The 47,665-nt window shown below is 70.3% G+C and carries 37 protein-coding genes and 2 tRNA genes; 17 read left to right on the top strand and 22 right to left on the bottom strand.

What is annotated here, in order from left to right; translation table 11 throughout:
• Positions 1-499: 499 nt before the first annotated feature.
• From WMI84_RS03200 to WMI84_RS03190, 3 genes are all read left to right on the top strand, one after another.
• Positions 500-781: a hypothetical protein gene (locus tag WMI84_RS03200; protein WP_347350554.1), complete on the top strand. Its 282-nt coding sequence runs from the start codon at positions 500-502 to the stop codon at positions 779-781.
• A 73-nt stretch (positions 782-854) separates the two neighbouring features.
• The gene (locus WMI84_RS03195) at positions 855-1,616 is read left to right on the top strand and encodes an ATP-binding cassette domain-containing protein (RefSeq protein WP_347350553.1); all 762 of its coding nucleotides are present in this window, start codon (positions 855-857) and stop codon (positions 1,614-1,616) included.
• 158 nt (positions 1,617-1,774) lie between these two features.
• On the top strand, positions 1,775-3,994 hold the full coding sequence (locus tag WMI84_RS03190) for a hypothetical protein (RefSeq protein ID WP_347350552.1): 2,220 nt from the start codon (positions 1,775-1,777) through the stop codon (positions 3,992-3,994).
• A 39-nt stretch (positions 3,995-4,033) separates the two neighbouring features.
• Here WMI84_RS03190 and WMI84_RS03185 read toward each other — a convergent pair whose 3' ends face one another.
• Positions 4,034-4,894: a maleylpyruvate isomerase family mycothiol-dependent enzyme gene (locus WMI84_RS03185; RefSeq protein ID WP_347350551.1), complete on the bottom strand. Its 861-nt coding sequence runs from the start codon at positions 4,892-4,894 to the stop codon at positions 4,034-4,036.
• Positions 4,895-4,920: 26 nt separating this feature from the next.
• Between WMI84_RS03185 and WMI84_RS03180 the strand changes: the two genes are divergently transcribed.
• From WMI84_RS03180 to WMI84_RS03170, 3 genes are all read left to right on the top strand, one after another.
• Positions 4,921-6,969: a cytochrome c oxidase assembly protein gene (locus tag WMI84_RS03180; protein ID WP_347350550.1), complete on the top strand. Its 2,049-nt coding sequence runs from the start codon at positions 4,921-4,923 to the stop codon at positions 6,967-6,969.
• 337 nt (positions 6,970-7,306) lie between these two features.
• A complete protein-coding gene (locus WMI84_RS03175; protein ID WP_347350549.1) occupies positions 7,307-8,110 on the top strand; it encodes a carbon-nitrogen family hydrolase in 804 nt (267 codons plus the stop codon).
• A 395-nt stretch (positions 8,111-8,505) separates the two neighbouring features.
• The gene (locus tag WMI84_RS03170) at positions 8,506-9,378 is read left to right on the top strand and encodes a hypothetical protein (protein WP_347350548.1); all 873 of its coding nucleotides are present in this window, start codon (positions 8,506-8,508) and stop codon (positions 9,376-9,378) included.
• A 144-nt stretch (positions 9,379-9,522) separates the two neighbouring features.
• Here WMI84_RS03170 and WMI84_RS03165 read toward each other — a convergent pair whose 3' ends face one another.
• The 6 genes from WMI84_RS03165 to WMI84_RS03140 form a co-directional block, all read right to left on the bottom strand.
• A complete protein-coding gene (locus WMI84_RS03165) occupies positions 9,523-10,971 on the bottom strand; it encodes a gluconate:H+ symporter (RefSeq protein WP_347350562.1) in 1,449 nt (482 codons plus the stop codon).
• 272 nt (positions 10,972-11,243) lie between these two features.
• The gene (locus WMI84_RS03160) at positions 11,244-13,106 is read right to left on the bottom strand and encodes an acyl-CoA dehydrogenase (protein ID WP_347350561.1); all 1,863 of its coding nucleotides are present in this window, start codon (positions 13,104-13,106) and stop codon (positions 11,244-11,246) included.
• 201 nt (positions 13,107-13,307) lie between these two features.
• Entirely contained in the window at positions 13,308-15,482 is a 2,175-nt protein-coding gene (locus WMI84_RS03155; protein ID WP_347350547.1) for a cell wall-binding repeat-containing protein, read from the bottom strand.
• 212 nt (positions 15,483-15,694) lie between these two features.
• Positions 15,695-15,768: transfer RNA gene (locus tag WMI84_RS03150), tRNA-Gly, on the bottom strand.
• 141 nt (positions 15,769-15,909) lie between these two features.
• Complete coding sequence (gene bfr, locus WMI84_RS03145) at positions 15,910-16,398, bottom strand: bacterioferritin (protein ID WP_347350546.1); 489 nt, start codon at positions 16,396-16,398, stop codon at positions 15,910-15,912.
• Positions 16,385-16,585, bottom strand: coding sequence for a (2Fe-2S)-binding protein (locus WMI84_RS03140; RefSeq protein WP_347350560.1), 201 nt, complete (start codon positions 16,583-16,585; stop codon positions 16,385-16,387). Before WMI84_RS03140 ends, bfr begins: the two co-directional genes overlap by 14 nt.
• Positions 16,586-16,732: 147 nt before the next feature.
• Between WMI84_RS03140 and ric the strand changes: the two genes are divergently transcribed.
• A complete protein-coding gene (gene ric, locus WMI84_RS03135) occupies positions 16,733-17,440 on the top strand; it encodes an iron-sulfur cluster repair di-iron protein (protein ID WP_347350545.1) in 708 nt (235 codons plus the stop codon).
• A gap of 64 nt (positions 17,441-17,504) precedes the next feature.
• On the opposite strand, the gene WMI84_RS03130 is transcribed toward ric, so the two are convergent.
• Together WMI84_RS03130 and WMI84_RS03125 are read right to left on the bottom strand one after the other, a co-directional pair.
• The gene (locus WMI84_RS03130) at positions 17,505-18,491 is read right to left on the bottom strand and encodes a cell wall-binding repeat-containing protein (RefSeq protein WP_347350544.1); all 987 of its coding nucleotides are present in this window, start codon (positions 18,489-18,491) and stop codon (positions 17,505-17,507) included.
• A gap of 142 nt (positions 18,492-18,633) precedes the next feature.
• The gene (locus tag WMI84_RS03125) at positions 18,634-19,755 is read right to left on the bottom strand and encodes a right-handed parallel beta-helix repeat-containing protein (protein WP_347350543.1); all 1,122 of its coding nucleotides are present in this window, start codon (positions 19,753-19,755) and stop codon (positions 18,634-18,636) included.
• 448 nt (positions 19,756-20,203) lie between these two features.
• Between WMI84_RS03125 and WMI84_RS03120 the strand changes: the two genes are divergently transcribed.
• Entirely contained in the window at positions 20,204-20,398 is a 195-nt protein-coding gene (locus WMI84_RS03120; RefSeq protein WP_347350559.1) for a DUF4342 domain-containing protein, read from the top strand.
• 81 nt (positions 20,399-20,479) lie between these two features.
• Here the strand turns inward: WMI84_RS03120 and WMI84_RS03115 are convergent, their stop codons facing one another.
• The 6 genes from WMI84_RS03115 to WMI84_RS03090 form a co-directional block, all read right to left on the bottom strand.
• Complete coding sequence (locus tag WMI84_RS03115; RefSeq protein WP_347350542.1) at positions 20,480-21,889, bottom strand: FGGY family carbohydrate kinase; 1,410 nt, start codon at positions 21,887-21,889, stop codon at positions 20,480-20,482.
• Positions 21,886-22,941, bottom strand: coding sequence for a zinc-binding dehydrogenase (locus WMI84_RS03110; RefSeq protein WP_347350541.1), 1,056 nt, complete (start codon positions 22,939-22,941; stop codon positions 21,886-21,888). Before WMI84_RS03110 ends, WMI84_RS03115 begins: the two co-directional genes overlap by 4 nt.
• A gap of 90 nt (positions 22,942-23,031) precedes the next feature.
• Positions 23,032-24,510, bottom strand: a complete 1,479-nt coding sequence (locus WMI84_RS03105; RefSeq protein ID WP_347350558.1) for a mannitol dehydrogenase family protein — start codon at positions 24,508-24,510, stop codon at positions 23,032-23,034.
• An 11-nt stretch (positions 24,511-24,521) separates the two neighbouring features.
• A complete protein-coding gene (locus WMI84_RS03100; protein WP_347350540.1) occupies positions 24,522-25,427 on the bottom strand; it encodes a carbohydrate ABC transporter permease in 906 nt (301 codons plus the stop codon).
• The gene (locus WMI84_RS03095; protein WP_347350557.1) at positions 25,424-26,305 is read right to left on the bottom strand and encodes a sugar ABC transporter permease; all 882 of its coding nucleotides are present in this window, start codon (positions 26,303-26,305) and stop codon (positions 25,424-25,426) included. The genes WMI84_RS03100 and WMI84_RS03095 overlap by 4 nt, the downstream gene beginning before the upstream one ends.
• A gap of 65 nt (positions 26,306-26,370) precedes the next feature.
• Positions 26,371-27,696 carry a sugar ABC transporter substrate-binding protein gene (locus WMI84_RS03090; RefSeq protein WP_347350556.1) on the bottom strand — a complete coding sequence of 442 codons (1,326 nt, stop codon included), beginning with the start codon at positions 27,694-27,696 and terminating at the stop codon, positions 26,371-26,373.
• 255 nt (positions 27,697-27,951) lie between these two features.
• Here WMI84_RS03090 and WMI84_RS03085 point away from each other — a divergent pair, with 255 nt between their 5' ends.
• Genes WMI84_RS03085 through pntB form a run of 3 tightly spaced genes read left to right on the top strand, consistent with a single transcriptional unit; the run spans position 27,952 to position 32,060 of the window.
• Positions 27,952-29,019 carry a sugar-binding domain-containing protein gene (locus WMI84_RS03085; protein ID WP_347350539.1) on the top strand — a complete coding sequence of 356 codons (1,068 nt, stop codon included), beginning with the start codon at positions 27,952-27,954 and terminating at the stop codon, positions 29,017-29,019.
• A gap of 56 nt (positions 29,020-29,075) precedes the next feature.
• Entirely contained in the window at positions 29,076-30,632 is a 1,557-nt protein-coding gene (locus tag WMI84_RS03080) for a Re/Si-specific NAD(P)(+) transhydrogenase subunit alpha (protein ID WP_347350538.1), read from the top strand.
• 3 nt (positions 30,633-30,635) lie between these two features.
• Entirely contained in the window at positions 30,636-32,060 is a 1,425-nt protein-coding gene (pntB, locus tag WMI84_RS03075) for a Re/Si-specific NAD(P)(+) transhydrogenase subunit beta (RefSeq protein ID WP_347350537.1), read from the top strand.
• A gap of 202 nt (positions 32,061-32,262) precedes the next feature.
• Here pntB and WMI84_RS03070 read toward each other — a convergent pair whose 3' ends face one another.
• The 6 genes from WMI84_RS03070 to upp all read right to left on the bottom strand — a co-directional run bounded on the left by WMI84_RS03070 (position 32,263) and on the right by upp (position 37,449).
• Positions 32,263-33,162, bottom strand: coding sequence for a hypothetical protein (locus WMI84_RS03070; RefSeq protein WP_347350536.1), 900 nt, complete (start codon positions 33,160-33,162; stop codon positions 32,263-32,265).
• A 176-nt stretch (positions 33,163-33,338) separates the two neighbouring features.
• A complete protein-coding gene (locus tag WMI84_RS03065) occupies positions 33,339-34,085 on the bottom strand; it encodes a YggS family pyridoxal phosphate-dependent enzyme (RefSeq protein ID WP_347350535.1) in 747 nt (248 codons plus the stop codon).
• Between the two features lie 34 nt (positions 34,086-34,119).
• Complete coding sequence (locus tag WMI84_RS03060) at positions 34,120-35,625, bottom strand: amino acid permease (protein ID WP_347350534.1); 1,506 nt, start codon at positions 35,623-35,625, stop codon at positions 34,120-34,122.
• Between the two features lie 112 nt (positions 35,626-35,737).
• The gene (locus WMI84_RS03055) at positions 35,738-36,514 is read right to left on the bottom strand and encodes a PH domain-containing protein (RefSeq protein WP_347350533.1); all 777 of its coding nucleotides are present in this window, start codon (positions 36,512-36,514) and stop codon (positions 35,738-35,740) included.
• A gap of 15 nt (positions 36,515-36,529) precedes the next feature.
• Entirely contained in the window at positions 36,530-36,700 is a 171-nt protein-coding gene (locus WMI84_RS03050; RefSeq protein ID WP_347350532.1) for a hypothetical protein, read from the bottom strand.
• A 110-nt stretch (positions 36,701-36,810) separates the two neighbouring features.
• Positions 36,811-37,449 (bottom strand): uracil phosphoribosyltransferase, encoded by a 639-nt coding sequence (upp, locus tag WMI84_RS03045; protein WP_347350531.1) that lies wholly within the window; start codon positions 37,447-37,449, stop codon positions 36,811-36,813.
• 82 nt (positions 37,450-37,531) lie between these two features.
• Here upp and WMI84_RS03040 point away from each other — a divergent pair, with 82 nt between their 5' ends.
• Together WMI84_RS03040 and WMI84_RS03035 are read left to right on the top strand one after the other, a co-directional pair.
• Complete coding sequence (locus WMI84_RS03040; protein ID WP_347350555.1) at positions 37,532-37,969, top strand: nucleoside deaminase; 438 nt, start codon at positions 37,532-37,534, stop codon at positions 37,967-37,969.
• A 10-nt stretch (positions 37,970-37,979) separates the two neighbouring features.
• Positions 37,980-38,066 (top strand) — tRNA-Ser (locus WMI84_RS03035).
• A gap of 476 nt (positions 38,067-38,542) precedes the next feature.
• On the opposite strand, the gene WMI84_RS03030 is transcribed toward WMI84_RS03035, so the two are convergent.
• Positions 38,543-39,016, bottom strand: a complete 474-nt coding sequence (locus WMI84_RS03030) for a DUF6788 family protein (protein WP_347350530.1) — start codon at positions 39,014-39,016, stop codon at positions 38,543-38,545.
• A gap of 89 nt (positions 39,017-39,105) precedes the next feature.
• On the opposite strand from WMI84_RS03030, the gene WMI84_RS03025 reads away from it, so the two are divergent.
• From WMI84_RS03025 to WMI84_RS03010, 4 genes are all read left to right on the top strand, one after another.
• Complete coding sequence (locus tag WMI84_RS03025; protein ID WP_347350529.1) at positions 39,106-40,614, top strand: ISKra4 family transposase; 1,509 nt, start codon at positions 39,106-39,108, stop codon at positions 40,612-40,614.
• 161 nt (positions 40,615-40,775) lie between these two features.
• Positions 40,776-44,321, top strand: coding sequence for a helicase-related protein (locus WMI84_RS03020; RefSeq protein WP_347350528.1), 3,546 nt, complete (start codon positions 40,776-40,778; stop codon positions 44,319-44,321).
• 79 nt (positions 44,322-44,400) lie between these two features.
• Positions 44,401-46,158: an ATP-binding protein gene (locus tag WMI84_RS03015; RefSeq protein WP_347350527.1), complete on the top strand. Its 1,758-nt coding sequence runs from the start codon at positions 44,401-44,403 to the stop codon at positions 46,156-46,158.
• A gap of 28 nt (positions 46,159-46,186) precedes the next feature.
• Positions 46,187-47,602 (top strand): DUF1156 domain-containing protein, encoded by a 1,416-nt coding sequence (locus WMI84_RS03010; RefSeq protein WP_347350526.1) that lies wholly within the window; start codon positions 46,187-46,189, stop codon positions 47,600-47,602.
• The last annotated feature ends 63 nt before the right edge of the window (positions 47,603-47,665 follow it).

Here is a 47,665-nt window from a genome sequence, read left to right as displayed (position 1 = left end):
ATCGTCGGGATCGCCCTCGGGTCGGCCGCCTCCGGGGCCGTCGTGGACCGCGTCGATGCCCATGCCGGCTACGCCGTAGCGATCCTCGCCGGCGTCCTGGCCTTCCTGATGGCGCTCGGCACCCGTGCCTTCCTGGCCCGCCGCGAGCTGCACAACCTGCGCTGATCCGGCTGCGCGGCATACCCGGTGTCGGTATGCCGTTCACCGGGCTCGTGCGGCGTCGCTTGGCTGCGCGTGGGGCTCGGCGCTCGCCGGCTTGACGATCGAGCCCGCCCAAGAACCGTCCGGCTTGAGCCAAGCTCCGGTGCGCGGGGCGCCCTCTCGATGGGCTCCCGCAGGAGGACCCACCTGATGCGGACGCAAGCAGCCAAATCTCAACATGCGGACCTATTCGTTGCGTGGTTCACTGAACTCCCAGCTTCATCACCGATAAGCAAGGGAGCTTCAGATCAAGAAGAGACTGCTACTTCTCCTCACGATCCTCGTCACCACCCTCGGATTGGCTGCCCCGGCTCTGGCATTCCCGGCACAGTGGAAGAACCTCGTCCAGTTCGACGCGATCGGCACGGGCGACAAGCAGGCTTGGATCTACGACATGGCCTGCGATGGTGTTCCGGTCCGTGCCGTGTATGGCCGCACCAATGGGTCTCAGAGCAACATCGCCAACGGCAACGGCTGCGGAACCAGCTCCACGGGGGCGGTCGGGTCCTATCGGATCAACTGGGCGATCCTCTGCAACGACTACTCCATCAACGACGACTGCTCCGGCCGCCTCGGTTGACCGCTGGCCTCGTCCGCGCAAGGCTGGCGGCCCGTACGGAACACGGGTCGCCAGCCGCACGAAAGGCCAGAACATGACCGAGGTCCTACGGCTCGAGAACGTCAGCTACCGGGTCAAGACGGGCCGCAAGCAGACCCGGACGATCCTGACCGCCATCGACCTAAACCTGCACGCCGGCCAGTCCATCGCCGTGATGGGCCCCAGCGGAGCCGGCAAGAGCACGCTACTCGCCCTGTGCATGGGCTTGATCTCCCCGAGCAGCGGGAGTATCGCAGTGGCCGGGCACCCTCTCCAGGGCATCTCCCAAGCCCGACTCGCTGCTCTGCGGGGCCGCCACCTCGGCGTGGTGTTCCAGACCGGCGAACTGATCAACGAGTTGACCCCCACCGAAAACGTCCTGCTACCAGCCCTGCTCAACCCAACGCGCCCAGACGCCACCTCAACCAGGCCGAGGTCCACCCCCGCGAGCCCGGACGCTCCTGCAGAGGCCGGCCCGGCAGGAGAGGCCACAATCGACCCCACTCAGCGGGCGAACGCGCTCCTCGCGGCAATGGGCCTGCACCTGGGCGACACCCCCACTGATCGTCTCTCGGGTGGTGAACGCCAACGTGTCGCCGTGGCCCGGGCGCTGATCAACGCGCCGGATCTCCTGCTCGCGGACGAGCCCACCGGCTCCCTCGACGGCGACACCCGCAACCGGGTGGCCGACTATCTCTTCGCCATCCCGCTCGAGCAGGACTGCGGCCTGCTCGTGGTGACCCATGACCCAGACATCGCTGCACGGGCGGACCTGACCGTCCGTCTCGGAGCCGGTGCTCTGGTCGGCGCCTCATGACCGGCGAGCACAAGGTGGTACGGCACGAATCGGATCCGGCGCCCGCCGCAATATGCACGACGGATGCTGCCGCCTTCTCGGCTGCTGCAACTCCGGGCCGTGCGTGGTGGGCGCTGTTCACCCTCGGACACCGGATGCGGCGTGCCTCTGATACCCGAGTGCTGCAGGCCATCGCGGCCTACGCCGGCCTGCTCGCCGTTGCCGTCTTCGCGATCGCTTTGAGCTTGACCGCCATCGCCTACTCCGGTCGCGCCGAACACGACGCGGCCCGCTGGATCAAGGTCAGCGACGAGTTCGCCGACAAGTACGTCTCGCCAGATTTCAGGACCGCAGATGCCGCCGCCCGCGACCGGTGGGCCGAGCAGCTCAAGGCCGCCCCGATCCTGTGGTCCAACAGGTACGACACGATCAACAACGGCCCCGAGTACAGCGTCGACATCCTGGTCGGGCAGGATCCGGGCCTGCCACCCCCGCCGGGGCTGCCTCGCTGGCCACGCCCCGGCGAGGCCTTCTTGTCCCCGCAACTGCTGCAGGACGGGGCGAACGAGAACATCGCTGCCCGCTACGGAACCTTCGCCGGCACCATCAGCACTGAGGGACTCTCGGCCGTCGACGAACGCTACGCCATCGTCAACCCCCTCCCGGGCACCTTCCCCACCTCCGACCTCTATCCGGTCGAGTCGCTCGGCGTGCCCCTCGAGCAGCCCTGGTGGTCTCTCGACCTGCACGCGCCCACCGGGGAAACCGCGGTCATCTTCGCCGCACCGTTCATACTCGCCACCATCACCTTGCTGCTCGGGATCCCCGCCCTTGTCCTGCTGCTGGTGGCCAGACGCGTCGACCAGGAGGCACGCCAGCACCGTCGGATGGTTCTGCGCGCGCTCGGCGCCAGCAACCAGCATCTTTGGACCGTTCGACTCGGCGAGGTCGGCGTGCCTGCGGCCACGGCCGCAGGCACCGCAGTGCTGCTAACGGTGATGCTGGCGTTCGTCCCGATCCGGATCCCCGTCACCACCTACCTGCTGCCCACAGAATGGATCCGCTCGGCGCTGCCGGCCCTGATCGGCTTCACCCTGCTGATGATGGCGATCGGCGTCGTGTTGCTCCTCGGCGGCAACGCCCGCTCCGCAAATGACTCGGCCCGACCGCGCACCAAACCACCCGCAGTCCCGAACTGGCTTGCCACGCTCAGTCCCATCTTCGGGCTGGCCGCTGCGCAGCTGCCCAACTTCGTCGACCCCACCCGGCAGGCACCCTGGGTGCTCACCTACGTCATTTGTGCCGCCGGGGCGATCGTGACGCTGCCGCTGACCATCTACATATTGCTGCGCATGTTCGGTGCTGGCATCGCCAAGGCCTCCGTTCGTCGTGGGTCGCCCGCTGGCCTGCTGATATCCCGGATCATTCTGGCCCACCCCCGTTCCCTGGTCGTCACGATCGCCGCGATCGTCGTCGGTGCCGGTCTGCTGGCCCAGACCCAGTTCATCACCAACGCCCTGCAGGAACGGACTCGTCAGGCCATCTCGGTCCAAGCCCAGGTCGCCGGACGGACGTTGGTCGCGAGCTACATGGAGGGCATCGCCGGCCTACGGCAGGTGACCGCCGGCTTGCCCGCCGGCGTCCACCACACCGTCATCACCGGCGACACCAACGGTGGCGGATCCCAGATCAATGGCAGCTGCGCCGACCTCACCGCGTGCGCCTTGCCCTGCCCCACCGGCACCGACGCCACCCCGCTGACCCAACCCGTACGCGGCGACCTCACCTTCGTCGGGCTCAGCGCCCCCCTCGAACCGGGCCTGATCGACCTGAGCACCAAACCCGCGCCAGAGCTCAGCGGAACTCAGACCCCGCAGTGGCTCATCCTGCACGCCGACCAGCCGATGGACCAGGCCGCCCTCAAGGCCGCGATCATCCCGACGAGCTGGCCCAACATCGGCCCGGAGTCACCGGCCTGGAACTTCACCGGAGGCGCGGCTGCCAACGCCGAACAAGGACGGTGGATCACCGTCCTCGGGATCATTGGGATGTTGATGGCCATCGCCGCCCTCGGCGTCACCGCCCTGAACGACTTCTCCCGTCAGACCCGAGGACTCGGGGTTCTCAGCACCTACCTCCGCCAGCCGCGCACCCTGACCAAGATCACCGCCGGAGTCGTCAGTCTGCCCCTGGCTGCCGGCGGCATCCTCGCCGCCGTCCAATCTCTTACCCTGGTCCAGACACCCATCGCCGCGGGAATGGCCAAACCTTTCGGAGTCCCCCTGGCTGTCGGCATCTCCCTTGCCTCGATCCTGATCGCCGTCGTTTGCTGCGTCATCGGATCCACGACACTGCGCACGGCCCTAGCCCGCTGGAGGCCGGGTCGTACCAATCTCTGAACCGTCCACCAGCCGACCCGACTTCGGCGCCGGGCCGTGTCAAGGCGTGATGACGAGGGCGTCGAGGACGCGGGCGGCGACCTGCTCGTCGCCGTGGACCGTGTAGCGGATCTCGTCGGTGCTCCGGCGTCCCGCGGCCCGACGGGTCAGCGACTCAGTGGTCAGCTTGATGCCGGTGATGCGCGGCAGCTCGTCGGTGGCGGTCGGCTCGGAGCCGGTGAACAGCGGCTCGCCGATCGGCCGGCCCTCGGCATCCGCGACGACCCGCGCGCCGTCGCGGGCCATCAGCGGGCCGGTGACGTCCAGGACGATGGCATGGGCGATGGGGACGTGGGCGTCGCGGGCGACGATGCGCGGCAGTGCCCGGAAGACCGCCTCGACGAAGACCGCCGCGCCGGGGGAGTCGAGGTTGCCCGGACGGTCGAGCGCGGCCCGGATGTCCTGCTCGTGCACCCACGTGTCGAGCACGCGGCGCCGCAGCTGTTCGCCGAAGGTGGTCTCCGGTCCGAAGATGCCGCCGATGACCTCGTCCATGGGGGTCGTGGAGGCGCGCAGGGCCGCCATCCGGATCGGCAGGTGGTCGGCCAGCTCGTGCACGACCAGCTTGCCGGGGATGCCGCGCCGGGCCTCGACGTCGTGCTCGATGCGACGCCCAAAGTCGTTGCGGATGTACGGGTAGTCGGGCACCTCGACGCGAGGGGTCGGGATGCCCGCGAACGACTTCTCCGCCCCCACGACGTGGGCGATCTGGTCCTTGACGCTCCAGCCCGGGCATTCGGTCTGGATCTCGAAGTCGGCCTCACGGCACGACATGCCCAGCTCGATGATGGCCTGGCAGTTCTGCTCGAAGGCGTCGAGCAGACCGTCTCGGTCCTCCGGTGGGGACGGGTGTATGGGCATGCCGTCAGAGTACTTACCCTTGAGCCATGTCGTCCTCGTCCCCTGTCCGGGCCGGCGGCACGCGCCGATGGGCGCTCGTGCCGCTGGTCCTGCTCCTCGGCCTGCTGGCCTCGGCGGTCGCCGCGGCCTTCACCGGCGCGACGGCACCGCTCGAGCCGGGTCTGGCCACCGCGGGGGAAGGCGTGCGCTGGGCGCTGCCGCTGCTGCGGGTGGGGCACGACGTGGCGGCGGCCCTGACGGTCGGCTCGCTGCTGCTCGGCTCGATGCTGCTGCCGGGCACGGACCGCCGGGCGACCGAGGGACTCGACGAGCCGCGCCGGGCCGCGGCCTACCGGATCGCCACCTTCAGCGGCTTCGCGTGGGCGCTCGCCGCCCTCGGCGTCGTGATCCTGCAGTTCGCGGACCTGGCCGGTATGCCGCTCACCGCCCCGGGTTTCGGCGCGAGCTTCGTCGCCACGGCGTGGGCGATCGAGCCGCTGCGGATCGGCCTGATCACGGCCGGCTGCGCTGCGGTCGCGGGGACCGGTGCGGCGCTGGCCAGGTCGCGGTGGACCGGTATCTGGCTGCTGGCGATCTCGCTCTTCGGCGTCGTCGTGCTGGGCCTGGCCGGTCACGCGGGCGGCTCGGCGGAGCACGAGACCGCGGTGAACGCCATCGCCGTGCACCTGGTCACCGCCGCGGTCTGGGTCGGCGGCCTGCTCGCGCTGATCCTGCTGCGCCGGACGGCCGGGCGCTCGCTGGGTGTGGTCGTGCAGCGCTACTCCCTCGTCGCGCTCTGGTGCTTCGTGGCGCTGGGGGTATCGGGAGTCATGTCCGCCTCGACGCGGCTCGACTCGCCCGTCGAGCTGGTGACCACGCGCTACGGGATGCTGATCACGGTCAAGATCGCCGCCTTCGTGCTGCTCGGCGTGGCCGGCTGGCGCCACCGGGCCTCGACGATCGCCCGGATCGACCGGGCCGCATCGGCCGGAGACCCGCCCGGGCGGCCGTTCCTGCGGCTGGCCGTGGGCGAGGTGCTGCTCATGGGCGTGACCTTCGGCGTCGCGACCGCGCTCGCTCGCAGCGCCCCACCGGTCCCCGAGGTGGTGCCCAACCCAAGCGCAGTGCTCGCCCTCACCGGGTTCCCGGCCCCGCCCGCGCCGGGGACGCTGTCGTGGCTGACCACGTGGCGCGTCGAGTACCTCTTCCTCTCGGCCGCGCTGCTGGCGATCGGGCTCTACCTGGCCGGGGTGCTCCGGTTGCACCGGCGCGGGGTCAGCTGGCCGGTCGGGCGGACCGTCGGCTGGCTGGTCGGCTGGCTGCTGTTCATCTGGGCGACCAACGGCTTCCTCGGCGTCTACGGGCGGGTCGCCTTCTCGTGGCACATGACGCTGCACATGCTCGAGGCGATGGTCATCCCCATCTTCCTGGTCCTCGGGGCCCCGGTGACCCTCGCGCTGCGCACGCTCAAACCCCGACACGACGGCACGGTCGGGCCGCGCGAGCTGATCCTGGCGATCATCCACTCCCGGTACGTCCGGGTCGTCGGCAACCCGGTCTTCGCCGGCGCCTTCTTCTTCATGAGCCTGGTGGCCTTCTACTGGACCGGCCTGTTCTACCTGGCCCTGACCACCCACACCGGGCACGTGCTCATGACCGTGCACTTCGTGCTGGCCGGCTACTTCTTCGCCTGGGTATTGATCGGAGTCGACCCCGGCCCGAAGAAGTGGCGCCCGGCGCTGCGCCTGGTCGTGCTCTTCGCGACGATCTCGTTCCACGCCTTCTTCGGCATCGCGATCGTCGGCGGCGAGTCGGTCCTGGCCCCCGACTTCTTCGACGTGCTGCACCTGCCGTGGGTCACCGACCAGCTCGCCGACCAGCGGCTCGGCGGGTCGATCGCGTGGGCGATCGGCGAGCTGCCGTCGCTGCTGCTGGCCCTGATCGTGGCCCTGCAGTGGGCGCGCATCGACCGGGCCGAGATGCGCCGCACCGACCGGCAGGCCGACCGCGACAACGACGCCGAGCTGGCCGCGTACAACGCCCGCCTCGCCGCCCTGGCCAGGTACGACCAGGCTCATCGCACCCCCTCCCCTTGAGCCGGCCCTCCCTCTCTCACCGACGGGTCGGTACACCGTCCAGTTCGGCCAGGTACACCGCTGCCGGTGTAGCCACGAGAAGTGGGATCCGTCGCGGTTTTCGTGGCGGTTCGGCTGCGAGTGCCACGAGAAGTGGGATCCGTCGCGGTTTTCGTGGCGGTTCGGCTGCGAGCGCCACGAGAAGTGGGATCCGTCGCGGTTTTCGTGGCGGTTCGGCTGCGAGTGCCACGAGAGGTGGGATCCGGGTGGGTTTTCCTGGTGCCGCAGCGGACCCGTCGGGGTCGACTGGTGACGGACGGGCTGGGCATCGTCTCGCCGGACGTGTGAGGCTAGGACCATGAAGGTTGCAGTCATCCAGCTCGGCTACGGCGACGGCGAGCCGGCCGCCGCCCGCATCGCACGGGCCACGGCCCTCGTCCGCGCACAGCAGGGACACGACCTTGTCGTGCTGCCCGAGCTGTGGTCGGCCGGCGGCTTCGACTACCCCGCCTGGCCGGGCCGTGCCGAGGCCGTCGACGGGCCGGTGGCGCAGGCGCTGGCCGCGGCGGCGCGCGACGCCGCGGTCACCCTGCACGGCGGCTCCATCGTCGAGACCGGCCCCCCCGAGACCGAGGACGGCCACGGCTGCTGGAACACCTCCCTGGTCTTCTCGCCCGACGGCGAGCTGGTCGCGACCTACCGCAAGATCCACCGCTTCGGCTTCGGGCAGGGCGAGCCCAAGCTCATGGACCCCGGCACCGAGGTCGTCACGGTCGACATGCCTGTCGCCGGTGGCGAACCGGTCCGGGTGGGCCTCAGCACCTGCTACGACCTGCGCTTCCCCGAGCTCTACCGGGCGCTGCTCGACGAAGGCGCCGAGATCTTCGTCGTCCCCGCCGCCTGGCCGATGGCCCGGGTGGCCCACTGGAGCCTGCTCGGCCGGGCCCGTGCCATCGAGGACCAGTGCGCAGTCGTCCAGTGCAACACCGCGGGCACCCACGCCGGCCACGAGATGGGTGGCCACTCACAGGTCGTGGACGCCTGGGGTGGGGTCCTCGCCGAGGCGGGGCCCGACGAGCAGGTCCTCAGCGTCGAGATCGACAGCGCGGCGATCCGCAAGGCCCGCGAGTCCTTCCCCGTCCTGGCCGACCGGCGGCTCTGAGGCCCGCCGGGCCGTCATGCGGCGGCTGACCGTCGACCTGCACGCGAGTCGATCGACAAGCGCCGACCGCAGCGGCGAGCCGGCCGACGACCGTTGGTCCACCAGCCGTGACCTGCCCGTGCTCAGCGGGACCGGCGAAGACGGCTGTCGCCGACCAACGGTCGTTCGTCGGACCGGGCGGGCCGCGCCGGACCAGCCGTGAGTGGGCCGACGACGCGGCTGCCTGCCACACGTTCAGCAGGACTGGAGTCCTCGTCCCGGCCGGCCCGCCACGGGTGATGTCGCAGCTCCGGAGCCGGATGCAGGCCGGGCGACGCGTGCCGTGCGGCCGGACCCTGCTCGACGCAGCATGATGGGACCACCAGTGCTCGACCCGACCCAGCCCAGGGAGTTCGATGATGCGCCGCCTTCTTTCCGGCCTGACCGGGCTGCTGGCCGTGCTGCTCCTGCCGGTCGCACTCGTCGGGCTCTGGGCCAACCAGACCCTGACCCGCACCGACGCCTTCGTCGAGGCGCTCGCCCCGGTCGTCCGGCAGCCGGCCGTGCAGCAGGCGCTGGTCGACGAGGCCGCCCGAGCAGTCTTCGACGCGACCGGCCTGCCGCCGGCGGCGCAGCGGCTGACCGAGCCCACCCTCCGCGCCGAGACGGCTCGGCTCGTCGCCAGCCCGGCCGTCGTGACCGTCTGGTCGAGCGCCGTCCGGGTCGCCCACACCGAGGTCATCGCGATCCTGAAGGGCGAGGCGGACACCGGCGTCAACGCGCGGGGGCAGGTGGTGCTCAACCTGCGCATCCCGGTCCCACCACTGACCGCGGTGCTGGAGCAGGCCGGCGTGCCCGACGCCGGCAGGCTCGCGCCCACCGTCGCTATCCCGCTCGTCTCCGTCGAGCAGCTGGACCGGACCCAGCTCGCCTATCGCTGGCTGACCATGGCCTGGCCGTGGCTGTTCGTCGGCGTCGTCGTCCTTGCCCTGCTGGCCGTCGCCCTCGCCCGCCGCCGGCGGGCGGCAACCGGGGCGCTCGCGATCGGGTGGATCGTCGTGTCGGCCGCCCTCGCGCTCGTCGTCGCGGCGGCCCGCGAGCCGCTCGTGAACGATGTCGCCCACCCCGTCGCCCGGGCCGTCGTCGATGCGGCGTATGGCGTCGCCGCCGCGGGTATCACTGCCGAGGTCTGGGTCGCGGTCGGTGTCTCGGTCGCGCTGCTCGTGGTGGTCGTAGTCGGTCGTCTGGTTGCTGGGCCGGCCGGGTCGAGTCGTCCCGCCCATGGTTGACCGAGCGGCATCGTCGACGTCCCGACAGACCCGGACTGCAGACGCCTCGACGCCGCGCCCCTGAGGCACGTCGCACCAATGCTGGCGAGCCGACGTTCCCGGGGAGTGGTCAGCGGCGGCGCGACCCCGTCGAGACCGGGGTCGCTACACGAAGACCGACAACAACAGCACCACCAGGACACCGAGCACCGAGATCACGGTCTCCATCACGGACCACGTCTTGATGGTCTGGCCCACGCTGAGCCCGAAGTACTCCTTGACCAGCCAGAACCCGGCGTCGTTGACGTGCGAGAAGAACAGCGACCCGGCCCCGATGGCCAGCACCAGCAGTGACAGCTGGGCCGGCGACAGCCCCGCGGCGAGGGGGGTGACGATGCCGGCCGCCGTCACCGTGGCCACGGTCGCGGAGCCGGTCGCCAGCCGGATGAGCACGGCCACGATCCAACCGAGCACAAGGACGGACAGGTGGGCCGACACCGCGATCTTGGCGATCGCGTCGCCGGTGCCGCCGTCGACCAGGACCTGTTTGAACCCGCCGCCGGCGCCGACGATCATCAGCACGCCGACGATCGGCAGCAGGCTCTCGCCGATCTTGCCGCCGAGCACGGGGAGCGTGAACCCCACCTTGGTCCCGAAGGTGACCATGGCCAGCAGGACCGCGATGAGCAGCGCGACCACGGGGTCGCCGATGAACTGCAGGGCCGGGTAGGCCGCGGCCTTGGGACTCATCCAGATGTCGGAGGCGGCTTTGACCAGCATCAGCACCACCGGCGAGAGGATCGTCACCAGGGTCCAGCCGAAGGTCGGCGTCGCCGTCGCCGTCGGGTCCTGCGCCCCGCCGGAGCCTGCGCCGTCCGATGACCCGCTCCCGGCTCCGTCCGGGCCAGCCGTCGACCCGCTGGTGACCGCCAGCGCGGCTCCGGACGCGCCGATCGGCACCATCCGGGCCGCGATCCGGCCGAACAACGGTCCGGCGACCACCACGCACGGCACGGCGACGACGAAACCCAGCGCCAGGGTGATGCCGACGTTGGCGTTGAGGATCCCGATGGCGGCCAGCGGCCCGGGGTGCGGTGGGATGAACCCGTGCAGCACCGACAGGCCGGCCAGTGCCGGGATGCCGAGCAGCATCGCGCGCTGGCCGGACCGGCGCACGGCCAGCATCACGACCGGGATCAGCAGCACCAAGCCGATCTCGAAGAACATCGGGATGCCGATGATGCCGGCGATCAGGGCCATCTTCCAAGGCAGGGTCGCCGGTCGGCCGCGCAGCAGGGTGCTCACCACCTGGTCCGCGCCGCCCGAGTCGGCCAGCAGCTTGCCCAGCATGGCGCCCAAGGCGATCAGCACGCCGACGTAGCCGAGCACCCCACCGACGCCGTTCTCGTACGACTTGGTGATCGCCCCCGCGGCGATGCCCGATGCGAGCCCGACGAACAGCGAGCCGATGGTCAGCGCCAAGAAGGCGTGCATCTTCATCCAGACGATCAGCAGCACGATGATCGCAATCCCGATCGCGGCCACCACGAGCACCCTGGTGTCGTGGCCGTTCCATGGTGCGTTGATGTCGCTGTCCGATGCGACCGGCAACATGGCCGCCCGGGCAAACAGGTCTAACGCGGGAACCGTCATGTGCCGACTCTAGGACCGACCACCTCGCGCCGCGCGGCGGCCTGCCCTCGTCGACCAGTCGACCGATCGAACACGCCGAACTGCGGTCAACCTCGCCGGTTGCAACCGCGTGGGTTGGCGGCTACTCGGTGTGTTGCCGGGACCCCCGGGCGTGTCGGGGCTCCTGGTCACCGGCCGGCCTGGCGCACAGCCCCGACAAGGCCGGTCCAGCCGCCGACCCGGGCCGAGCCGGCTCAGAAGGCGGCCTCGGGCACCTGCATGAGCGCGTTGTCGGTCGCCTCGACGATGGTCCGCTCGGCGGCAAGTCGAGGCAGCACTGTCCTGGCGTAGAACGAGGCCGCGGCGACCTTGCCGGTGTAGAAGTCGGCGTCCTTGCCCGTGGCGCCGGCATCGAGCGCGCGCTGGGCCACCTCGGCCTGGCGCAGCAACAGCCACCCGACGAGCAGGTCACCGGCGGCGAGCAGCAGGCGGGTGGTGTTCTGGCCGACCTTGTAGACGTTGGCGGGGTCGCCGCCCAGACGCGGGTCGGACTTCATCAGGTCGCCGACCATGTGGCCGAGCATGCCCTGCACGTCCTCGAGCGCCTGGCCGAGCCGCTCGCGCTCGGCGTCGAGCGAGCCGCCGAGGTCCTTGGCGAACTCCTGGATCTTGGCGGCGACGTGCTGCAGTGCCGCGCCCTTGTCACGCACGATCTTGCGGAAGAAGAAGTCCAGGCCCTGGATCGCGGTGGTGCCCTCGTAGAGGGTGTCGATCTTCGCGTCGCGCACGTACTGCTCGATCGGGTAGTCCTGCAGGAAGCCGGAGCCACCGAGGGTCTGCAGCGACTCGGTGCCCAGCAGCACCCAGGCACGCTCGGACCCGAGGCCCTTGACGACCGGCAGTAGCAGGTCGTTGACGCGCGCGGCGAGCTCGGCCTCGGAGCCCTTCTCGATCCGGACGGTCGGGTTGCCCTGCTGGGCCTGTGCGACGACGTCCTGCTGCGTGGCGGTGTAGATCACGAGAGCACGCAGGCCCTCGGCGTAGGCCTTCTGGAGCATCAGCGATCGACGCACGTCGGGGTGGTGGGTGATCGTGACCCGCGGCGCGTCCTTGTCGGCCTGCCGCGTCAGGTCGGCGCCCTGCACCCGCGCCTTGGCGAAGTCGAGCGCGTTGAGGTACCCGGTCGAGAGCGTGGCGATCGCCTTGGTGCCGACGAACATCCGGGCGTTCTCGATGATCTTGAACATCTGGGCGATGCCGTCGTGCACGCCGCCGAGCAGGGTGCCCACGGCCGGCTCGTGCTCGCCGAAGGTGACCTCGCAGGTGGTGCTCGCCCGCAGGCCCATCTTGTGCTCGACGTCGGTCACGTAGACGCCGTTGCGCTCGCCGAGCTCGCCCGTCTCGAGGTCGACGTGGAACTTCGGCACGATGAACAGCGACAGGCCCTTGGTGCCGGAGCCGGCGCCCTCTGGCCGGGCCAGGACGAAGTGGACGACGTTGTCGGTCAGGTCGGACTCGGCCGAGGTGATGAAGCGCTTGACCCCCTCGATGTGCCAGGTGCCGTCCGGCTGCTCGATCGCCCTGGTGCGGCCGGCGCCGACGTCGGAGCCCGCGTCGGGCTCGGTCAGCACCATCGTGGTGTGCCAGCCGTGCTCGACGATGTGCCGGGCGAGCCTCTTCTGGTCGGCCGTGCCGAGGTACCACAGCAGGCTGGCGAACGAGTAGCTCGCGGAGTACATGTGCACGGCCGGGTTGGCACCGCACACCATCTCGGCGATCGACCAGCGCAGTGACGGCGGCACGGCCATCCCGCCGAGCTCGGGCGGGGTGTCCAGGTTGCCCCAACCGCCGTCTACGTAGGCGCGGTAGGACTTCTTGAACGACTCCGGGAGGCTCACCGAGTGGGCCTGCGGGTCGAAGACCGGCGGGTTCCGGTCGGAGTCGGCCAGGCTGTCGGCCAGCTCGTGCTCGGCGAGCCGGGACACCTCGTGCAGGATGTCCCGGGCCGCCTCGACATCGAGGTCCGCGTAGCGGCCCCGACCGAGGACCTCCTGGCGCCCGAACACCTCGAAGAGGTTGAACTCGAGGTCACGCACATTGCTCTTGTAGTGCCCCATGACTCCTCCGACCGACTTGTTACCGATGAGTAAAGCAATGATGCTACTCATCAGTAGTCAACGCAACCGGATTGGAAGATATGCCGCTCAGCCGGGTGGGCGGCATACCGCCCTGACGCTCGGGCGGGCAGGCGCAGGGCGGCGGGTGCACGCGCCCGAGGGCCCGGTCCGGGGTGGACCGGGCCCTCGAGTGCCGGCGGGTCAGGAGCCGGCGGGCATCTCGTAGGCGGACAGCCGCTTGGCGACCGCGCTGCTGACCGCGCTGGTGCCGCCGAGGACGAAGATGCGTTCGGGCTCGAGGCGGGCGAGCTCGTCCAAGGTGGCCTGCGGCACGGAGCCCTGCTGGCTGAGCAGGATGGGTCCGCCCCGGTGACCGCCGGCCGCACCCCCGGCCAGGGCGTCGGGGAAGTCCGCGCCCGTGGCGACGAAGGCGACCGGCACTCCGCGGCCGAAGGTCGCGGCGGAGACCCGGGCAGCGGTCCGGTACCGGTCGGTGCCGCTCGCCCGGGAGACGTTCGAGGAGTAGGAGCCCAGCGAGCGCTCGACCGCGGCGGAGACGACACTCGTATCGCCGATGACGACGACCCGCTTGGGCGCCAGCCGGCGCAGCTCGGCGGCGGTCGCCGACGGGACCGAGTTCCTCGTGACGAGCAGCACCGGGCCGCCCAGCGTGCCTCCGGCCGGGCCGGCCGCGAGCGCGTCGGGGAAGTTGGTGCCCGTGGCGATGTAGGCCACCGGCACGCCGGGGTCGAACGCCTGGCGCGAGACCTCCGTGGCGGTGCGGTAACGGTCCGTCCCGGCGTCGCGCTCCACGGTGTCCGCATATCCTGCGAGGCGCCGTTGGACGGCGGTGGAGACGACCGCGGTGCCGCCGAGGACGACGATCCGGCGGGGCTGGAGACGGCGCAGCTCGTCGGCGGTGGCGCTCGGCAGGCTGCCGCGCTCGGTCAGCAGGACCGGCCCCCCGAGGGCTCCGGCCGCTGCGGCCCCGGCCAGGGCGTCGGGGAAGTCGCGCCCGGTGGCCACGTAGGCCACCGGCACTCCGGCACCGAAGCTCCCGGCCGAGATGGCAGCCGCGGTAGCGTAACGGTCCGATCCGGCGTAACGGCCCACCGACGGCAGGTCGGTGGCGGCCTGCTTGCGGATCGTGGGGAGCTTGGCGTAGAGGTACCTGCCGGGGCACTCGGTGGAGTTGTCCTTCCCGTCCCGGTGTCCGGAGACCGTGTAGTACGTCTTGCCCGAGATCGTCACCCGACCGCTGACGTCGAAGTGGTGGATCGAGGCCTTCCAGGCGATGAGCCTGCTGAGCGCGGTGAGCGTCGCGCCGCTCGGGTGCGCGGTCTCGTAGTTGCCCAGGACCGAGACGCCGAAGGTGTAGGAGTTCAGCCCGTAGGTGTGGGCGCCGACGACGGCCTTGTCCATGCCGCCCCAGCGGCCCTCCCAGATCCGGCCGAACTTGTCGACCAGGAAGTTGTAGCCGATGTCGCGCCAGCCCTGGCTCTTGACGTGGTAGCTGTAGATGCCGCGGATGATGCCGGGGACCTGTTCGCGCGTGTAGTTGTTCGTGCCGGCGGTGTGGTGCACGAAGGCGGCCTCGACCCGGCCGTAGTCGGGCGAGGACTGCTCGCGCAGCGACTCGTCGGCCCCCCACTGGGCGCGGGTGTGGATCGCCGGCTTCGCGGCGGTGGCCGTGCGCAACGCGGTGGGGGCGAAGTCGGTGGCAGCGGCGGCAGCGCTTGCGCGGGGCTGGTCGAGCGCGGGTCCGCGCGGCGCCTCGGCAGCGTCGGCGACGGTGGCACCGGGGTCGACGACGACCAGCTCGGGCTCGGCCGGCGCGTCGTCGGTGGGGGAGACCAGTCGCACCTGGACCTGCTCGGCGCCGGTCGTCACGATCGGGGCGGAACCCTGTCGGGCCCCGCCGGTGCGGCGCGCCGCCTCGGCGGCCTCGGCCGGGTCGGGTCGTTCGTCCTCGGCGGCGACGAACTGCCACGCGCCCCAGCCGGCGGTGGTCCGGGTGCGGTACTGGACCGTCGTGCCCGGGGCCGACCCCTGGCGCCACGTCACGCCGACGACCGCGAGGTCGGGCAGGGCAACCTGCGTGGAGGCGGCGGACACGTGCACCGGCCGCCCGGAGGCGTCGGTGCGCGCCTGCCTGGTGTCCGGGCCGGAGAGCCGCGCTGCCGCGGAGGCCCGGCCGGGGGCCGGCATGCGGTGGGTGTCGACCCGGCTGTGGACCGGGGCGGTGGTCGAGTCGGCCGAGCCGGACGAGACTGCGACCGGGGCGGTGGAGGTGGCGGCGGCGGTGCCGGTGAGGGCGAGGGCGAGTGGGAGCAGAGCGACGGGGCTACGAGCGAGCAGGGTTCGGTATCGGGACACAATAGACCTCAAACTGGTGTGAAACGGGCACCAAGCACGGTAGCGTCATTCGGCCCCATCTGGCCCGTTGAGGCCGATGGAATCTCGGAATGTGCGCGTGGGGCGTCTCATCGAGGGTTGCTGCGGTGTCCCTGGAGACGACGAAAGGTGCCCGGACGGTGGTCCGGACACCTTCGGTCGATCGGTCTCAGCCGAGGTCAGCTGGAGTCAGTTGGAGCGGGCGGCAAGAATCGCACTCACGTCTTCCTCCTGGAGGGAGGCTGTTCTGCTACTGAACTACGCCCGCGGCACGCCCACCCTAGCCGAACCGGCGCCCGGGCGCGCCGGGCGGTCACGCGCGTCCTGGCGCCCCGTCGAGCAGGAGCGCGCTGGGCGGCATACCACATCGTTGGTATGCCGCCCAGCCGGCGCAGGTGTCGGGCGTGACCTAGGCGGGGCCTTCGCCCGCGTCGATCTGCTGCGCGAGGTAGGCCGACGCGCCGAGGCGCTGGACCGCGTCGAGCTGGGTCTCGAAGTAGTCGACGTGCGTCTCCTCGTCGCGGACGCTGTCCTCGAAGAAGTTGGCCGTGCCGTGGTCGCCGAGGTCATGGCACTCCTTGGCCGCGGCGTTGAACTGGGCGACGGCGGTCAGCTCGCTCTGCAGGGCCAGCTGCAGCATCTCCTCCGGCGTCTCCCCGGTCTGGATCGCGCCGAGGCGCTGGACGTTGGGGTGTCCGTCGAAGAGCAGGATGCGCTGGATCAGGGCGTCGGCGTCGCGCATCTCGTCGATGGACAGGTCGTAGAAGACCTTGCCGAGTCGTCCGAACCCCCAGTTGTCCAGCATCCGGGCGTTCAGGAAGTACGAGTTCGTGACCGTGAGCTCGAGCGTCAGCGCCTCGTTGAGCATCTCGGTGATCCGTGGGCTAGCTGGCTGCACCTTCGACCTCCAGGAGTGTGGTGTGCTTGGCCTGCTCATGCTCGCAGATCAGCCGCTTGAGGGCGAACACGCACGACCCGCAGTCCCGTCCGGCTCCGGTGGCCCGGCAGACCTGCCCCAGGCTCTTGGCGCCGCAGTCGACGGCGTCCTTGACGCACGCATCGTTCACGACGGCGCAATGGCACATGATCACGTCGTCAGAGTAAGGCTAGGCTTACCTATTGTCGAGGCTTTCCGGAGAAGCGGCTGGGCACGGCGACGTCGAGGAAGCGGAGGTGCCACCCGACGACCGGCCCCAGCGCAAGGGTCGCGACGAGCACGTATCGTGGGGGGCATGTCTGTCGATGTGAGCGCCACGTTGGGTGACCTGGTCACTGAGAACCCTGCTCGGGCGAGGGTCTTCGAGCAGTACGGGATCGACTACTGCTGTCACGGGGAGCGCTCCCTGACGGAAGCGGCCGGTGACGGCGGCGCGGAGTTGGCCGAGGTGGTGCAGGCGCTCGAGCTGGCCGCCACGGCCGCGGCCCCGACGCGGGTCGGGGTGTCCGCGGAGAACGCGGTCCTCGCGCACGACATCGTCGACACCCACCACGCCTACATGTGGGAGGAGATGCCCCGGCTGCAGGCGCTGGTCGAGAAGGTCCACACGGTGCACGGCGGGCGGCATCCGGAGCTGGCCCGGGTGCGAGCGGCCTACACCGAGGCGGTTGCCGCCCTGGACCCGCACATGACCACCGAGGAGCGGGTCGTCTTCCCGGCGATCAGCAGGGTCGAGAAGGCCCAGGCGCTAACCGCGTTCGGCTCGTTCGTCGAGCCCGTCGCTCAGCTGCGGGCCGAGCACGACGCGGTCGGGGTGCTGTTCCGCGAGATCCGCACGCTCACCGGCGGGTACGCGGCCCCGGAGGATGCGTGCAACTCCTACCGGGCCATGCTCAAGGGCCTCGAGGAGATGGAGCTCGACCTGCACGAGCACATCCACAAGGAGAACAACATCCTGTTCCCGCGGGTGCTGGAGCTGGAGGGTCGGCTCACGTCGGAGTGACTGCGCGTCGGTGCCTGTGGCGCTGTGCCGGCGGCTGGCGTCCCGCGGGTGCGGCTCGCTCGGGTCAGGATCGGCAGACCCGCGACGTGTTGGCGACCGAGGGACCGCCGAGGACGACGATCCGCTCTGGTGCCAGGTCGCGCGTGGCCTGGTCGGTAACGCGCGGTACGCACGCGGCTCGGGTCAGGAGCACCACCGCCCGCACGCCGCTCGCCGCCAGGGCGTCCGGGTAGTTCTCCCCGGAGGCGTACCAGACCGTCGAGACATCGGGGTCGTCGGCGACGGCAACCTTGGCGGCCGTGGCGTACCGGTCGGGGCCGCCGATCCGGCTCCGGTCTCGGTTGCCGAGGTAGTAGTTGTTCAGGACGTCGTTGCTGATCGCACCCGTGCCGCCGACCCCGATGACACTGTCGCCGCGGGCAGCGTAGATGGCCGCCCAGGGAAGCGTGTCCCGCTTGGTCAGCAGGAGCGGCCCCCCCAGCGCGGCCCCGGTCAGCGCGTCGGGCCAGTTCTCCCCGGTCGCCAGGACCATGTGGAAGATGGGCATCATCTCCTCGCCCCAGAAGACGCTGTCCACCACTGCTGCTGTCGTCTTGTAGCGGTCCCGGCCGGCGATCCGGTGCGCACCCTCGGGTGCGAGGGGGTCCAGGAGGCGCACGACCGAGCTGTCGATCACCCCGGTCCCGCCGACGACGACGATCCGGCGCGGGGTGAGTCGCTTGATCTCGCGCAGGGTCACCTCTGGAACCCGGTTCCGCTGCACGAGCAGCACCGCGCGGCTGGTCTGGTAGAGGTTCGCGGCAGCCAGCGCGTCCGGCCACGCCGTGCCGCTGACGATGGTGACCTCGTCGTCCGGTACGGGTGCCGGGTTCAGGTAGGTCGACACCTTGACGGCGGTCTCGTACCTGTCCTGGCCCGCCAGCCGGACGATCGAGGGTCCGGCGACGCCGGACTGCGTCGCCGTGGTCGGTGTCGCGGTCGCCGGGACCGTGACAGCACACGCCGCCGCCGTCCCAATCGCCGCCCCGATAAGCCTTCTTGTCAGGTGCATCTGACGCCCTCTGTCGTGGTTTGATCGAACACTCGACATTATGCTCATGTCGTCGACAGGACGCCTGCGGTGGCGTGAGCGGCATACCACTTGTATGCCGCTCAGCACACCGATGCGGGTGGATTCGCTACGAGCGGGTTGTCTAGGGCGCTGGGACCCGATAGACCGGAGTTCCCCCTGGCCGGACGTGGATCAGGTTGTGCCGCACTGTCGGCGCGTTCGCCCCCCGCGACCACACGCCGTAGAACTCGTCGGTGATCCGGTTGCGCGCGACCAGGGTGTCGACCGCCCGAGCGCCGTTCGGCCCTTCGAGCAGCGAGTCGACGACGACGCCGGTCAGCTGGTTCGGCTGGGAGGGGTGCGGGCCGGCCCCCTTTGCCCAGTTGTCGCCCGAGAGCCGGTTGTCGGTCACCGACACGTCGACCGTTCGGGAGTGGGGTGCCGCGGCGTGCACGATGACGCCCGCCTCGGCGGATCCGGTCACATGGTTGCGGCTGATCCGGATGTCGCTCACCGTGCTGCCGGGTCCGTTGGTCTGCGCGACGATGCCGCCGACGTCAGCCCCGTGCTGGTTGGCCCCGACCCCGCGAACGATGTTGCGGGTGACCGTGTCATCCGTCATGTGGTTGCCGACGTTGAACGTCGCCAGCACGATGGCGCAGCCGTTGTAGTTGGCCCACAACCGGTTCCGGGAGACGACGTCGTGGTCGGACGGGACCGGTGCGGTCCCGGGCTCCGGCTGGTGGGTTACGAGCTGACCGGGATCGAACGGACCGTAGTCCATGACCCCGATCCCGCCGCGGCCGTTGTCGTGGACCGTGTTGCCGGTGATTCTCGAGTCCGACACCCCGAACAGGCTGATCCCGAAGGCCTCGGGTAGCAGCTGCTCGGAGGAGCCGAACCCGTTCCCGGTCACCAGGGAGCGGGTGATCGTCACGTGTGATGTGTCCTGGGCCAGGATGCCCGCAGCCTTGGCCCCGGTCACCCGGACCCGGCTGATCCTGACGTGCTCGGTGCCCGGGCCGACGTAGATCCCGACGTCGCAACCCGTGGCGTCGACCCGTCGTCCGACGATGCGCTGGCCCGACGTCGCGACGACGGCGGCAGTGAAGCCGGAGTCGCCCGCGGGCGAGCACTTGGGTGCTGCGACGGCCATGGCCGCACTGGTCCCGACGATTCCCAGTCCGGTTGCGCCGATGGTCGCGGCCATCGTGGCCAGTGTGGTGGCCCGCCGGGCCCGGCGCCTGCTGCTGAACGGTTGCATCTGCAATGTCCTCCTCGCCTTTCGTCTGCGCACTGTGCGTCGCACGACGTGGCACGCGACGCGTCAGCACACGTCCCCCACCTCGGACGTCTTGTCCGAGGGATCGGCGGATCCCGGCCTGCGCTCACCACCCCCCGGCGGCAGGACGACCCGGACAGTCGATCCGGTGATGGTCCTCCCCGGACCTGAGGGCCGGCCGAATATCATCTGGCAATTGTCTTGGAGCGAATTACGGTCAATGCACGTGTTGCGCCGGTGGGGCACAGTTTCGGATATCGCGGAGATCGTGCATCTGCATCGGAACAGGATGATTCCGATGAAACAAGACTGTCGGATACGTGTGCAGTGCTAGCGTTCGGGGACCTATCGCGCATCTCATCGAGGAGAGAGCACGACCGAGTCGCAGACCACCCCGAACGGACCAGAGAACGGCGAGACCCATGACGAGATCACCGTCGAGGGCAAGTCACTGACCGCGAAGGTGAAGGGGCTCATCCGCGAGGGGAACGTCCGGCGCATCGCCATCCGGAACGCGGAGGGCGCCACAGTCCTCGAGATCCTCGTGACGGCAGGCCTGATCGGCGTGGTTGCCATGCCGGCGGTCACCGCGGTAGGTGCCATCGCCGGTCGGGCGAAGGACTGAACGGTCGACGTCTACCGGACCGAGCCCGAGCCGGACACGACCGCCTGACCGGCGCCGGCGCGCGCCGGCGAGGGAGCGGCCTCAGCGGTCGTGCAGGGCGCGTAGCAGAGCCCTGTAGCGTTCGAGCACCGCGGACCCGTCCTGCGCGGGGACCGCGTACTCGGAGTCGATCGCCCGCTCCCAGGCGGGAGGCGTGCCAGCCCCCGAGAGGGCCCACGCCGCCTGACGCGCCATCCCCAGCGCGACGTACTCGGCCGGGTGCGGGACGACCACCGGGGCCCGGAACAGCCCCGGGGCGATCTCGCGGACCGCCTGCGACGCGGCCGCCCCCCCGATGAGCAGGACCCGCCCCACGTGGACTCCCTTGTCCCGGAAGGCGTCCGCTCCCGCGACGAGGTTGCACAGCATGCCCTCGACGGCGGCCCTGGCAAGGTTGGCGGGGGTGGCGTTCGCACGGGTGATGCCGCCCAGAGTGCCCGTCGCGTCGGGCAGGTCAGGGGTGCGCTCGCCGTCCAGGTAGGGCAGGAGCGTGAGGCCCCCCGCTCCCGGACCGGCGTCGCGAGCCAGCCGGTCCAGCTCGTCCAGCCCGACCCCGAGCATCGCGGCGGTGGAGGTCAGCACGCGGGCGGCGTTCAGGGTGCACAGCAGTGGCAGGTGCCGACCGGTGGCGTCGGCGAACCCGGCGATGTACCCCGTCGCGTCCCGGAGCGCCCGTTCGTGCCGGGTGAAGACCGTGCCGCTGGTGCCGAGCGAGACCACGACGTCACCCGGCTGCAGGGCCAGGCCGAGCGCCGCCCCCATGTTGTCGCCGGTGCCCGCACCGACGAGCACACCGTCCGAGGTGTGGCCGGCGGCGGCCGCCGGCGCGAGCACCTCGGGCACCTCCAGGTCCCGCCCGAAGGCGAGCCGGAGCAGGTCGCTGCGGTAGGCGTCGGTCGCGGCCGACCAGTACCCGGTCCCCGAGGCGTCGCCACGGTCGGTGGTCCATCGGGTGAACCCGTTGCCGTCCTTGAGGATCCGACCGGTCAGCCAGTCGTGGGGCAGCACCACACGGGCCACCCGCGCCGCGTTCCCGGGCTCCTGCCGGGCCAGCCAGCGCAGCTTCGTGACGGTGAAGCTGGGGACCAGCACGGACCCGACCGCGTCGATCCAGGCCCCGGGCCCGCCCAGCTCCGCGGTCAGGTCGCGGGCATCGCCCGCACTTCGGGTGTCGTTCCAGAGCAGGGCGTCCCGCACGACCTCGTCCTGCTCGTCGAGGGCGACCATGCCGTGCTGCTGGCCGCCGACGGCGATGGCTGACACGCCGTCGAGCAGCCCGTCGCGGGTCGCCGCCCGGTAGGCGTCCCACCAGCGCTCCGGGTGCACCTCGGTCCCCTCCGGGTGCCGGGCGGCGGAGGTGCGCAGCACGGCCCCCGTGTCGGCGTCGCACACGACCACCTTGGTCGACTGCGTCGAGCTGTCCACCCCGGCGACCAGGGTGCGAGGGCTCACGCCGGGTCCTCCCAGGTGATGCACACCTTGCCGGCCTGCCCGGCGTCGGCCAGCCGGTAGGCGGCAGCGGCCTCGGCGAGCGGGAACCGGTCGGTCACGGTGACCTCGGGGTGCAGCTGCCAGCGGACGAGGTTGTCGAGCAGCTCCTCCATGTGGCTCAGGGACGACACCCATGACCCGTGCAGCCGGATCTGCTTGTGGATCAGCAGGTCCGAGACCGCGAAGGTGATCGAGCCGCCCTCGCCGACCATGACGCAGCGGCCCCAGGTACGGGTGTTGCGCAGGGCGGCCTCGCGGGCGGCGCCGTTGCCGCTCGCGTCGATGGCCACCTCGCAGCCGGCGCCGGCAGTGGCCTCGGCGACGGCGTCGTCGAACAGGGCCGGGTCGGTGACGACCACGTCGACCAGCCCGAGCCGCTCGGCCAGCGCGGCGCGGTCGGCCACCGGCTCGAGGCCCACGACCGTGGTCGCGCCCAGCGCCTTGCCGAGCATCGCGGTGGCGAGCCCGACCGGACCGAGACCCGTCACGAGCAGCCGGTCACGCCCGCTCACCTCGGCTCGGAGCAGCCCCTCGTAGGCCGTGCCGAAGCCGCAGGCCACCAGCGCCCCGTCGACGTGGGTCAGCGGCTCGGGCAGCGGCAGGCAGGAGACCTCCTCGGCGAGCATGAACTCGGCGTGCCCGCCGTCGCGCTGCCACCCGTGGGCCGCCCGGGAGGGAGAGGTGCACCCGATCGGGTAGCCGCGCCGGCACTCGGTGCACACCCCGCACCCGACGATGTGGTACACGACGACCCGGTCGCCCTCACGCAGCCGGCGCACGCCCGGGCCCACGGCCGCGACGTCGCCGCACGGCTCGTGCCCGGCGACGACACCCTGGTAGGCCTCGGCTCCGTGCCCGAGGTGCTCGCGGTAGATCGCCCGGATGTCGCTGCCGCAGATCGAGGAGGCCCGCATCCGCAGCAGGACCTGCCCGTGGCCCGGGACCGGGACGTCGAGGCGGACGTGTTCGACCGAGCTGTCTCCGGGCAGGCGGACCGCGTCCATCGTGGGCATCGTCAGGTTCCTTCCGGTTCGGTGGTTGTCGGTCGGCCGACCGGGCCGGCCCCGGATCCTCCCCGTTGCCCGGCCGGTCGATCCGCGGGCTCAGCCGACGGCGTCGAGCCCGCGGCGGGCCTCGAGGGTGGCGCGCGCCCCGTGCGCGTGCAGCGAGTCGAGCGCGGCGGCATACGCGCTGGTGAAGCGTTCGTCGTCCACGAGCCCGCCGAACAGGTCGCGGTCACGCAGAAAGGCCAGCCGGTCCTCGCCCTGACGTGCCGCGGCCGCCATGACGCGGTCCTTGATGCGGTCGACGACCTCGATCGGCTCGCCCTGCTCGTCGACGCCCTCCGCGTAACGGGCCCACGACGCGACGACGAGGGCCGAGCGGTCGATCTCGCCGCCGCTGCGCAGGTTCTCGGCGATGACGGGCACGAGGAACTTGGGGATGCGGTCGGAGGTCTCGGCGCAGAGCCGCGCCAGGGTGTCGCGGATCTCGGGGTTGGCGAACCGCTCGATGACGCCGCGGGCGAACCCGTGGAGGTCGAAGCCGGGCACCTCGGGCAGCGTGGGGCCGCCCTCGTGCGTCATGTAGGCAAGCACGAAGTCGGCGAACAGCGGGTCCTGGCACACCTCGTGGGCGTAGCGGTAGCCGGCCAGGTGGCCGAGGTAGCACAGCGCCTGGTGGCTCGCGTTGATCAGCCGCAGCTTGGTCAGCTCGTAGGGCACCACGTCGTCGACGAGCTGGACGCCGGACTGCTCGTAGGGCGGGCGCCCGTCGGTGAAGTGGTCCTCCAGGACCCACTGCGTGAACGGCTCGGTGACGACCGGCCATCCGTCGGCGATGCCGAACTCCTCGGTGAGCCGCTCGATGTCGGCCGGGGTGGTGACCGGGGTGATCCGGTCGACCATGCAGTTGGGGAAGGCGACGTGCTGCTCCATCCAGTCGGCCAGCCCCGGGTCCTTGAGCCGGGCGAAGGCGGTCATCATCCGCCGGGCGATGTCGCCGTTGTCCGGCAGGTTGTCGCAGGACATGACGGTGAAGGGGGTGGCGCCGGCCGCGCGGCGCGCGGCAAGGCCGGCCACGATGTACCCGAAGGCGGTGCTCGGCACCGCGCCGGGAGCGAGGTCGGACTGGATCGACGGGTCGGCCGCGTCGAACTCGCCGGTCACCTGGTTGACCAGGTAGCCGCCCTCGGTGATCGTCAGCGAGACGATGCGGGTGCGCGGGTCGGCGAGCCGGTCGACGACGGCCTGCGGGTCGTCGGGCGCGTAGAGCATCTCGACGATGCTGCCGATCACGCGGGCCTCGAGGTGCCCGTCCGGGTGCTTGACGATCAGGGTGTAGAGGCCGTCCTGGGCCGTCAGCGTGTCGACGATCCGCCGGTCGTGCGGCAGCGCGCCGACCCCGCAGATGCCCCAGTCGAGCCCGCTGCCGGCCGCCATGAGGCGGTCGAGGTACATCGCCTGGTGCGCGCGGTGGAACCCGCCGACGCCGAAGTGCACGATGCTCGCGGTGATCTTCGAGCGGTCGTATGCCGCCCACTGCACTCCTGCAGGCAGCCGCCCGAGCGCGTCGTCGGACAGGGCGAGGGCGGTCACTTGATGGCTCCCATCGACAGGCCCTGGACGAGCTTGTCCTGGGCGGCGAAGCCGGCGGTGAGCACCGGCAGCGACACGATCAGCGAGGCCGCGCAGACCTTGGCCAGGAACAGGCCCTGGCTGGTGACGAAGCCGGTCAGGAAGACCGGTGCGGTGCCGGCGACGGTACCGGTCAGGACCCGGGCGAGCAGCAGCTCGTTCCAGCTGAAGATGAAGCAGATCAGCGCGGCGGCCGCGATGCCGGGCATGACGACCGGGGCGATGATCTCGCGCAGGGTGCGGATCAGCCCGGCCCCGTCGACCTCGGCGGCCTCGAGCATCTCGACCGGCACCTCGGCGAGGAAGGAGCGCAGCATCCACACGGCGATGGGGGTGTTCATCGACGTGTAGAGGATGATGAGCAGCCAGATGTTGTCCAGCAGGTGGGTCTTCTGGGCGAAGATGTAGATCGGCAGGATGCCGGCCACGATCGGCAGCATCTTGGTCGAGAGGAAGAAGAACAGCACGTCGGTCCACTTCTTCACCGGCCGGATCGACAGGGCGTAGGCGGCCGGGAACGAGAGCAGCAGGACCAGGATCGTCGAGATGACGCTGGCGGTCAGCGAGTTCAGCAGGCTCGGCCACGGTCCGGCGGCGAAGAACGTGCGGTAGCCCTCGAGGCTGAGCGGTGCGAACACGCTCGGCGGGTTGGTCGCCGCGTCGGTCTCGCTGTGGAACGAGGTGAGGATCATCCAGATGACCGGCAGCGCGAACAGCAGGCCGATGACCCACGCGGCGAGCGACAGCAGGGCGTGGCTCCGGGGCGGCTTGCGGTGCACGATCTGCAGGCTTCGCGAGCCGGCCTGCGCGCCCTGGCTGGGCGGCACACGGCCGGGGTCGTCCGTGCGTGCCGGGGCGGTCATCGCGACTCCTCCTTGAACAGGCTGAACACGGTGCGCAGCGCGAGCGTGGCGATGACGATCGTGCCGATGACCACGATGACGCCGGCGGCCGAGGCACGTCCGTAGTCCTGCGCGGTGTAGAAGGTCTCGTAGATGAAGTAGGGCAGGTTGGCCGTGCCCAGCCCGCCCGAGGTGATCGTGAAGACGTGGTCGAAGTTCTGCACGATGTAGATCGCGCCGAGCAGGGCGGACAGCTCGATGTACTGGCGCAGGTGCGGCAGGGTCATGTTGCGGAAGATCTGCCAGCCGTTCGCACCGTCGATCCGGGCCGCCTCGACGACGTCGAGCGGACGGGACTGCAGGCCGGCCAGCAGGATGAGCATCATGAACGGGGTCCACTGCCAGACGATCGCGAAGATGATCGACCACAGCGGCGCCATCGAGATCCAGTCGGGCTGGACCGCGTCCTTGCCGAACAGCCAGGTCAGCACCCCGTTGAACAGACCGTACTCGGGGTTGTAGAGGGCGTGCTTCCACAGCAGCGCCGCCGCCACCGGGACGATGAGGAACGGGGTGATCATCAGGGTCCGGACGGCGCTGCGACCGCGGAACTTCCGGTCGAGCAGCAGCGCGATGAGCAGGCCCAGGACCAGGCTGATCAGCACGCAGGCCACCGTCAGGTAGATCGTGACGAGGACGGCCTGGCGGGCGTTGATGTCCGTGAAGACCCGCTTGAAGTTGTCGAACCCGGCGAACCCGCGCTCGTCGGGGTAGTAGGCGTTCCAGTTCATGAACGACACGACGAGTGTCGCGATGAACGGCAGCTGCGTGACGATGATGACGAAGATCAGCGCCGGCAGCAGCGGTGCCCGCCGGGCCCAGTCGCCGGCCTTCTTCAGCGAGGTCGACGGCTCGCCCGCCCGTGCGGACGCGCGGGCCGGCTCTGCGGGGGTGGTCGCGGTACTCACTTGCCCTCCCGTGACTGGTAGCGCTCGGCGACGTCCTCGGCCAGCCGCTGGCCCCGGTCGAGCGCCTCCGTGACGCTCATCCGGCCGGCGATGGCCGAGCTGACGTACTGGCTGACCTGGGTGCCGAGGGCCGGGAACTCGGGGATGTCGACGAACTGGATGCCCGGCGCGGGCCGCGGCTGCACTCCCGGGTTCTCCGGGTCGGCCGCCTCGATGGCCTCCTTCGTCGGTTCGGCGAACGCGGCGGCCACCTCGAGGTACTTCGGGTTCTCGTAGGTCGAGGCGCGCTTCCCGGCCGGGACCCTCGCCCAGCCGAGCTGCTCGCCGACGAGGTTCTCGTAGTCCTTGCCCGACGCCCAGGAGATGAACTTCCAGGCGTTCTCCTGCTTCGTGCTCGCGGCCTGGATCGACCAGGACCACGCGTAGAGCCATCCGGAGCTCTTCGTCTTGACGACCGGTGCCGCGACGTAGCCCATCTTTCCCTTCACCGGGGAGCCCTTCGCCTCGAGCGAACCCGCCGCCGAGGTCGCGTCGTACCACATCGCAGCGGAGCCCTGGGTGACGTTGTTGAGGCACTCGGTGAAGCCGGCCTGGGGGGCGCCCTTCTCGCCGTGCGCCCGCACCAGGTCGACGTAGAACTGGGTCGCCGCCACGAACGGCGGCGCGTTGACGCCGGGCGTCCAGTCCTTCTCGAACCAGGTGCCGCCGAAGGTGTTGACCACGGTCGTCAGCGGCGCGAAGATCTGGCCCCAGCCGGGCTGCCCGCGCAGGCAGATGCCGGCCATCCCGGGCTGGGCCCCGTCGACCTTGGCGGCGATGTCGGCCACCTGCGGCCACGTCGGGTGCGAGGGCATCGTGATGCCCTTGGCCGCCAGGACGTCCTTGCGGTACATCAGGAAGGACGACTCGCCGTAGAAGGGCTCGCCGTAGATCTTGCCGCCCTCGGACAGGGAGGTCTGCATCGGCTTGAGGATGTCGGCCTGGTCGAAGCCGGGGTCCTTCGCGATGAAGTCGTCCAGCGGTGAGATCCACTTGGCCCGGGCGTAGATCGGGATCTCGAAGTTGCTGAGCGAGGCGACGTCGTACTGTCCGGCCTGGCTGGTGAACTCCTGGCTGATCTTGTCGCGCACGTCGTTCTCGGGCAGCACGGTGTAGTTGACGTGGATGCCGGTCTTGGCGGTGAAGTACTTCTCGGTCAGGCCCTGCAGATCGACCATCTGCGGGTTGTTGACCATGAGCACGTTGATGCTGTCGGCCCCGCCGCCGCCGAGACCGCCGCCGCCCCAGCCGGCACAGGCGGACAGGGCCGGGACCGCCCCGATGGCGAGGGCGAGGACGCCGACCCGGAACCCGCGACGCCGCGGGCGGGCCGGTTCGCCGCCGGTGTGGTCGAGGTGGTCACGGCGTCGACGGCTCGTCAGGTGCACTGGCCCTCCTTGATGCGAATTGCTCATCCGAGCATGACCATGCACGTGCGAGTAAAGTGACTCGCGTCACGCCTGTCAACCGGAGGGCCGGGGATCGGGCGGCATCGATACCGATACGTCACCCGGAACAGGGCAAAGGGGTGAGCCCACGTGGTCGTGGAGCGCCGCGGTCCCGGCGAGCTGGTGCTCGCCGCCGCCGTGGCGCGCCGGCACTACCTGCTGGGGCAGCCCAAGGTCGAGATCGCCGAAGCCCTGGGGATCTCCCGGTTCAAGGTGGCCCGGCTGATCGACTACGCCTGCCGGGCCGGCATCGTGCGGTTCGAGATCGTGGCTCGCGGGGGGATCGACCTGGACCGTTCGGCGCGGCTGCAGGAGGTCCTGGGGCTGCGTCACGTGCTCGTCGTCCAGAGCCGGGCGGCCACGCGGACCGACTCGGGTCTGGAGTCGACGCTCGCCGTGGCTGCGTCGTCCGGCGAGCTCGGAGCCGCCGCTGGGGAGCTGCTCGCCGACCTGCTCGCCGAGGGCGATGTGCTGGGCCTGCCGTGGTCACGCTCGGTCGACGTCATGACCCGGTGCCTGCACGACCTGCCGAAGGTCGACGTGGTGCAGTTGAGCGGGGCCCTGGACCTGCCCGGCTACGACAGCAGCACTGTCGCCATCGTGCGCCGGGCAGCCCGGGCCACCGGGGGCACGGCGTCGATCTTCTACGCGCCGCTGTTGCTCGACGACGCCGCGTCCGCGGCCGCGCTGCGGCGCGAGCCGCAGGTCGCTCGGGTGCTCGGGCAGGCCTCGCGGGTCACGGTCGCGGTGGTCGGGGTGGGCGCGTGGCAGCCCGGGCTGTCGACGGTCTTCGACTCGGCCTGCCCCGCCGACCGCGAGTCCGCCGCGACCGCGGGCGTGGTCGGCGAGATCGGTGGGGTCCTCTTCGACGCCGACGGGGCCGCGGTCGGATGCCCGCTCGCCGACCGGACGGTGACGGTCAGCGCGGCCCAGCTGCGCGCTATCGGGCAGGTCGTCGGCCTCGCAGCAGGTGCGGCCAAGCGGGCCGCGGTGCTCGCGGCGATCACCGGAGGGCTGGTCGATGCCCTCGTGATCGACCTCGACCTCGCCGACGCGCTGCTCGACGCGCCGGCGGTGTCGCGGGCAGCTGCGGGAGGTGAGCGGCATACGTCCGGGGCGAGCCGCGGTCCCACGTCTCAATTCCACCCGGGCGCATGAAATGTGTCGGCGACGTGCTCTAGGTTCGGGGGCAGCACCACTACGAAGGAGCCATCGTGCAGATCGGTGTCCCCCGCGAGACCCACGCGCATGAGACGCGCGTGGGCGCGACACCCAAGACCGTGGGCCAGCTCGTCGCGCTCGGCTACGACGTCGTCATCGAGTCGGGCGCCGGGGTGGCGGCCAGCTTCGACGACGCGGGGTATGCCGCTGCCGGTGCCCGCGTCGTGGACCGAGACACGGCCTGGTCCGCCGACATCGTCCACGCGATCAACCCGCCGACCGACGACGAGATCGCACTGCTGCGGCCCGGCACGGTCCTGGTCAGCCTCATGGCGCCGGCCCTGGACCCGGAGCTGGTCGAGAAGCTGCGCGCGGCGGGTGTCACGGCGATGGCGATGGACGCCGTGCCGCGGATCAGCCGGGCGCAGTCGCTCGACGTCCTCTCCTCGATGGCCAACATCGCCGGCTACCGCGCGGTCGTCGAGGCGGCGCACGAGTTCGGCTCGTTCTTCACCGGACAGGTCACCGCGGCGGGCAAGGTGCCGCCGGCGAAGGTCCTCGTGGTGGGCGCCGGGGTGGCCGGGCTCGCCGCGATCGGCACCGCCCGTTCGCTCGGCGCGATCGTGCGCGCGACCGACGCGCGGCCCGAGGTCGCCGAGCAGGTCGAGTCGATGGGGGCCGAGTTCCTCGCCGTCGAGATGCCCGAGGCGCAGGCCGGGCCGAGCGCGACCGGCTACGCCAAGGAGATGGGCGAGGAGTACAACCGACGGGCCGCGCAGATGTATGCCGCCCAGGTCCCCGACATCGACATCATCGTCACGACGGCCCTGATCCCCGGCAGGCCGGCGCCGCGGCTGATCACCGGCGAGATGGTTCGGTCGATGAAGGCCGGCTCGGTCATCGTCGACATGGCCGCGGCCAACGGCGGCAACGTCGAGGGCGCGGTCGCCGACGAGCTGGTCGTGACCGAGACCGGCGTGAAGATCATCGGCTACACCGACCTGGCCGCGCGGCTGCCGACGCAGGCCAGCCAGCTCTACGGCACCAACCTGGTCAACCTGATGAAGCTGCTGACCCCGGGCAAGGACGGGCAGCTGGTGCTCGACTTCGACGACCCGGTGCAGCGCAACATGACGGTCGCGCGCGACGGCGAGCTGCTCTGGCCGCCGCCACCGCTGCCGGTCAGTGCGGCCCCTGCTGCGCCGCCGGTGGCGCACAAGGAGGTCGCCAAGACCGAGCCCACGGGCCCGCGCAGCCTGACCCGGCGGCATACCGGTATGGCGATCGCCGCCCTCGTGTTCATCGTGATCACCGCCCTGTCGAAGGGCACGTTCCTCGCCCCGTTCACCGTCTTCGCGCTCGCGGTGGTGATCGGGTTCTACGTCATCGGCAACGTCGCGCACTCGCTGCACACGCCGCTGATGTCCGTGACCAACGCGATCAGCGGCATCATCGTGGTCGGTGCGCTGCTGCAGCTCGGCTCGTCCGGGACCTCCTCGATCGCGGCCGTGGCGGTGGTCGGGTTCGTCGCGACCCTCGTCGCGAGCATCAACATCTTCGGCGGCTTCACCGTGACCCGCCGCATGCTGACCATGTTCCGGAAGGGCTGACCGATGACGACCGACCTCGCCATCGTCGGCGCCGCCTACCTGGTCGCCGCGATCCTGTTCATCCTCAGTCTCGCCGGGCTGTCGCGGCACGAGAGCTCCAAGCGGGGCAACACCTACGGCATCGTCGGCATGACCATCGCGCTCGTCGCGACGCTGTGGCTGGCCGGCAAGTCGGCCGGGCTGCCGGAGTGGGTCGCGATCATCGTCGCCATGGCGATCGGCGCCGCGATCGGGGTCCGGCTCGCGGTCCGCGTCGGGATGACCGAGATGCCCGAGCTCATCGCGATGCTGCACAGCTTCGTCGGGCTCGCCGCGGTGCTCGTCGGATACAACACCTACCTCGTGTCGACCGAGACGCATCCGGTGGCCGCGCTCGCCGCCGAGGCGGCGTCGGGTGGCGAGGGCGCCGTGCACCTCGTGGAGATCTTCCTCGGGGTGTTCATCGGCGCGGTCACCTTCACCGGATCGATCGTGGCCTTCCTCAAGCTGTCGGCCAAGATCTCCAGCCGGCCGTTGATGCTGCCCGCGCGACACTGGCTCAACCTCGCGGCGGTGCTCGTCTCGCTCGCGCTGATGGTGTGGTTCGTGGCCTCGCCCGCGATCCTGCCGCTCGGGATCATGACGGTGATCGCGCTGGCCTTCGGCTGGCACCTGGTCGCCTCGATCGGCGGCGGCGACATGCCGGTTGTCATCTCGATGCTGAACAGCTACTCGGGGTGGGCCGCCGCGGCGGCGGGCTTCATGCTCAGCAACGACCTGCTCATCGTCACCGGCGCGCTCGTCGGCTCGTCCGGTGCCTACCTGTCCTACATCATGTGCAAGGCGATGAACCGGTCGTTCGTGTCCGTCATCGCCGGCGGCTTCGGGTCCGACGGGGCCGTCACCGGTGAGGAGGTCGACTACGGCGACCACCGGGAGACGACGGTCGCCGAGGTCGCCGAGCTGCTCAAGAGCGCGCACACCGTCGTCATCACACCGGGCTACGGCATGGCGGTCGCGCAGGCGCAGTACCCGGTCGCCGACCTCACCCACAAGCTGCGCGAGCGCGGGATCCAGGTCCGGTTCGGCATCCACCCGGTGGCCGGACGGCTGCCCGGGCACATGAACGTCCTGCTCGCCGAGGCCAAGGTGCCCTACGACATCGTCCTGGAGATGGACGAGATAAACGACGACTTCCCGGACACCGACGTAGTGCTCGTCATCGGGGCCAACGACACCGTCAACCCGGCCGCCGCCGAGGACCCGTCCTCGCCGATCGCGGGGATGCCGGTGCTCGAGGTGTGGAAGGCGCGCGACGTCATCGTCTTCAAGCGGTCGATGGCCGCGGGCTACGCCGGGGTGCAGAACCCGCTCTTCTTCCGCGACAACACGGCGATGCTCTTCGGCGACGCCAAGGACCGGGTCGAGGACATCATCAAGGCACTGTGACCGGTGCGCGCGACGACCACCATCGGGCCGGTCACCGGGCGCTCGTGCGGGGTGGGGCCTGCGCGCACGGAATAGTGGTCGTTCCCCGGCACGGCGGGTATGCCGCTGACCCGGCTCGAGGCGGCACCGCGCGGCTCGGCACCCGGCTGGCCCGACGGCATACCGGCCGGGACATCGGACGAACGCGCTCAGCGTGCGACGCTCACCCGGGCGCGCCGGCTCGGAAGGGGGTGCTCCGGCGGTACTCGACCGCACGCTCGAAGGTGGAGCGCACCCAGCCCTGCCGGCGCATCGCCTGCTGGTACGAGACCCGGAGCACGAGCCAGCCACCCAGGCCGAGCTCCGTGTAGCGGTGGCAGTCGACGTCGATCTGCTGTCGGGTGGTGTGGTACTCGTAGCTGTCCGCCTCGACGGCGATGCCGAGGTCCGTATCGACGAGGTCCGGGTGGATGACCCGGCCGGCCGAGCGCAGCGCGACCTGTGGCTGCAGCCGCAGGCCCGCGACGTCGAGGCTGATGGCCCGCACGACGGACTCGAACGGGTTCTCAGCGCGGTGGTCGGCGTGCTCGGCGACGCGCAGGGCGCGGCGGCGTCCGGCCCGCTTGACGTCCTGCGCGGCCTCGCGCAGCTGCTGCGAAGCCACGCTGCCGCTGCGCAGGGCCGAGTCGGCGACGGCGAGCGCCTCGTCGAAGGGGAGCACCAGGGCGCAGTCGACGACGGTCCGCACCGGAGTGGTGACATGGGCCCCCCGCAGCGCCTCCGGCGGCAGGGCCCGCCAGCTGACCGCGTGGCGCTGCCGGTCGCCCGCGCTCACCTTGCGACCGCGCGGGACGGCGATCTCCGGTCGGGGTGGCTGGATCTTGAGTCGCCAGCCGTAGAAGGCGGCGGCGCTGCGGGTCACCACCACCGCGCGCATCCGCCGCGCCGCCCGCAGCGCCTCGTCCGCCGAGGCGAGCGCGTAGTGTCCCGGTGCGTCGCGCAGGACGTGACCGTCGGCGACGGCACGGGCGATCTCGCGGGCGCTGTACCAGCGGCGGAGCTCGGCGATGCTGGCGACTCCGCCACGGGCATCGAGGGTACGGGCGATCGGGTGCAGCGGCATGGGTGAACGATCCCTGATCGGGCGCGCCGGCCTGCCGGACCATCCACAGGTTCCGCCGGACGACCACTATTCGTCCGCACGGCGTTCACCCGTGCTCAGAAGGCGCGACCGCCACGAATAGTGGTCGTTCCGCGGCACAGCCCGTATGCCGCCCGCCGCCCGCCGGCTTCGCGGGCTCAGCCTGCCGCCGGGTCGGCCGCGCCCGGCCAGTAGGCGTTCGGGTCGAGCCGGGCGCCGAAGATCGCCTGGCCGACGCGCACGACGGTCGCCCCGTACTCGATGGCCAGCTCGAAGTCGCCGGACATGCCCATCGACAGCTCGTCCCAGCCCTCGCCGACGGCGACGTCGTCGGCCTGGCGCAGCTGCTCGCGCACCTCGACCATGCGCTGGAAGCACCCGGCCACCTTCGTCCGGTCCGACGAGAAGACCGCCAGCGTCATCAGGCCGTGGACCCGCAACGCGTCGAAGGCGGCCAGCTGGCGGGCGAAGCCGACCACCTCGTCCGGCGGCAGCCCGAACTTGCTCTCCTCACCGGACGAGTTGACCTGGACCAGGACGTCGAGCCGGCGCCCCTGCGCCTGCAGCCGCTTGTCGAGCTCCTTGGCCAGCCGGAGCGAGTCGAGGGCCTCGAACTCGCTGGCGAACTGCGCTACCAGCCGGGTCTTGTTGCGCTGCAGGTGCCCGATGACGGCCCACTCGAGACCCTCGACATCCTGCAGCCGCTCCCACTTGTCGTGGGCCTCCTGGACCTTGTTCTCGCCGAACCGGCGGTAGCCGGCGTCGTAGGCCGCCATGATCTTGTCGGTCGACATGGTCTTGCTCACCGGCAGCAGCCGCACGCTCGACGGGTCGCGCCCGACGCGGCGGCAGGCGGCCGCGATCCGGCCCTCGACGGTGTGCAGGTTGGCGGCGATGTCTTCCATGCCGCCAGCCAAGCACATCAGGGCCCGGCGGGGCTCAGCCCTCGTCGAGCATCTGGGGCATCCCGCGCTGCTCGGTCTGGCCGAACTCGTCCCCGGTCGCGAGCCGGCTGTGGCTGCGCGAGTACGCGAAGTAGATGCCGAAGCCGATCAGCATCCACACGAGGAAGCGCAGCCAGGTCTCGATCGACAGGTTGAGGATGAGGTAGAAGCACAGCAGCGCGGACAGCCAGGGAACGACGGGGCTGCCGGGGACCTTGAAGGAGCGCTTCAGGTCCGGGCGCCGCTTGCGCAGGATCGGGATCGCGAGCGAGACGAGCAGGAAGGCCGAGAGGGTCCCGATGTTGACCATCTCCTCCAGCTTGCCGATCGGGGTGAGCGAGGCGATCAGCGCGCAGGTGACGCCGATGATGACGGTGAGCCGGATCGGGGTGCCTGTCTTGGGGTGGGTCTCGCCGAGCTTCTCCGGCAGCAGCCAGTCGCGACTCATCGCGAAGGTGACGCGGGTGCCGCCGATCATCAGGGTCATCACCACGGTCGTGAGCCCGGCGACCGCTCCCGCCGAGATCAGGGTGGCGAACCCGTTCTGGCCGACGTCGAGGAACGCCGTCGCCAGGGCGGCCTTCGGATCGATCTCGGTGTACTTGACCATGCCGGTGATCACGAACGAGACCGCCATGTAGAGGATGGTGCACACGACCAGCGAGCCGATGATCCCGATCGGCAGGTCGCGCTGCGGGTTCTTGGCCTCCTCGGCGGTCGTCGCGACGACGTCGAACCCGATGTAGGCGAAGAAGACGATGGCGGCACCGGCCATGATGCCCAGGACCCCGAACGTGGACGGGGTCACCCCGGTCACCCACTGGAACAGCGGGGTGGTCAGGCCCTCGGCAGCCGCGCCCGGGGCAGCCGGCGGGATGAAGGGCGACCAGTTGTCGCGGTTGATGTAGAACAGGCCGGCGATGATGACGAAGACGACGATGAACAGCTTGACGCCGACCAGCACCAGGTTGACCCGCATGGACTCCTTGATGCCGTAGGCGATCAGGGCCGTCAGGGCTGCGATGAGCAGGAAGGACGCCAGGTCGAAGTGCGAGCCCGGGCCTATCGACTCGGGCCAGGTGACGCCTATCTGGCTCAGGAACGTCACGAAGTACTGCGACCAGCCCTGGGCGACCACGCTGGCCCCGAGCATCATCTCCAGCAGCAGGTCCCAGCCGATGATCCACGCGACCAGCTCGCCCAGGGTCGCGTACGAGAAGGTGTACGCCGATCCGGAGATCGGCACGGTCGAGGCGAACTCGGCGTAGCAGAGGGCGGCCAGGCCGCAGACGATCGCGCCGATGGCGAAGGACAGCGCGATCGAGGGGCCGGCGTAGTCGCGGGCGGCCCGGCCGGTCAGCGTGAAGATACCGGCACCGATGATGACACCGATGCCGAAGACCGTCAGGTCGAGCGCCGTCAGCCGCTTCTTGAGGTGGTGGTGCTCGTCTTCCGCAGCGGCGAGGGTCTGTTCGATCGACTTGGTCCTGAAGACTGACATGGGGGCCTCCGTGGATCGTGCAAAACGACTTCCCACACGCTAAACCCAGCGGGGCCGAATAGCGCCCTCAGCGGCATACTGACTTTTGGTAGGGAACTGTGGTATGTCGCGCTCAGGCACCGGTGCCGCGACCGCGGCGGCGCCGCCGGCCGGGGCGCTCGATGATCGGGCCGGTGCGGGCCCCGTGCCGGCCCTCGCGGATGTCCTCGCTCGCGTAGAACTGCTCGCCGCCCTGCACGGGCAGTGCGCGGGACCACGAGTCGAGGCGCTCGGATACCGCGCTGTGGGTCGAGGGGACGTCTGGGTAGCCCGGTGACCCGCCGGGGGAGTCGCCGCCGGGTGGCTCGTCGTCGGGGTCCGGGCCCGGCTCGACGCGCTCGTCCGGGGCGGGCGGGAAGATCTCGGCGCAGATGGCCCGGTAGGTCCGGTCTGGGTGCGGCACCCAGTTGACGACCCGCAGCGCCTGGTCCTGGCCGGCGCTCTCCATGATGAACTCGCCGTAGCCGAGCAGCTGGCCGGAGACCGAGCGCACGTAGCTCATGTCGGTCACCTTCATCAGCGGCATCATCGCGACCTTGTGGGTGACCAGGCCGTAACGCAGCAGCAGCCGCTTGTCGGTCGCGACGAACCAGTCGTGGCGCCACTCGAGGACGTGCCAGAGGGCCCGGGCCACCAGGAAGCAGAAGCCGAGCCACACCACGGTGGCGATGAACTCGGTGCGGGTCGTGATGTTGGAGTCGACCCAGAGCGCGACGACCAGCCCGGCCCCGGCCGACCCGACAGGCTCGGCGACCCTGGCCCAGTGGTGGTGCACGGCGACGACGACCCGCTCGCCCGGCAGCAGGTAGTGGGCGAGCGCCGTCGGCATGTCCGGTCGGAGCAGGGCCACGGAGCGCAGGCCGCCTCAGGTCCGGCTGAGCAGCGAGTCGAAGAACTGCAGGATCGCGTAGAAGGCCTGCACGAGGACTCCCCAGATGTCGCTGACGATGCCGGCTGCCTGGTCGGGCGAGTTGAACACCGCATAGGCGAAGAAGCCGGCGACCACCCAGAGGATGATCTTCTTGACCTTGGACATGAGGGGCAGCTCCAGACCGGGGACGACCCCGAGGGGGCATGGGTCGCCATCCAGTCTGCCGACCCGGGTGCCGCGATGACGGGAGGCGCGCGGGTGTGTCGGGGTACGGGTCAGGCTACCCCGTACAGGCGGTCCCCGGCGTCTCCGAGACCCGGGACGATGTAGCCCCGCTCGTCGAGCCGCTCGTCGACCGTGCCGACCACGATCTTGACGGGTATGTCGCTGTCGGCCAGCTCCCGCTCGACGTGCGTTATCCCCTCGGGCGCGGCGAGCAGGCAGACGCAGGTGATGTCGCGGGCGCCCTTGTCGGTCAGGTAGTCGATCGCCATCACGAGCGTGTTGCCGGTCGCGAGCATCGGGTCGAGCACGAAGACCTGCCGTCCGGTGAGGTCGTCCGGCAGGCGGTTGGCGTAGGCGGAGACCTGCAGGGTCGCCTCGTCGCGGATCATCCCCAGGAAGCCGACCTCGGCGCTCGGGAGCAGGCGCACCATGCCCTCGAGCATCCCGAGGCCGGCCCGCAGGATCGGGACGATGATCGGCTTGGGCTTGGCCAGCTTGATCCCGGTCGTCGCCGCCACCGGGGTCTCGATCTCGAACGGCTCGGTGCGCACCTCGCGGGTCGCCTCGTAGGCCAGCAGGGTGACCAGCTCGTCGGCCAGTCGCCGGAACGTCGGGCTGTCGGTCCGCTTGTCGCGCAGGTAGGTCAGCTTGTGCGCGATCAGCGGATGGTCGGCGACGTGGACGTCCATGGGGGAAACTTATCGCGTGAAGGAGCGAGCCCAGCCGGCCCCGACCGCCGCGACCGTGACGCCCGAGACGTACGAGGAGTGGATGGGTTCGGCACTGGAGCTGGCCGAGCTGGCGGTCGGGTCCGAGGACGTCCCGGTCGGTGCCGTCGTGCTCTCGCCCGAGGGTGAGGTCATCGGGCGCGGCCACAACGTGCGCGAGGAGCGCGCCGACCCGACGGGTCACGCGGAGATCCTCGCCCTGCGCGAGGCGGCCCGGCGGCTGGGCGTTTGGCGCCTGGCCGGGTGCCGCCTCGTGGTGACCCTCGAGCCGTGCGTCATGTGCGCCGGGGCGGCCATGGCGGCCCGGCTCGACCAGATCGTCTTCGCGGCGTGGGACCCCAAGGCCGGGGCCTGCGGGTCGGTGTGGGACCTGACCCGTGACCCACTCGCGACCCACAACGTCGATATCGTCGGGGGTGTGCGTGCGGCGGAGTCGGCCGAGCTGCTGGTCGATTTCTTCGCGGACCGGCGGCTCGGGTAAGGTCTGCCCCGGTGGCGTGTCCGAGCGGCCTAAGGAGCACGCCTCGAAAGCGTGTGTGGGGGCAACTCCACCGTGGGTTCAAATCCCACCGCCACCGCTCATCGAGGTCCTCGGCCTGCCGGTCGCGGACCTCGACGAACGTCAGGCCACTGACGCCGGGAAGGCCGGTGCGGTGAGAGTGTGCCGCCGTCGGAGCCCAGAGCGTGACCGACCGCTCGAGCAATGCGGTGTCTCGCCGGCACGGATGCTCCGGCGCATCATGCGGAACCTGATGACCAGGCCCACCGGCGGATGGAGGCTGCGTCGCGGCGGCTTCCTGAGTCTGGGTATATACCCTCTGACGGCTTGTGCCGCGCCCGCTTGGGCTTGGCCCTTGCGGCAACGTGTTTCCCGGTTCGGACGCGTTGCGGGGTCTCGAAGGCCATGCGCCCCGAAGTAGGTCGCGTATGCCGCGCAGTCGTGCCGTAGGCGCGCGACAAGCAGGTGCCCGTGCCTGAGATGCACCGTTTGTAATGGGTGCGGCTCCGCTGGAGGGACGGAGGTTCGTTCGTTGAGCGCGGCGTTGTGTGCGTGTCAAGGCTCGGCCTGGCCTGAGTGGGCACCGACTGCTGGGCTGATTGATGGCTGGGATTCGTGGCCTGGCCGGGGGTTATCCCGGGGTTTGCGTGGTCGCCGTGCTGACGCGGACGCCGGGGCGTCGGACGTGGCCCTTGGCTGGTCGCTGGTCGTGATGGCGTGGAGCGAAGCGATCTCGAGTTTGGTGACGAGGTCTCGAAGCCGTCGGGTGTTGTCGAACCATGGCTGGTACCGGGCGAGTTGCTCGTCGGTGAGGATCTTGGTCACGGTCTTGCCTGCGACGGTGCGGGTCCACTGGGTGTAGGGCCCGTGCAGCACCGGCGGGTCTGCCTTGCAGGCACAGTTGCGCTTCCCGCAGCGCATCATGCGGACCACCAGCGATCCGGGCAGCAGCCCGTCGATCTGCCCGAGGGCTTCGGCGAGCGCTCTTCGGGTCGCCGCGAACGGCAGCTCTTGCGCGGGCTTGCTCATGGCGTCTTCTCCTGGCCGGCGGCGTGGGATCCCCACCGATCATCCTACAGCGGTAACACTGAAGGATCACCGATCGGGAGGAGCTCCCCATGGCCACCGCCGCCGCCGACCACGCCGACGTCACCGCCTTCAAGCCCAGCCGGGACCGCTTCGAGCAGGTCTGTGCGTTCCTGACCGATCAGGAGGCCGCCGGCCTGACACACGGCGAGCTCGAGCAGCGCTTGACCGTCGATCTGCGCGAGCTGGTCCGGCAGCTGTTCCAGGACCACCTGGACCTGCGGGCCGCCCGGGAGCCGCGCCGCGACGATGTCGTGGACGTCGAGGGCAACCGGCGAGGCAGTGTCGAGACCGGTCACCTGCGGCCGCTGCAGACCATCTTCGGCACGGTCGAGGTGACCCGCTGCGCCTACCGCCGGCGCGGGCAGCGCAACCTCTATCCGGCCGACGCCTGCTTGAACCTGCCGGTCGAGCTGCACTCCCACGGCCTGCGGGAGCTGTCCGCGATCGAGGCCTCCCGCGGCAGCTTCCAGGACGCCAGGGACGCGGTCGGCCGGGTCACCGGCATCGGTCTGGGCAAGCGCCAGCTCGAACAGCTCGCGGTCCGTGCGGCGGTCGACTTCGACGCCTTCTACGACCGGCCCGCACGCACCCACGCCGAGGCCACCGACGGTGACCTGCTGGTGCTCTCGGCCGACGGCAAGGGCATCGTGATGCGACCCGACGCGCTGCGCCCGGCGACCGCGAAGGCGGCAGCCAAGGCCACCGGCAAACTGAAGACCAGGCTGAGCAAGGGCGAGAAACGCAACCGGAAACGGGTCGCCGAGATCGGTGCCGTCTACGACCTCACGCCGCTCCCGCGGACCCCGCGTGACATCATCGGACGCGACCCCGAGGCCGAGCGGCCGGTGTCACCCAAGGCGCGCAACAAGTGGCTCACCGCGAGCGTGGTCGACAACGCAGCCACCGTCATCAGCTCGATCTTCGATGAAGCCCAGCGTCGTGACCCCACCCACCAGCGCACCTGGGTCGCGCTCGTCGACGGAGCCAGGCACCAGATCGACTGCATCCAGGCCGAAGCCACAGCCCGCAAGATCAAGATCTCGATCGTCTGCGACTTCATCCACGTACTGGAGTACATCTGGACCGCGGCCTGGTCGTTCTTCCCCGAAGCCGACCCCGATGCCGAAACCTGGGTCGCCGAGAAGGCCCACGCCGTCCTGAGCGGGCAGGCCTCCACGGTCGCCGCCGCGATCCGCCGCAAAGCCACCCGCCGCAACCTCGACCCCCAGACACGACGCAACGCCGACCGCTGCGCCGACTACCTGCTCGCCAAGAAGGACTACCTCAACTACCCGACAGCACTGGCAGCCGGCTGGCCGATCGCCACCGGCATCATCGAAGGCGCCTGCCGACACCTCGTGAAAGACCGCCTCGACCTCACCGGCGCCCGCTGGGGACTCCAAGGCGCACAAGCCATCCTCAAACTCCGAGCCCTACGCAGCAACGCCGACTGGGACAGCTACTGGACCTTCCACCTCAAACACGAACGACACCGCACCCACGACACCCGCTACAACGCGGACACGACAGCCGCCTGACAGTCCCTTCAGGAGAGCCGCACCCGTTTGTAATTATCTCCTCCGGAATGATGCGACAATGGCCCCGCTTCGGCTTGGCCGGGATCACGTCCATCAAGAGCAATGGGGTGATCTGGGCTGCAAGTGGCGTTCACCGCATGATTTCAGGACAGGGGGACGGGGTGACCTGGGATCCGGGCTCGGCGTTCGAGGACCAGATCAGGACGACGCTCGAGGAGCTGGTCCCCGGGGTGAGCGTCACCGGCGTCGCGGGTCCGACTCCGGTCGACGTCGTCACGACTCGCTGGGTCGGCGGGCAGGCGATCGTCCTGACCTACCGAGAGGCGGACGGTAGGACTGGGCAGTCCATCCTGCGTCGCGACCACGAGCCGAACCTTCGCATCGCCAAGCCTGGGCTCACCCGGGCCTTCGTCGGCGACGCGCAGGCCTGGCGGCTGGCCGCCGAGGCTCTGCGCATCCGGTATGCCGCCCTGTTCGACCCGATGCTGGCCATCGCCACCTCGGACCTGCAACCGCTGCCGCACCAGATCAAGGCTGTTTACGGCGAGCTGCTTCCCCGCACCCCACTGCGCTTCCTGCTCGCCGACGACCCCGGCGCCGGCAAGACGATCATGTGTGGCCTCTACATCAAGGAGCTCATGCTCCGCGGTGACCTCGCCCGTTGCCTCGTCGTCGCGCCCGGCAGCTTGGTGGAGCAGTGGCTCGACGAGCTCTACGACAAGTTCGGCCTCCGGTTCGAGGCTCTGACCCGTAGCCTGATCGACGCGACCGTCCACGGCAGCGTCTTCGAGCACCACCCGCTTCTGATCGCCCGCATGGACCAGCTGTCGCGCAACGAGGACCTCATGGCCGAGCTGGAGCGCTCCGACTGGGACCTGGTCGTCGTCGACGAGGCGCACCGCATGTCGGCCCACTACTTCGGCAACGAGCTCAAGACGACCCGGCGCTACCAGCTCGGCCAGCTCCTCGGCCGGATCTCCCGGCACTTCCTCCTGATGACCGCGACACCGCACTCCGGCAAGCAGGAGGACTTCCAGCTCTTCCTCGCGCTGCTCGACGGCGACCGGTTCGAGGGCAGGTTCCGCGACGGCGTGCACAGCGTCGAGCCCGGTGACCTCATGCGCCGGATGGTCAAGGAGGAGCTGCTGACGATGGAGGGCAAGCCGCTCTTCCCCGAGCGCCGCGCCTACACCGTGCCGTACGACCTGTCCGACGACGAGCAGGACCTCTACGAGGCGGTCACGCAGTACGTCCGCGAGGAGATGAACCGGGCCGACCGGCTCAAGGCGGAGGGCGAGGGCCGCCGCGGCAACACCGTCGGGTTCGCCCTCACCGTCCTGCAGCGCCGGCTCGCCTCGAGCCCCGAAGCCATCCTGCGCAGCCTCGAGCGTCGCAAGCGGCGCCTCGAGAAGCGGCGCCGCGAGATGGCCAACGGACCCGACGAGGTCAGCTTCCGGCGACGGGTCGAGCAGATCCTCGGCCGAGACGACGACGATGGCCTGGACGACCGGCTGGAAGACCTGGCCGGCGCCGAGCTCGAGCAGCTCGAGGACGACGTCGTCGACGCCGCGACCGCGGCACGGACCATCGCCGAGCTCGACCACGAGATCAACGACCTGACCGACCTCATCGAGATCGCCGGCCGGGTGCGGCACTCGGGCCACGACCGCAAGTGGAGCGAGCTGCGCGGCATCCTCGCCGACAACGACCTGACCCGCGACAGCGACGGCAGCCTGCGCAAGATCATCGTCTTCACCGAGCATCGCGACACGCTCAACTACCTCGTCGAACGCATCCGCACCCTGCTCGGGCGCAACGAGGTGGTCGTCACGATCCACGGCGGCATCCGCCGTGAGGAGCGCCGCGCCATCCAGGAGCGCTTCACGCAGGACACCGACGTCCGGGTCCTCGTCGCCACCGACGCGGCCGGTGAGGGCCTCAACCTGCAGCGCGCCCACCTGATGGTCAACTATGACTTGCCGTGGAACCCGAACAAGATCGAGCAGCGCTTCGGGCGCATCCACCGCATCGGACAGACCGAGGTCTGTCACCTGTGGAACCTCGTGGCCAAGGAGACCCGCGAGGGCGACGTGTTCATCCGCCTCCTGGAGAAGATCGAAGAACAGCGCAAGGCCTACGCGGGCAAGGTGTTCGACGTGCTCGGCGACGCCTTCGAGAACAACCCGCTGCGCGGCCTGCTCCTGGAGGCGATCCGCTACGGCGACCGGCCGGAGGTCCGCGCCCGGCTCGACACCGTGATCGACGAGACGGTCGGGCAGGGCCTCGACGAGCTGCTCGCCGAGCGCGCGCTGCACCACCAGGTCATGGCCGACGTCGATGTCGAGGAGATCCGCCTCCGCATCGAGGAGGCCATGGCCCGAAGACTCCAGCCGCACTACGTCGAGGCGTTCTTCCTCGAGGCCCTCGCACGGCTCGGCGGCCGAGCCACCCGCCGCGAGGAGGGGCGCTACCAAGTCAGCCACGTCCCGTGGCTCATACGCGACCGCGACCGCGCCATGGGCCTGGGTGCACCCGTGCTGGCCGCCTACGAGCGCGTGACCTTCCAGCGGGACCGGGTCCGTGTCAGCGGTATGCCGCTGGCTGACCTCGTCGCGCCCGGGCACCCCCTGCTCGACGCCCTCGTCGACCTCACGGTCGAACGGAACCGCGAGAGCCTCAAGCTCGGCGCAGTGCTGCTCGACTCGGACGACCCTTCCGAGGTGCCCCGGCTGCTGGTGGCCCTCGCCGAGGAGATCGTCGACGGCAACAGCCACACGGTGTCGAAGCGGTTCAGCTACGTCGAGCTGCTGCGCGGCGGCAGTGCCCGCGACGCGGGGCCGGCGCCCTATCTCGACTACCAGCCGATGCCGACCGACTCCGACCCGGTGGTCGAGCAGGTGCTCGCCGAACCGTGGCTCGCCCGCGGCGCCGAGGACATCGCGGTCGACTGGGCCATCGCGAACTCGACCACCGAGCACGAGACCGCCGTCGCGGCCCGGGTCCTGCCCGCCGTCCAGCACACCCGCGCCGAGGTGCGGCGACGGCTGATCGCCGAGGTCAACTACTGGGACGCGCGCCACGGCGAGCTGCTCGACCAGGAGGCGGCCGGCCGCACCCTGCGGATCCGACCCGAGACCGCCTACCGCCGAGCCCGAGAGCTCGAGCGGCGACTCGAGCGGCGCATGGCGGAGCTGGCCGCCGACGCGGCGCTCACGGTCCGGCCACCTGTCGTGGCCGGTGCCGCCCTCGTCATCTCGCAGGGCCTGCTCGACCGCCTCTCCGGCGCACGCACGGCGCCCGTCGCGACCTACACCAGGCAAACGGCCTTCGTCGAGCGCCGCGCGGTCGAGGCCGTCATGGCGGCCGAGTGGCGCCTGGGCCGGCATCCGCAGGAGCTGGCGCACAACCATCCCGGCTATGACATCCGCTCGAGCGCGCCCGACGGCTCGGTCTTCAAGATCGAGGTCAAGGGTCGCTTCGAGGGGGCGGACGACTTCACGATCACCCGCAACGAGGTGCTGACGGCCAAGAACCTCGGCGGTGACTACCGTCTCGCACTGGTCGAGGTCAGTCCGGACGGCCCCGAGCACGACCGCATCCGCTACCTGACCCGCCCCTTCGACGACTCCATGGGGGTCGATTTCAAGACCGACAAGTTCGTGCAGAACTGGGCCAAGACGTGGGCTGCCGGAGGCGAGCCGCGATGAGGTGCGGGCGGGCGAAGTTTCCAGGTGAGTTTTGATGTAGCGTGACTGGCAACGCCATGAGGGAATTAAGAGGAAACGCGTGATCAGTGACGAGGTCGCCACGGCATTGCGGCAGGTCGCTGATGGCATGGCGGCCGCTGATCTGGAGTCGCAGCACCTCGAGTTCAAGACGGTCGGGCGTTCGGCCGAGGACACCATGGTCAATCTTGCGGATGCCTGTTCGTGCTTCGCCAACGCCGACGGCGGCACCGTCGTGGTCGGCGTCCGGGACGGCAACGGTGGCCCGGAGGCATTTGTGGGGTCACCGCTCGACCCGGTGCGGACCCAGCGCCGGATCCACGAGCTGACCGATCCCGGCCTGATCGTCACCGTCGAGTCCGAGACCTGGCAGGGCATCGACCTGACGGTGATCTCGGTGCCACGAAGCCCGACCGTTCACCAGGTGCGTCACCGGTCGACGGAGCGGCTGGGATCGTCCTGCGTGTCGATGAGTGCAATCCGGATCGCTGCCGTCATGCGCGACCGGGGTGGCTATGACTGGTCTGCCGCCGCTTCCGGGAGCCGCATTGACGACGTGGACGACGTCGCCGTCGGGCTCGTCCGGCGTCGGCTCCGCGAGGTGCCGGCCCAGGAGAGGCAGCTGTGGGCCGACCAGCCCGTGGCCGTGCTGCTTGCCCGGCTGGGCCTGCTCACGGCGGATCGGCAGCTGAACAATGCGGGAGCCGTGCTGTTGACGGACATGGGGCGCACCCATTTCCGTTACATCCGGAAGACGTCGATGTCTGGTGAGCTGACCGCGAACGAAGATGTGAGGGGGACCGGGGTCGAGGCGTTGTCCGCCATCGAGGACTTCGTCCTGCGCGGGATGACCCACACGCCGGTCAACCTGCCGCATGCACAGCAGCTGCTCATCGCAGACGTCCCCGAGTCCGCTGTCCGCGAAGTCCTCGTCAACGCCTTCATGCACCGCGACCATGGGCTTGGCGACGCGACGTTCGTCGAACACTCCCCGGAGTGGCTGCGGGTGAGCTCACCCGGGGGATTCGTCGTGGGTGTCACGGCGCAGACCGTCCTGACGGCTCCGGCCCGGTCACGCAACCCTGTGCTGGCCCAGGCAGTGCGGGCCATCGGCCTTGCGGAGGCAGCCGGGGTCGGCATCGAACGCGTGTACGTGGCGATGGCCGAGGTGGGGCATCGGTTGCCCGTCTTCGCCAGCGACGCGCGGAGTGTCTCGGTGAGTCTCTACGGTGGCGCGCCGGAGGACGACGTGGTGAAGTTCGTCGCGACCCTGCCCGACGACCTGCGGAGAGATCCGGTCGCCCTGATCGTGCTCGACGCCTTGAGGATGGAGCGGACCACGACCGCGCACGCCCTCGCGCCCGTCCTCCAACGCGATGAGGACGAGGCTGAGGCACTGCTGCGACAACTCGCAGCGCGAGGAGAGCTCATCGAGGCAACGCGCAACAGCGCCCGCCTGCGCCGGTCGACCTATCGGCTGACCAAGCCCGTCATCGACGCTCTCGGCAGCTCACTGGCCTACCGCCGTCCGACCGCCGACGATCTCGTGTCCACCCAGATTGTCGCGATGGTTCGTGCCTATGGCGAGGTCAACGCACGGGCAGTGCGGGCCGTGTTCGACGTCAGCGCGGCGACGGCCAGTCGCTACCTCGCCGATCTGGTGGCCCGCGAGATCCTCGTCAAGACCAGCACCGCCAGTCGCGGGCCGTCCGTGACCTACGGCATGGGCCCGAAGTTCCCGCGCGCGACGCGGGGGAGTAGACCACGGGGCACGACGGCCTCGACGGAGGAGCAGCAGGAGATGACGGCCCATGAGTGAGCCCACGACGAAGCGCAAGCTCATCGAGGTGGCCCTGCCGCTCGAGGCGATCAACCGCGAGTCGGCGCGCGAGAACTACATCTACCGCGGCAACCCCTCGTCGGTTCATAAATGGTGGGCGCAGCGACCACTGGCCGCGGCCCGTGCGGTCTTGTTCGCGCAGCTCGTCGACGACCCGAGCTCGCGGCCCGCGGAGTTCCCCACCCAGGAGGCGCAGGACGCCGAGCGCAAGCGCCTCTTCGAGCTCATCGAGCGGCTCGTCGTCTGGGAGAACGCCGGCGACGAGCGCCTCCTCGCCCAGGCGCACGCGGAGATCCTGAGGTCGACCGACGGCAACCCGCCGCCGATCCTCGACCCGTTCGCAGGGGGCGGCAGCATCCCGCTCGAGGCCCAGCGGCTCGGCCTCGAGGCCCACGCCTCCGACCTCAACCCGGTAGCCGTCCTCATCAACAAGGCGCTCATCGAGATACCCCCGCGGTATGCCGCTCAGCCCCCGGTGTTCCCCGGCGCGGCCTCGGACGTGGCCGGGATCGCCGGCTGGCCGCGCGCGAGTGGGCTCGCCGAGGACGTGCGGCGGTATGGCCAGTGGATGCGTGACGAGGCGCAGGAGCGGATCGGGCATCTCTATCCCAAGGCCGAGGTCGCAGGGAAGCCGGCCAACGTCATCGCCTGGATCTGGGCAAGAACCGTGACGTGTCCCAACCCGGCCTGTGGGATTGCAATGCCCCTGGTCCGCTCCTTCTGGCTGTCGAAGAAGAAGGACCGCAAGACGTGGGCCGTGCCGGTCGTGGGGAACGGGCAAGTGACATTCGACATCGAGACGGGCGCCTCTGGTCCGGTCATCGAAGGAACCGTGGGCCGCACTGGCGCGGCCTGCATTTCGTGCCATACCCCTGTCCCGCTGTCATATGTTCGCGAGCAGAGCCGTGTCCACGGCCTCGGCGCGCAACTCATGTCGGTGGTAGCCGAGGGCGCTCGGCAGCGGCTCTACCTCCCAGCCGACCACACTCAGTCGGCGGCCGCCAACATCGATCGTCCCGAGGACGTGCCTGAGGGCGAATTGTTCGACTGGCCCGGACGGATCAACGTCTACCGATACGGGATGACGCACTTCTGGCAGCTCTTCACGAACCGGCAGCTGGTGGCGCTGACGACGTTCAGCGACCTCGTCGGTGAGGCCCGAGACCGGGTCGCCGCCGACGCCAAGGAAGCCGGCCACACCCCCGAGCACGCCGAGGCCTACGCCAACTCCGTCACCCTGTATCTGGCGTGCATCTTGAGCAAAGTAGCCGATTACAACAACAGCTGCGCCGTCTGGTATCCGGCGGAGGACCGCCCCAAGAACCTATTCGCTCGTCAAGCAATTCCCATGGTGTGGGACTTCCCGGAGGTGAATCCCCTCGGCGCCATCGGGGGCACGTGGTCGGGATGCAATGCCACGTAGCGTAAGTCGGGGTCATGACGCGCGTGGGTGGACGGCGTGCAGGTTGATGGTGGGTGGCCGGTC

Source organism: Intrasporangium sp., from assembly GCF_039812505.1.
In the GTDB taxonomy this organism is placed as follows: domain Bacteria; phylum Actinomycetota; class Actinomycetes; order Actinomycetales; family Dermatophilaceae; genus Intrasporangium_A.
Note: the sequence above shows the minus strand (reverse complement) of the source record. Positions and strands in the feature narration are given on the sequence as shown.

What these genes read in the sequence shown, in the direction of transcription:
- WMI84_RS03040 (WP_347350555.1), top strand. Translation starts at nt 37,532, where the DNA reads ATGGGTTCGGCACTGGAGCTGGCCGAGCTGGCGGTCGGGTCCGAGGAC.
- WMI84_RS03070 (WP_347350536.1), bottom strand. Translation starts at nt 33,162, where the DNA reads ATGCCGCTGCACCCGATCGCCCGTACCCTCGATGCCCGTGGCGGAGTC.
- WMI84_RS03170 (WP_347350548.1), top strand. Translation starts at nt 8,506, where the DNA reads ATGATGCGCCGCCTTCTTTCCGGCCTGACCGGGCTGCTGGCCGTGCTG.
- WMI84_RS03065 (WP_347350535.1), bottom strand. Translation starts at nt 34,085, where the DNA reads ATGGAAGACATCGCCGCCAACCTGCACACCGTCGAGGGCCGGATCGCG.
- upp (WP_347350531.1), bottom strand. Translation starts at nt 37,449, where the DNA reads ATGGACGTCCACGTCGCCGACCATCCGCTGATCGCGCACAAGCTGACC.
- WMI84_RS03025 (WP_347350529.1), top strand. Translation starts at nt 39,106, where the DNA reads ATGGCCACCGCCGCCGCCGACCACGCCGACGTCACCGCCTTCAAGCCC.
- WMI84_RS03165 (WP_347350562.1), bottom strand. Translation starts at nt 10,971, where the DNA reads ATGTTGCCGGTCGCATCGGACAGCGACATCAACGCACCATGGAACGGC.
- WMI84_RS03030 (WP_347350530.1), bottom strand. Translation starts at nt 39,016, where the DNA reads ATGAGCAAGCCCGCGCAAGAGCTGCCGTTCGCGGCGACCCGAAGAGCG.
- WMI84_RS03180 (WP_347350550.1), top strand. Translation starts at nt 4,921, where the DNA reads ATGTCGTCCTCGTCCCCTGTCCGGGCCGGCGGCACGCGCCGATGGGCG.
- ric (WP_347350545.1), top strand. Translation starts at nt 16,733, where the DNA reads ATGTCTGTCGATGTGAGCGCCACGTTGGGTGACCTGGTCACTGAGAAC.
- WMI84_RS03195 (WP_347350553.1), top strand. Translation starts at nt 855, where the DNA reads ATGACCGAGGTCCTACGGCTCGAGAACGTCAGCTACCGGGTCAAGACG.
- WMI84_RS03140 (WP_347350560.1), bottom strand. Translation starts at nt 16,585, where the DNA reads ATGTGCCATTGCGCCGTCGTGAACGATGCGTGCGTCAAGGACGCCGTC.
- WMI84_RS03100 (WP_347350540.1), bottom strand. Translation starts at nt 25,427, where the DNA reads ATGACCGCCCCGGCACGCACGGACGACCCCGGCCGTGTGCCGCCCAGC.
- WMI84_RS03130 (WP_347350544.1), bottom strand. Translation starts at nt 18,491, where the DNA reads ATGCACCTGACAAGAAGGCTTATCGGGGCGGCGATTGGGACGGCGGCG.
- WMI84_RS03160 (WP_347350561.1), bottom strand. Translation starts at nt 13,106, where the DNA reads ATGGGGCACTACAAGAGCAATGTGCGTGACCTCGAGTTCAACCTCTTC.
- WMI84_RS03175 (WP_347350549.1), top strand. Translation starts at nt 7,307, where the DNA reads ATGAAGGTTGCAGTCATCCAGCTCGGCTACGGCGACGGCGAGCCGGCC.
- pntB (WP_347350537.1), top strand. Translation starts at nt 30,636, where the DNA reads ATGACGACCGACCTCGCCATCGTCGGCGCCGCCTACCTGGTCGCCGCG.
- WMI84_RS03050 (WP_347350532.1), bottom strand. Translation starts at nt 36,700, where the DNA reads ATGTCCAAGGTCAAGAAGATCATCCTCTGGGTGGTCGCCGGCTTCTTC.
- WMI84_RS03060 (WP_347350534.1), bottom strand. Translation starts at nt 35,625, where the DNA reads ATGTCAGTCTTCAGGACCAAGTCGATCGAACAGACCCTCGCCGCTGCG.
- WMI84_RS03185 (WP_347350551.1), bottom strand. Translation starts at nt 4,894, where the DNA reads ATGCCCATACACCCGTCCCCACCGGAGGACCGAGACGGTCTGCTCGAC.
- WMI84_RS03125 (WP_347350543.1), bottom strand. Translation starts at nt 19,755, where the DNA reads ATGCAACCGTTCAGCAGCAGGCGCCGGGCCCGGCGGGCCACCACACTG.
- WMI84_RS03110 (WP_347350541.1), bottom strand. Translation starts at nt 22,941, where the DNA reads ATGCCCACGATGGACGCGGTCCGCCTGCCCGGAGACAGCTCGGTCGAA.